Annotated in this window: 39 protein-coding genes and 1 pseudogene (1 of these 40 only partly in view); 18 read left to right on the top strand and 22 right to left on the bottom strand. The window is 46.2% G+C overall.

What is annotated here, in order from left to right:
* Window positions 1–1,224, bottom strand: partial view of a glycoside hydrolase family 3 N-terminal domain-containing protein gene (locus QUB12_RS09835; RefSeq protein WP_333306562.1) — the 5' portion only. 576 nt of this gene lie to the left of the window's left edge; only the first 1,224 of its 1,800 coding nucleotides appear in the window; its start codon is at window positions 1,222–1,224; its stop codon lies beyond the left edge, outside the window.
* A 153-nt stretch (window positions 1,225–1,377) separates the two neighbouring features.
* Window positions 1,378–1,788: a 30S ribosome-binding factor RbfA gene (gene rbfA, locus QUB12_RS09840; protein WP_333142840.1), complete on the bottom strand. Its 411-nt coding sequence runs from the start codon at window positions 1,786–1,788 to the stop codon at window positions 1,378–1,380.
* A gap of 196 nt (window positions 1,789–1,984) precedes the next feature.
* Between rbfA and QUB12_RS09845 the strand changes: the two genes are divergently transcribed.
* Both QUB12_RS09845 and sipA read left to right on the top strand, forming a co-directional pair.
* Window positions 1,985–2,188 carry a hypothetical protein gene (locus QUB12_RS09845; protein WP_333142841.1) on the top strand — a complete coding sequence of 68 codons (204 nt, stop codon included), beginning with the start codon at window positions 1,985–1,987 and terminating at the stop codon, window positions 2,186–2,188.
* A 129-nt stretch (window positions 2,189–2,317) separates the two neighbouring features.
* Window positions 2,318–2,557 (top strand): regulatory protein SipA, encoded by a 240-nt coding sequence (gene sipA, locus QUB12_RS09850; RefSeq protein WP_333101820.1) that lies wholly within the window; start codon window positions 2,318–2,320, stop codon window positions 2,555–2,557.
* 120 nt (window positions 2,558–2,677) lie between these two features.
* Here the strand turns inward: sipA and QUB12_RS09855 are convergent, their stop codons facing one another.
* Entirely contained in the window at window positions 2,678–6,043 is a 3,366-nt protein-coding gene (locus tag QUB12_RS09855) for an EAL domain-containing protein (protein WP_333306565.1), read from the bottom strand.
* A 208-nt stretch (window positions 6,044–6,251) separates the two neighbouring features.
* Between QUB12_RS09855 and QUB12_RS09860 the strand changes: the two genes are divergently transcribed.
* Together QUB12_RS09860 and QUB12_RS09865 are read left to right on the top strand one after the other, a co-directional pair.
* Window positions 6,252–6,551 carry a hypothetical protein gene (locus tag QUB12_RS09860; protein ID WP_333142843.1) on the top strand — a complete coding sequence of 100 codons (300 nt, stop codon included), beginning with the start codon at window positions 6,252–6,254 and terminating at the stop codon, window positions 6,549–6,551.
* A gap of 191 nt (window positions 6,552–6,742) precedes the next feature.
* Window positions 6,743–7,183, top strand: coding sequence for a pentapeptide repeat-containing protein (locus tag QUB12_RS09865; protein ID WP_333142844.1), 441 nt, complete (start codon window positions 6,743–6,745; stop codon window positions 7,181–7,183).
* 162 nt (window positions 7,184–7,345) lie between these two features.
* On the opposite strand, the gene crtH is transcribed toward QUB12_RS09865, so the two are convergent.
* Together crtH and QUB12_RS09875 are read right to left on the bottom strand one after the other, a co-directional pair.
* Window positions 7,346–8,890: a carotenoid isomerase gene (gene crtH, locus QUB12_RS09870; protein ID WP_333306567.1), complete on the bottom strand. Its 1,545-nt coding sequence runs from the start codon at window positions 8,888–8,890 to the stop codon at window positions 7,346–7,348.
* 488 nt (window positions 8,891–9,378) lie between these two features.
* Window positions 9,379–9,606: a hypothetical protein gene (locus QUB12_RS09875; RefSeq protein WP_333142847.1), complete on the bottom strand. Its 228-nt coding sequence runs from the start codon at window positions 9,604–9,606 to the stop codon at window positions 9,379–9,381.
* Window positions 9,607–9,613: 7 nt separating this feature from the next.
* On the opposite strand from QUB12_RS09875, the gene upp reads away from it, so the two are divergent.
* The 3 genes from upp to QUB12_RS09890 all read left to right on the top strand — a co-directional run bounded on the left by upp (window position 9,614) and on the right by QUB12_RS09890 (window position 11,476).
* Complete coding sequence (gene upp / locus QUB12_RS09880) at window positions 9,614–10,264, top strand: uracil phosphoribosyltransferase (RefSeq protein WP_333142848.1); 651 nt, start codon at window positions 9,614–9,616, stop codon at window positions 10,262–10,264.
* Between the two features lie 379 nt (window positions 10,265–10,643).
* Entirely contained in the window at window positions 10,644–11,111 is a 468-nt protein-coding gene (locus tag QUB12_RS09885) for a TMEM165/GDT1 family protein (RefSeq protein ID WP_333035444.1), read from the top strand.
* A gap of 59 nt (window positions 11,112–11,170) precedes the next feature.
* Window positions 11,171–11,476 carry a TMEM165/GDT1 family protein gene (locus QUB12_RS09890; protein ID WP_333306569.1) on the top strand — a complete coding sequence of 102 codons (306 nt, stop codon included), beginning with the start codon at window positions 11,171–11,173 and terminating at the stop codon, window positions 11,474–11,476.
* An 88-nt stretch (window positions 11,477–11,564) separates the two neighbouring features.
* On the opposite strand, the gene QUB12_RS09895 is transcribed toward QUB12_RS09890, so the two are convergent.
* Entirely contained in the window at window positions 11,565–12,071 is a 507-nt protein-coding gene (locus QUB12_RS09895) for a hypothetical protein (RefSeq protein WP_333176087.1), read from the bottom strand.
* Window positions 12,072–12,400: 329 nt separating this feature from the next.
* Here QUB12_RS09895 and QUB12_RS09900 point away from each other — a divergent pair, with 329 nt between their 5' ends.
* The 3 genes from QUB12_RS09900 to QUB12_RS09910 all read left to right on the top strand — a co-directional run bounded on the left by QUB12_RS09900 (window position 12,401) and on the right by QUB12_RS09910 (window position 14,613).
* On the top strand, window positions 12,401–12,712 hold the full coding sequence (locus tag QUB12_RS09900; protein WP_333101836.1) for a nucleotidyltransferase domain-containing protein: 312 nt from the start codon (window positions 12,401–12,403) through the stop codon (window positions 12,710–12,712).
* Between the two features lie 182 nt (window positions 12,713–12,894).
* Window positions 12,895–13,215 carry a HEPN domain-containing protein gene (locus QUB12_RS09905; RefSeq protein WP_333300280.1) on the top strand — a complete coding sequence of 107 codons (321 nt, stop codon included), beginning with the start codon at window positions 12,895–12,897 and terminating at the stop codon, window positions 13,213–13,215.
* Window positions 13,216–13,350: 135 nt separating this feature from the next.
* Entirely contained in the window at window positions 13,351–14,613 is a 1,263-nt protein-coding gene (locus QUB12_RS09910; protein ID WP_333142853.1) for an MFS transporter, read from the top strand.
* A 112-nt stretch (window positions 14,614–14,725) separates the two neighbouring features.
* Here QUB12_RS09910 and hisIE read toward each other — a convergent pair whose 3' ends face one another.
* Window positions 14,726–15,376 carry a bifunctional phosphoribosyl-AMP cyclohydrolase/phosphoribosyl-ATP diphosphatase HisIE gene (hisIE, locus tag QUB12_RS09915; RefSeq protein WP_333142854.1) on the bottom strand — a complete coding sequence of 217 codons (651 nt, stop codon included), beginning with the start codon at window positions 15,374–15,376 and terminating at the stop codon, window positions 14,726–14,728.
* A 352-nt stretch (window positions 15,377–15,728) separates the two neighbouring features.
* Here hisIE and hemL point away from each other — a divergent pair, with 352 nt between their 5' ends.
* The gene (hemL, locus tag QUB12_RS09920; RefSeq protein ID WP_333306571.1) at window positions 15,729–17,027 is read left to right on the top strand and encodes a glutamate-1-semialdehyde 2,1-aminomutase; all 1,299 of its coding nucleotides are present in this window, start codon (window positions 15,729–15,731) and stop codon (window positions 17,025–17,027) included.
* Window positions 17,028–17,552: 525 nt separating this feature from the next.
* On the opposite strand, the gene QUB12_RS09925 is transcribed toward hemL, so the two are convergent.
* The 8 genes from QUB12_RS09925 to QUB12_RS09960 all read right to left on the bottom strand — a co-directional run bounded on the left by QUB12_RS09925 (window position 17,553) and on the right by QUB12_RS09960 (window position 25,334).
* Entirely contained in the window at window positions 17,553–18,593 is a 1,041-nt protein-coding gene (locus QUB12_RS09925) for a tetratricopeptide repeat protein (protein WP_333142855.1), read from the bottom strand.
* Between the two features lie 450 nt (window positions 18,594–19,043).
* Window positions 19,044–19,817: a BMC domain-containing protein gene (locus tag QUB12_RS09930; RefSeq protein WP_333306573.1), complete on the bottom strand. Its 774-nt coding sequence runs from the start codon at window positions 19,815–19,817 to the stop codon at window positions 19,044–19,046.
* Between the two features lie 205 nt (window positions 19,818–20,022).
* On the bottom strand, window positions 20,023–20,733 hold the full coding sequence (locus QUB12_RS09935) for a carbon dioxide concentrating mechanism protein (protein WP_333306575.1): 711 nt from the start codon (window positions 20,731–20,733) through the stop codon (window positions 20,023–20,025).
* Entirely contained in the window at window positions 20,726–22,021 is a 1,296-nt protein-coding gene (locus QUB12_RS09940) for a transposase (protein ID WP_333142857.1), read from the bottom strand. Before QUB12_RS09940 ends, QUB12_RS09935 begins: the two co-directional genes overlap by 8 nt.
* A gap of 157 nt (window positions 22,022–22,178) precedes the next feature.
* Window positions 22,179–23,831 carry a ribulose bisphosphate carboxylase small subunit gene (locus QUB12_RS09945; protein ID WP_333306578.1) on the bottom strand — a complete coding sequence of 551 codons (1,653 nt, stop codon included), beginning with the start codon at window positions 23,829–23,831 and terminating at the stop codon, window positions 22,179–22,181.
* Between the two features lie 170 nt (window positions 23,832–24,001).
* Window positions 24,002–24,307 carry a EutN/CcmL family microcompartment protein gene (locus QUB12_RS09950; RefSeq protein ID WP_172186882.1) on the bottom strand — a complete coding sequence of 102 codons (306 nt, stop codon included), beginning with the start codon at window positions 24,305–24,307 and terminating at the stop codon, window positions 24,002–24,004.
* 277 nt (window positions 24,308–24,584) lie between these two features.
* On the bottom strand, window positions 24,585–24,926 hold the full coding sequence (locus tag QUB12_RS09955) for a carbon dioxide-concentrating mechanism protein CcmK (RefSeq protein ID WP_006635058.1): 342 nt from the start codon (window positions 24,924–24,926) through the stop codon (window positions 24,585–24,587).
* Window positions 24,927–25,022: 96 nt separating this feature from the next.
* Window positions 25,023–25,334: a carbon dioxide-concentrating mechanism protein CcmK gene (locus tag QUB12_RS09960; RefSeq protein WP_006635059.1), complete on the bottom strand. Its 312-nt coding sequence runs from the start codon at window positions 25,332–25,334 to the stop codon at window positions 25,023–25,025.
* Between the two features lie 688 nt (window positions 25,335–26,022).
* Here QUB12_RS09960 and QUB12_RS09965 point away from each other — a divergent pair.
* Both QUB12_RS09965 and QUB12_RS09970 read left to right on the top strand, forming a co-directional pair.
* Window positions 26,023–27,294: a transposase gene (locus QUB12_RS09965; RefSeq protein ID WP_333306580.1), complete on the top strand. Its 1,272-nt coding sequence runs from the start codon at window positions 26,023–26,025 to the stop codon at window positions 27,292–27,294.
* A 58-nt stretch (window positions 27,295–27,352) separates the two neighbouring features.
* The gene (locus tag QUB12_RS09970; protein ID WP_333306582.1) at window positions 27,353–29,227 is read left to right on the top strand and encodes an NAD(P)H-quinone oxidoreductase subunit F; all 1,875 of its coding nucleotides are present in this window, start codon (window positions 27,353–27,355) and stop codon (window positions 29,225–29,227) included.
* Between the two features lie 144 nt (window positions 29,228–29,371).
* On the opposite strand, the gene QUB12_RS09975 is transcribed toward QUB12_RS09970, so the two are convergent.
* Complete coding sequence (locus QUB12_RS09975) at window positions 29,372–29,983, bottom strand: Uma2 family endonuclease (protein ID WP_333306584.1); 612 nt, start codon at window positions 29,981–29,983, stop codon at window positions 29,372–29,374.
* Between the two features lie 128 nt (window positions 29,984–30,111).
* Here QUB12_RS09975 and QUB12_RS09980 point away from each other — a divergent pair, with 128 nt between their 5' ends.
* A complete protein-coding gene (locus QUB12_RS09980) occupies window positions 30,112–31,626 on the top strand; it encodes an NADH-quinone oxidoreductase subunit M (RefSeq protein WP_333306586.1) in 1,515 nt (504 codons plus the stop codon).
* 42 nt (window positions 31,627–31,668) lie between these two features.
* On the opposite strand, the gene QUB12_RS09985 is transcribed toward QUB12_RS09980, so the two are convergent.
* Complete coding sequence (locus tag QUB12_RS09985; protein WP_333306588.1) at window positions 31,669–31,899, bottom strand: hypothetical protein; 231 nt, start codon at window positions 31,897–31,899, stop codon at window positions 31,669–31,671.
* A 39-nt stretch (window positions 31,900–31,938) separates the two neighbouring features.
* Here QUB12_RS09985 and QUB12_RS09990 point away from each other — a divergent pair, with 39 nt between their 5' ends.
* Complete coding sequence (locus QUB12_RS09990) at window positions 31,939–33,105, top strand: CO2 hydration protein (protein ID WP_333142863.1); 1,167 nt, start codon at window positions 31,939–31,941, stop codon at window positions 33,103–33,105.
* Window positions 33,106–33,737: 632 nt separating this feature from the next.
* Here the strand turns inward: QUB12_RS09990 and QUB12_RS09995 are convergent.
* Window positions 33,738–34,457, bottom strand: coding sequence for a PHP domain-containing protein (locus QUB12_RS09995; protein WP_333144349.1), 720 nt, complete (start codon window positions 34,455–34,457; stop codon window positions 33,738–33,740).
* Window positions 34,458–34,647: 190 nt separating this feature from the next.
* On the bottom strand, window positions 34,648–37,041 hold the full coding sequence (locus QUB12_RS10000) for a bifunctional serine/threonine-protein kinase/ABC transporter substrate-binding protein (protein WP_333306590.1): 2,394 nt from the start codon (window positions 37,039–37,041) through the stop codon (window positions 34,648–34,650).
* Window positions 37,042–37,170: 129 nt separating this feature from the next.
* Between QUB12_RS10000 and QUB12_RS37545 the strand changes: the two are divergent.
* From QUB12_RS37545 to QUB12_RS10010, 3 genes and pseudogenes are all read left to right on the top strand, one after another.
* Window positions 37,171–37,417: pseudogene (locus QUB12_RS37545) on the top strand (hypothetical protein); the annotation flags it as partial.
* Window positions 37,418–37,450: 33 nt separating this feature from the next.
* Window positions 37,451–37,606, top strand: a complete 156-nt coding sequence (locus tag QUB12_RS10005) for a hypothetical protein (protein WP_333144351.1) — start codon at window positions 37,451–37,453, stop codon at window positions 37,604–37,606.
* Window positions 37,572–37,790 carry a hypothetical protein gene (locus tag QUB12_RS10010; protein ID WP_333144352.1) on the top strand — a complete coding sequence of 73 codons (219 nt, stop codon included), beginning with the start codon at window positions 37,572–37,574 and terminating at the stop codon, window positions 37,788–37,790. Before QUB12_RS10005 ends, QUB12_RS10010 begins: the two co-directional genes overlap by 35 nt.
* Here QUB12_RS10010 and QUB12_RS10015 read toward each other — a convergent pair.
* The 3 genes from QUB12_RS10015 to QUB12_RS10025 are packed head-to-tail and all read right to left on the bottom strand — an operon-like array spanning window position 37,776 to window position 40,506.
* On the bottom strand, window positions 37,776–38,528 hold the full coding sequence (locus tag QUB12_RS10015) for a hypothetical protein (RefSeq protein ID WP_333300278.1): 753 nt from the start codon (window positions 38,526–38,528) through the stop codon (window positions 37,776–37,778). The two genes, QUB12_RS10010 and QUB12_RS10015, sit on opposite strands and share 15 nt — an antisense overlap.
* Window positions 38,529–38,545: 17 nt before the next feature.
* On the bottom strand, window positions 38,546–39,871 hold the full coding sequence (locus tag QUB12_RS10020) for a DUF2254 domain-containing protein (RefSeq protein ID WP_333144354.1): 1,326 nt from the start codon (window positions 39,869–39,871) through the stop codon (window positions 38,546–38,548).
* The gene (locus QUB12_RS10025) at window positions 39,868–40,506 is read right to left on the bottom strand and encodes a mechanosensitive ion channel family protein (protein ID WP_333306592.1); all 639 of its coding nucleotides are present in this window, start codon (window positions 40,504–40,506) and stop codon (window positions 39,868–39,870) included. Before QUB12_RS10025 ends, QUB12_RS10020 begins: the two co-directional genes overlap by 4 nt.
* Between the last annotated feature and the right edge of the window lie 87 nt (window positions 40,507–40,593).

Here is a 40,593-nt window from a genome sequence, read left to right on the forward strand (position 1 = left end):
CCCCCCCTTAGCAAGGGGGGGTTGGGGCAGGGCTTTTTCATTCTCGGTAGGGGCCGTGCCCCCGTGCCGGTCCTCTTGGTCTGATCTGCCGATCGAATCCTCTAGGTCGGGGGTAGGCACGGGGGCACTACCCCTACAAAATTCATGTTTTTGGTGAGAATGAAACAGCCCTGGGGGTTGGGGGGGGTCAGAAATCGGCAAACCCACCTTTATTTTCGCTTTCCAAATTCGCTTGACAGATTCCTTGATTTGTGATAGTGGAATTCGCCCTTGAGTGACAGCTTCGCAGACAGCCAGAATCGCCCCTTCCGGGTCAAGCGGCATCAGCAAAACATCAGCACCAGCCTGGGCCGCCAAAACAGCAGCTTCATTAGCGCCGTACTTATTGGCGATCGCACCCATCACCAAAGCATCCGTCACGATCAAACCTTCAAATCCCAACTCTTCTCGCAGCTTCCCGATCAAAATTTTGCGAGAAAGAGTAGCAGGAAACTCCGCATCCCAAGCCGGAATCAGCAAGTGAGCACTCATCACAGCATCGACCCCAGCAGCCATCGCCTCAACAAAAGGAGGCAACTCAACCAGGGCTAATCTCGCTGGCGAATGCGGCAAAACCGGCAATTCCAAGTGAGAATCAACCGCCGTGTCCCCGTGACCGGGAAAATGCTTAGCTGTAGTCAAAAGCGGGTGTTGGCCTGCGCCGCGAATAAAAGCAGCGGCTAATTTCCCCACAATTTCCGGTGTCTCGCCAAAAGCGCGGACGTTAATCACAGGATTGTCGGGATTGTTGTTAACATCAACCACCGGTGCGAGAATCCAATTTAGACCGATCGCCCTAGCTTCGATCGCAGTGACAGCGCCCATTTGTTCAGCATATCGATCGGCTTTACCTGCATCGTGCCGCGCCACTTCGGCAATTGCCATCGGCGGCCCGAACCAAGTTGCCCCTGCGAACCGCTGGCCGACACCTTCCTCAATATCAGCCGCCAGCAACAGCGGAAACTTAGCCCAAGACTGCAATTGGTGCGATCGAACTGCCAACTCTGCAGCACTTCCCCCGACCAAAATCACCCCACCGACGCCCAAATTTTCCAGATAATAGCGGAGTTTGCTAGCAGTTGGTTCCCATTCCCGATAGCGAATTTGGTGGTCGAACAAGCAGCCAGAAGCGCGCACCACGAACATCTGGGCCACCAGTTCTGGTAAGGAAAGATTGTCAATCATTCGATTTTAGATTTTAGATTTTAGATTTTAGATTTGGGCATCGGGCATCGGGCATCGGGCATCGGGCAAACAGGGAATCGGGAATCGGCAAAACAGGGAATTGGGAATTTTCCCTATCTCCTTCTCTTCCCCTCTTCCTTCTTCCTTCTCGCTTCAATCGGGACTTTCATCCTCAGCGAATTCTTCATCGGGATCTAAAATATCCGGTTTGCGATCGGCAGAAAGCTGATTCAGCAGTATCAACATTTTATCGCCGCGTTCCAGGGAACGGTCTTCGAGAAATACTACTTCCGGTGTCCGGCGCAGTTGCACCCGTTGGCCTAACTGGTTGCGGACATAGCTAGTTGCCGATTTCAAACCTTCCATAGTTTCGGCCTTTGCCTCATCAGTACCGTAAATGCTGACAAAGATTTTTGTATGCTGAAGGTCTCCCGAAACAATTACATCGGTAACGCTAACCATACCGGCACCTACCCGATCGTCCTTAATGCCGTTGAGCAACATCAGGCTGACTTCCCGCTTAATCATTGAAGCTACGCGCTCAATGCGACGACTTGTAGCCATAACAACTATCCCCTACTTTTAGATCGGCCGTTTTCATCCCAATAGACAATTGTAGCGCGATCGGTCAGGGGTGTTACGGGCGATCGTCCAAGTTAGGGGTGAGATACAGCTTAGAGGAAAAAAATGTTTGATTGCCTATAGGTGAATATATAGCTAATATAGAGAGGTAGAGTGAGATACAGCTTAGAGGAAAAAAATGTTTGATTGGATTGTCAAAACAGTAGCCGATGCTTCAGGGGTAACTAACCAGCTAAAGATAGCTGAATGGGCAAGATTGAACAGGACTAACCCTTTCGATATGGGAGCCAAAAACTACCAACGATGTGTTTATGACTTAGAGTTAGGGGGAAAATATTATGAACTTGAATATAACGAAGATGGCAGCCTAAAATATCAATAATTGGGCCGATTATTCCCTTAATTACGCTTCATACTTCTCCATTTTATTATCATCCCTCATCAATCCATCAAACAGAAACATTTATTGTTAAAATTCATTGATTAGCGTGTTTTTTAGGGAATAAAATTCATGGAAAAAGAATTTACAATCGGTCAAAAAGTCCGAGTTGTGGCTATGCCACCTTACGTCAAAACTGCCGAACCGATGCCGATGCTGCGGCCTGCGAATTTAATTGCGATCGGCGCTGAAGGCGTTGTGATCGATCGGCGTCCCGGCAATTATTGGGGCATTCGCTTTGAAAAAGGTGCTTTTCTGTTAGACAGTCAGTACATTGAAGCGGCGGAAACTACTGTAGAAGGTAATGGCTAATGGAAAATGGGGAATGGGGAATTGAGATCACAACTTAACATCTCCTTTTCCTTGTTCCCTCAACATCCCTCCCTTAAATCCGTTAAATCCCATTGCTTGCTCGTTGCCGAACTTCCTTCTTCAACAAGCCAGCTTCGCCTCAAAAGCCAAAGAATTAACAGGAAACTCCCCCAAAACTTCCTCTAAAATCGGAGATGTGAAGTTACAAGGTTGAGGCTTGCCCAAATGATAACCTTGAGCGTAATCTACCCCAAGTTCATTGAGTTTATCCATAATTTTTTGATTCTCAACATACTCCGCAATAGTTTTAATTCCCATGACGTGAGCGATTTTGGTAATAGCTTCCACCATTGCAACATCAATAGGATTCTCGACAATATTCTTAATAAAATTGCCGTCTATTTTGAGATAATCAACCGGCAAGCTTTTCAGGTAAGCAAAGGAAGACATCCCGCTGCCGAAGTCGTCCAAGGCAAACTGGCAGCCTAGTTCCTTGAGTTGCCAAATCAAGCTTGCTGCCTTGCTGAGATTACCGATCGCCACGGTTTCGGTAATTTCAAAACAAATTATTTGCGGCGGTATTTGATGGATGGAAAACTGTTCCTGAATAAACTCGATAAACTTTTCTTCGTTGAGGCTGTCCCCAGAAAGGTTGATTGAATAAATGCTGGGATATTTGCCAAATAAGGATTGCGGATTAGACAAAAGAGAGCAAGCAGGGAAGGTAACTATTTTATCGCTGCCTACTCCAGGGTCTTGGACTAATAAATTGGCCGTGAAAATTTTAGATAAATTGCTAAATAAAGTACGAATTACCCAGCGGTCGATCGCGTGCATCAAGTTGTAGCGTTCTGCCGCCGGAATAAACGCCATCGGCGACACCAACTCACCAGTTTCCAACCGGAGGCGCAGGAGGATTTCGCAGTGGGTTCCGGTGGTTGGAGAATTGAGCAAAGGTACGATCGGCTGAGAGTACAAGCAAAAGCGATTCTCTTCTAATGCTTGATTAATTTGCACCACCCACTCGGTTTCGCCGTGCTGTTTGATTAATTCTCGATCGCCTGCTTGATAAACCTGTACCCGGTTGCGACCTTTATTTTTAGCAGCGTAGCAGGCCATATCGGCCGCGCTCAAAATCGCAGATGTCGATGCTGTTTTGGGATTGATTGCGACCAAACCGATACTGACGCCGATCGAAAAAGTTTTGTCCTGCCACGCAAAGCGGAATCCCTGAATGCTTCGCAGCAGCGTTTCAGCAACGTTCAATCCTCGTTCGACGGGACGATTGTACAGGAGTACAGCAAATTCATCGCCGCCGAGACGCGCCAAAATATCGGTTTTGTGGATATTGCTTTTAAATAGCTGGCTGACTTGGCGCAGCAGTTCGTCCCCTGCAGCATGACCGGAGGTGTCGTTAACTATTTTGAAGCGATCGAGATCCAGGTAAAGCATCACGTGTTCTTGCCCGTAACCTTGAGCGCCGTGTAGGGCGTGCTCTAGCTGGTACTCAAATTCCCGGCGGTTGACTAATTGCGTCAGAGGGTCATGAGTTGCCTGCCAGGTGAGTTGCCGCGCTTGAGTTCGCACTTGGGTGACATCTCGGAACACAACGACGGCCCCGACAATTTTGCCGCTGCTGGCGTGGATGGGGGCGACGCAGTGGTCGATCGCAAATTCGGTGTGGTTGCGGGCAATCAGCAAGCTGTTGTGTCCTTGGTCAACAATCCGACCTTCGCACAAAGCGATTTCGGCGATATTTTCGATCGGCAGCCGGGTAGTTTCGTCAACTATTCTCAGCACGCTGGCGAGGGGCAAACCTTTAGCTTCCAATGTAGACCAACCAGTAAGTGTTTCGGCAACTGGATTAAGGGTGGAAATGCAGCCGTCGGCGTCTGTCGCGATTACGGCATCGCCGATCGATTGTAGAGTAACATGAGCGAGTTCTTTTTCTTCAAAAAATGCTTGTTCCATGCGCTTGCGATCGCTAATATCCCGCTGCACCGACACCCAGTGGGTAACGTTCCCGGAGGTGTCGGCAATAGGTACGCTGTTGAGTTCCACCCAATAAGTTGAACCGTCTTTGCGGTAGTTAATCAATTCTAGGCGTAGGGGTTCTCGGCGAGAGAAAGCACGGCGAATTTTATCGACTTGGGTGGGGTCGCTTTCTGGGCCGCGCAAGCAACTGGGGGTTTGTCCGATGATTTCTTCGGGTAGGTAGCCCGTCATTTGGGTAAAAGCTTCGTTGGCATAGATGATGGTGGGGTCGGAGATATCGCTGTCTCCGGCATCCATAATCACGATTGCGTCGTTAGCGTTCACTACAGCAGATTCTAAAAGGTGGAGTCTGGCCTCGGCCCTAACGCGGGTAGCAATTTCGCTTTCTAATCTGGCGTTAGTCAAGCTGAGGGATGCGATCGCTTTTTGCAATTCCCTAGTCCTTTCTGCCACTGAATCGTGCAGAATATCTATCGCCCCGGACATTTCCATCGGGTCAAGTACGCGCAGTATGTTGGTTTGAGTAACTATTCCCAGGAGTTCTCCCTGTTCCCCCGTTACTACCAACCTGCGGACTAAACGCTGGTGCATTTCCTGATGAGCTACCCACAGCGAGTCTTCTTGCTTGAGGCTAAATAAGGGGGTACTCATCACAGTTTGGGCGATCGTTTGCGACAAATCTATATCTAAAGCTTGAAATTCCACAATATCCCGTTCTGTGACGATACCTACTGGAATCGGGAACGGTAAATCCCTCGATAATTCTGTTGATTCGGTAATTACCACGCAGCTAACGCGGTGCTCGGCCATCAACTCGGCTAAACTCATAACTGACGCGGAGCGAGGTGCTTGAATGACTTGTGCGGTCATTACTTCTTTCACGCGGCGCATTTTTAAGATATTTGCCGGTTTCAGCATGGCTTGGCGAATGCTTTCCGGGGTAATTACTCCTAAGAGTTGACCTTCACTATCCACTATTGGCAAGTGCTTAATTCTTCGTTGCCCCAGGAGAATTAGGGCACTGAAAATGTCTTGAGTCTCGGATTTTGTCAGAGTTGCTGCCGGCTGCCTCATTACTTCTGCGATGGTGACACCTTTTAAGTTTTTGCCCGAGGCAATCAAATCGACAAGATCCCTTTCTGTAAAGATTCCTTGCAAGTGAGAATGTGGAGCCGAGTGCGAGGATAATTTTAAGAGTGATTTTTCCACGACAAAGACGCAGATACCTGTCGCGTCTCTGCACGCGCTTGAGGTGGGGGGATTTGCGATTTCTGTTAGTGGCTGATAGATATCGGTTGGTGGAATGTCTGCGTTTAGAGAGCAAATTCCGCGCCGTTGGCCCATCAGGGTAATTACTTCTGCTAGTGGGGTATCGGGCGCAACTGTCAAGGGGTAGCGGTCTATTACTTGAGCTAAGGTTGGCAGATACTTGGAGGAATCGTTTTTGAGCATATTTAATTGAGTTTTGCGATCGCGTAGACTCTGCGACATTCCAAAAAAGTGCTGATTTCCAAGCACTAGGTGGATTTTTACGGCGCTGCTGAGACCTAATTAAAATTTATTGTTAAAAATGCAGCCGAGCTTGGGCCGGGGATCGGGGCTGTGACTGCTTTTCCTCTACCTATAAAGTTATAAGCTTATCTTTATTTTAAATTAAATTTTCTGTCTCGTGACACTTTTATTAAAAACCAGGTATTTTTTGTCAACTTTTTGGGGAGCATCTCACCTTTGCAGCCAAGCTAGAAATTGGAGTTTTGAGGCAGGAGGCAGAAGGCAGGAGGCAGAAGGAAAGAGGAAGAAGGAAAGAGGAAGAAGGAAGGAGCCAGAAGAAGGAAGGAGCCAGAAGAAGTATTTTTACAAATATGAGATGCTCCCACTTTTTGCGATAAGATCGCAGCTAAAATCATCCATAGCATTGCGAATCATCTCCATCTTCAGAAAGACGCATCGGTTGGCTATCCGGGTTAACCTAGAAAATGTTACTACAAAAAGGCACTGAATTAAGTTAGGCAGTGTTAAGTTTTGCGAAATTATGTTTTGCAAGCTGGTCGAGACCATGTATGCGTTGTTGAGTGCAATTGATATCACAGCCAATGTGTGAATTAGATCGCAACTTCCGAAAACAACCGTGGTAAGATTGTAGATATCAAGACAAGAACTTGAATACAGAGTCTGTGAGGAAAAGGGATTATGAAACGCAATCTATTAGCCGCTACTTTTTTAATTACTCCCCTACTGTTGGCTGGCCCGGCTCGCGCTGAAAATCCCGCTCACGTCCAACAGTTATTGTCAACCGGGCAATGTTTTAAGTGCGACTTGTCAGGAGCAGATTTAATGGGAGCCCATTTAATTGGTGCTGATTTGAGAGAAGCAAATTTACGAGGCGCAAACCTATCTAGTGCCAACCTCGAAGGCGCGGACTTGACGGGTGCTAACTTGACGGGTGCTAACTTAACCCAAGTTTTTCTGACTAATGCCAGTTTAAATGACGCAGACCTCGATCGGGCAAATCTGACCGCGGCCATCATTAACACCACTGACGTATCCGGCGCATCAATGGAAGATATGACCATCACTAATGCCAAAATCTACAATACCCAAATCGGCGTCGGCGGCAGCTACGACCAGTAAACTTCTTAAAAGAATGGAAAACGCCAATTTTCAGTTTAAAAACCCGGTTTCTATCCAGAAACCGGGTTTTTAGTCTTTTTGTAGGAACCCTCGAAGCCTTGTCTTACATTTTCTCTCGTATTTCAAGCGAACAATCTGACGTACCCTACCCTACCACGACCACTAAAAACCCAAATCAACCGCAATTCGGTGCGCGCAAGCAAACCCAGAAAACGCCACCGCATTTAAACCCTGTCCGGGAAACGTACTGTCACCCACACAATACAAACCAGGCATAGAAGTTCGATTAAACGGCATTCCCAGCAAACCCATTAACTTCTGTCGCGGAATCGGCCCGTAAGTTCCATCTTCGCGCCCCAAAAAGCGGCGGTGAGAACGCGCTGTCCCCACTTCCATATAATCCAAACCGGCATCTAAACCGGGAAAAATCTTTTCTAATCTTTCAATAATTCTCCCTCCAGCCTCTTCCTTTTTATCCTCATATTCCTGCTGCGAAAGTCCTTCCCACTGTTCCATCCAACTCGAAGTAAAAGCGTGAACGATGTGATATCCTGCGGGAGCTAAATCCGGGTCGAGCACGGTCGGAATGGACACCAAAACAGTTCCCTCTGGCGCTTCCATTTTGTCCCAATCTTCTAACAAAATGTGGTGGCAGGCACTACCGGCAGGGATTACGCTTGCTTCCACTCCCAAATGCAAACTCAAGAAACTGGGGGCTTTTTGATAGCGCTGCTGCCATTTCTTTTCGCTAGCGGGCATCTCTTCTGCGGGCAGCAATTTCTCAAAAGTATCCCACCGCGTGGCGTTAGAAACTATGCGCTTGGCGCGGTAAACTTCGCCGGTTGCTAGCTCGACTCCGACAGCGCGGCCGTTTTCTGTTATAATTTTTTTCGCCTTAGCTTTGTATTGAATTTTTCCGCCGCATTTTTCTAATCCTTCTACTAATTTTTGGGCGATTTGACCGACTCCGCCTTTGGGATAATTGATGCCACCGTAATGTCTGTCGGAAAATACCATTCCGGCATTAATCATCGGCGTCAAGTCTGCGGGTACTACAGACCAGTAGTAGCATTCCATGTCGATAAATTTCAGCAAAGTAGGGTCTTTTATGTAGCGCCGCGCAATGTCGCCAGTATTTTGAGGCAGATATTTTACTAATCCCAAACAGGCTAAAGGATTCTGAAAAAAGACTCGGACGAGATAGCCGGGTTCTTCTAGGGATAGCAATTCCATGCCGTTGAGGCAGTTGAAGACGTTCCAGCATTCGCCGTAAAATTTGTGGATTCCTTCGCGTTCGTGAGGGAACCTGTCTGTTAATTCTTGCAAGTATTTGTCATAAGCCTGGGGAACTTCAAGTTCCAAGCCGCTGGGTAAGTGATAGTGAAGCTGTACGGGGTCGGGAATGGTTTCTAAGGTGACGTTGACTGCTTTCAGGGCGCGGGTGAGGAGGTTGGTGGTGCCACGCTGTCCGAAACCAAATATCATGGAGGCGCCGACATCGAATCTGTAGCCTTCTCGATCGAAATATCCAGCGCTACCCCCCGGAATTGTATAGCTTTCGAGCACTAAAACTTTGGCTTTCTTAGCCGCTAGCTGGGTGGCTGTCACGAGTCCACCAATGCCGGAACCGATGACAATTACATCAAACTCTTGCTCTGTAGGGCGGGAGTTGGGAGAAAATAACTGGGATTGGGTAGGAGCTGACATTGGGTTAAAAATCTTAATATTTCTATGATTTTACAGTCGATCGCTCCAGAAGCAAGAAGTTCGGCAACGGATTATGTAGCGGATGTAACGGATGTCAACAAGACCGAAGTTCGGCAATGCCCGATGCCCTGTTTGCCCGATGCCCTGTTTGCCCGATGCCCTGTTTGCCCGATGCCCAACGCCCAATGCCCCTGCTTCCCAAAAAAATGCGGGAACAGTCTACCATTGCCGACTGCCCCCGTCTGCCGATCCTTTGAGAGGAGAACACTAAAAATTACTATAGCCTTGTTGCTAATTAATGTCAATACTATTGGAAAAATATTTCAATAAGCTGATGGAGGTCGATCGGCGAATGGGTTCTAACTCATATGTTGCACAATTCTCAAGAACAGGCAAGATGCCTGTTCCACAAAGAGTGAGTTTTCTTGTGGGGTGGGCATAGAGCCCGCCCGTGAAAGGCTTATTAATAATGGTGCAAGATGTCAGTTCTAACCGACTGCTGGTGGTTGTCGCAATAGTCCGGCACTCCGGCGGAGGTTTGAGCCTGTGAGGGCAATCTTAAAAATAGTGCTCTTCGGTCGATTCTCAATCTCTGGCTTGTATGCGCCCTCAAGGATGTGATAAGTTGCACAGAGCGATCGATCGCCCGTTGGCGAAGCCCTCAAAGAAGATCGATCGCACCGCATAAAATCCCTCAAACCTAGCAATCTCCCCAATTTCCTAATGTCCCTGCAACTGCGCGTTTACGTTCCTCCGCATCCATTAATTAAACACTGGCTGGCTGTTGCCCGCGACGGCGCCACCCCCTCGGTACTTTTTCGTTCTGCGATGACAGAATTGGGAAGGTGGCTGGCTTACGAGGCGATTCGAGAATGGCTGCCGACAGTGGAAACCACAGTGCAGACGCCTTTGGCAGAATGTCCGGCGGCTTTTATCAACCCGGAAGCTCCGTTAGTTGTGGTACCGATTTTGCGGGCGGGTTTGGCACTGCTCGAAGGAATTCAGACGGTTGTGCCGCTGGCGTCGGTTTACCACCTCGGCATGGCAAGAAATGAGGAGACGCTACAACCGACTTGTTATTTGAACAAATTGCCGGCGCAGTTTATCCCGCAAACGCGGGTGATAATTAGCGAGCCGATGCTGGCGACTGGCGGGACGATTATAGCGACTATGCAGGAATTGACTGCACGGGGAATTGATCCGAGCTTGATTCGGATTATCTCTGTGGTGGCTGCTCCTCCGGCTTTGAAGAGGCTGAGTGCAGAGTACCCGAGTTTGATGATTTACACGGCAACGATCGACGAAATAGTCAACGAACAGGGCTTTATTGTACCTGGTTTGGGAGATGCGGGCGATCGAACTTACGGCACATGAACCAGTCAGTCAGTCAATTTTAGATTTTAGATTTTAGATTTTAGATTGACTCGACAGATAAATCTGGGCGCTAGTATGCCTTTGTGGGTGCGGTGAGTGGTTCCAGAAATCAGTGGCTGAAATCTCCGGGGAAAAAGATGACAATCAAGCATCTAGGATACCCGCCACGTGATTCATCCCTGGAGAAATAAAAAACCTGTATCCGATAAAACTTGCCGAACGTATTTATCTCGCGCAAGTCAATGCTTCAATTCTTTAATCTAAAATCTCAAATCTAAAATCTAAAATCGATTGACCCTGGTTTGGTAAAAGCAGGCACCGAGAGAGTTAGAATCAAAAGTACAAGTCAAAAATAAATAGCGTTTAGCACTCATTGCCCGTGAAACTTGATTCTGTTCCGCCAAGCTTGTCTGCTTCTGACTCAGTAAACCTCAATTATGATTTGCCACAACAGGTACAACTACAAATAAAAGAGGTTACTGAGATTTGTGCTGCTTTAACCCCGGAGCCCGCAGAACTCTCAGTGACTGTAAATCCCGATATTTGTCAGGAACAAAAGAAACTGAAGCCCAAGCACTGGGCAATTTTTGCTTCGACTTTTGCAACTATTTTTTTAGCTGAAATTGGAGACAAAACTCAGCTCGCGATTTTGCTGATGACGGCTGAATCTCGAAATCCTTGGATTGTGTTTGCGGGTGCGGGTTCGGCTTTGATAGCAACCAGTTTGCTGGGGGTGTTGCTAGGAAGGTGGCTGGCTAGTCGGATTGCTCCGAGAACTTTGGAGAGAGCAGCCGGAGTGATTTTACTGGCGATTTCGGCGGTTCTGCTGTGGGAAGTGCTGGGTTAATTGTCTGTCTGTCGGTAAGTCCTAGATTTCTACAATAGCTAACTAAGAACTAAAAAAACATGGACTGGCAACTTTTGGGCATCAGTTTTATTACAGTGTTTTTGTCAGAATTGGGAGACAAAAGTCAATTAGCTGCGATCGCCCTGGGCAGCAGTTGTAACTCGCCGCGGGCTGTATTTTTCGGCACGGCGTCGGCGCTGCTGCTGGCGAGTTTAATCGGCGTGGGCATTGGCTTTAGCACGGCAGAGGTGTTGCCGGAACGACTGGTAAAGGGGCTCGCGGCGATCGGATTTGCGGTGATGGGCTTGCGCCTGTTGTGGCCAAAAGCCGATTTACCGGAACAATCTGAGAGACTAGGCGGTTGAAACCGCTCCTACACAAACAAAGTCCCCGCAGAGGGGGACTCAGAAATAAGGACTAAATTCCTTACTACAAATCAATTTTTATCGTTGATTAAACTTGGTTTTGGTAGCACCAGCCCAGCAGTGTACCGGCGACAGCCAACTTCAGCGCTTCCAAGGCAAAATAGCCTTGGTGCAGTAGATTCATCCCGGCGGGTACTTCTGCTGCAGAATCGAACAGATTTAGCTGCATTCCCAAGGCGCTCATTTGGGGTGTCAGGGCGTAGGTGTCAATCAGGGCGATCGCCAGAAGTACCAATGATAATAAGATTGCTGTGCGGCTGCGCTTGCCGAAGTCACCGACTAAATTGCTCAAAACCATCAAACCCGTTGCCACCAGGCCCGAACAGATTAACTCAACGCGGTTGAATCCCCAGAACATTAAATTCCCGGCTGTTGCAAACTCCGGTGATGTCGTCATGCCCGATACGTAGAGACTCGGCATAATTACTAGATCCAAAATCAGGCTAACGCTGAGCCAGAAAATTAGAGCCACCATGACAATTGCTTGCCAGCGCGGTTTGATTGATTCTACTCTTGATGTTGTAATAGCTGTCATATAATTAGACCCTCTAAAATTTTCTTCTGCCTTTTCTAGAGTTTAACTAACTTTTTTCTAAAATCGTGTTAAGTATTTTTAAATTAATGGTAACTTTTGTGTAACTAACTGAGAAGAATTGTTAAGCTTGCGGGTGTTCGTCTTCGATGGCTTTTTTTCGGATCGCTTCGCTAACGCCAACGGGCGAGCCAACAGCAACAGTTTAAAATTTATGGCGATCGTCAAAAATCTCTTGATAATTACTCATTGGAGGGAGAGACTCCAGAAATTTCATGTGTTATTATTACAGTGGATTTGAAAAATATTAAAAATGTTAGCAAATGATTGAAATGAACACAATCATGGAATTGAGTCGGGCAATAGCCAATAAATTCAAACCGCAAAAAATAATTTTGTTCGGCTCTTACGCCTATGGAAATCCCACAGAAGATTCGGACGTTGATATGTTGGTAGTTTTATCTTCGGATGGTAATAATCTTCGTAAAACTTGGGAAATATTAAATCAAACTCAGCCAAACTTTGCTGTAGATTTGTTAGTGCGAACTCCTTCGGAAATTGAACAACGTCTAGCTTGGAATGATTTATTTTTGCGGGAAATCATCGAGAAAGGAAAGGTGATTTATGAATCCGCTCACACTTGAATGGGTTGATAAAGCTGAGGGCGATTTTACTACAGCAATCCTAAATGATTCGTGTAATTCTTGTAGGGGCAAACCCCCCGTGGTTGCCCCGCCTTGGCTGGGGTAGGCACGGGGAGTAGGGGTAGCACTACCCCTACATATTTTTACAAATGATTTAGGATTGCTATACAGCTTTGCGGGAATTGCGAGCGCGAAAATCTCCAAATTATGATGCGGCGTGTTTTCACGCTCAACAGTGTGCCGAGAAATATCTAAAAGCGCGTTTGCAGGAAGCAGTAATTTCTTTCAGCAGAACGCATAATTTGACTGTTTTGTTAGATTTGCTGTTGCCCGTTGAGCCTGGGTGGGATAAGCTTCGCACAAAACTTTTAGCGTTAACTGCTTTCTCCGTTGCCTATCGCTATCCGGGGGCTTCGGCTGATAAAGATACAGCGCGCGAAGCATTAAATTTTTGTCGCGAAGTTCGCGAACAAGTAAGGTTAAGTTTGGGTTTGACTCCATAATACCAAATCCTGCTTTAATACCTGCTTAATTCTTGAGTCCGCGAAGGCGGACTTCGTTTGTGTAGAGGCGGTTTCAACCGCCGACTGTTCATTAGTTTAGACGCGGTTTCAACCGCCGACTATTATAAATAATATATGCCTAAATTTCAATTATCCTCTTGGTTGCCCCGTCTCCCCTCTCAAGTCTGGATTCTTGCCGCCGGCAGATTCCTCTCCCAAAGCGGCACCGGTTTTACTTTATTTTACGCGCCGATATTTTTTGTCGATCGCGTCGGTTTATCTGCTACTGCTGTTGGGATTGGTTTGGGTAGCGGTTCAGTTTCGGGAATATTCGGCAGAATTTTGGGCGGTTCTTTTTGCGATTCCAAATTTTGGGGAAGGCGGCGAACTTTATTGCTGGCGACAATTATTTCGGCTGCCGCTTCTTTTGTACTGGCGGGGACTAATGATTTCCCCGGCTTAATTGCGGGCAATTTACTTATGGGTTTTGGCGTGGGTTTGTATTGGCCTCCAACGGAGACGATGGTGGCCGATTTAACCGAGGGCGAACAGCGACAGGAGGCTTTTGCTTTGACGCGGCTGGCTGATAATTTGGGTTTGCAAGTTGGGATTATTTTGGGCGGTTTGTTGATTTCTATAACGGGGAATTATCGATCGCTCTTTATTATTGATGGTATCTCGTTTTTAGTGCTGTTTGCGGTGGTGGCGATCGCGATCGCCGAAACCTACAAACCAGTTAATTCAACGGATATAGGCAAAAAAAGTCTAAAAAATGGTTGGATGGTGGCGCTGAGCGATCGCAGTCTTCTAGTTTATGCTTTAGTAAATACTCTGTTCACATTATATATTTCCCAAATCCAAACCACCATGCCGCTGTACTTTAGCAAGTTTGTCGCGGTGGGGACATCGGGAAAAGGCTTTTCAACAGGTACAATTACCGTTTTGTTTGCTTTTAGCACGTTTTTAACTGTGGCTTTGCAACTGCCGGTTGTTAAAGCTTTGAAGCGGTTTTCCCATCCGAAAGCTTTGATGATTTCTGCGCTGCTATGGGGAATGGGATTTATCGCGATCGGCTTGACGGGAATGGCTGCAACTGGCAATCTATTGTTGGCTGTTTTAGGCTTGAGCTTTTTGTCGATGGCGACTGTTGCTTATACGCCTTTTGCTTCGGCTTTGGTGGTGGATTTAGCGCCGGAATCTTTGCGGGGCGTGTATTTAGCGGTTAGTTCTCAGTGTTGGGCGATCGGCTATTTAATCGGGCCACCGCTGGGCGGTTTGGCTTTGGATGGAGGTAAATGGGCGGCAGATAATTTTTGGTTGGGTTTGGCTTTGAGTGTGGGCGCGGCTATTTTTATTTTGCAAAAGCTCGATCGAATGTTGAAAAATAGCAGTCATTAGTTATTAGTCATTAGTCATTAGTCATTAGTCATTAGTTATGAGTCATTAGTTATTTGTTGCTGCTACCAATGCCCAATGCCCAATGCCCAATGCCCAATAACCAATAACTAATTTATTTTCGTCGATCGCCCAATTTGCGGTAAACTGCTCTTAAATCAACTTGATGGTGAGCCAAAGCAACCAAAGCGTGATAAAATAAATCCGCAACTTCCCCAGCAATCCCCTCTTTGTCGTCATCTTTGCAAGCCATCACAACTTCCGCCGACTCTTCGCCAATCTTTTTGAGAATCTTGTTGTCGCCGCCCTCGAACAACTTGCAAGTATAAGAACTTTCGTTAGGATTGTCGCGCCGATCGCAAATTACCGCAAATAATTGAGATAACATATCCCCTGGCGGCGGTGAAATTTCCCCATCAACTTGGTGAAAACAACTTCTTTCTCCGGTGTGACAAGCAATATCTCCGACTTGTTCGACTGTCACCAGCAAAGCATCGCTATCGCAGTCGTAACGCAGCCCTTTGACATTTTGAACGTGTCCCGAAGTCGCGCCTTTGGGCCACAATTCAGCGCGAGAACGACTCCAGAACCAAGTTTGCCCGGTAGAGAGCGTTTTTTGCAGCGACTCCCGATTCATCCAGGCCATCATTAACACCGTACCGTCCAAATAATCTTGGACGATCGCAGGCACTAAACCGCGATCGTCGTAACGGATCTTTTCAATTGGGATCGATCGGCTCAAACTCGATAAATCAGTAGTAGACATACTTTTATTTCAACTTGGTAAGATAGATTAACGCTTTCCTGTCGGAGATTGTTTTTTTTATTAACCGCAGAGAACGCAGAGGACGCAGAGGAAGAGAGAAGATTGAGCAAGTGATGGGTAAATTGTCAAGAACTATTTTACAAAAAATTACATTTTAGGGCGATTCCCTACGGGATAGCTTCGCTTCACGGTGCTAGTGCGACAAAGCCTAAAAAACCTAAGCTAGTATTGCTACTCATTGGTTTGTACCCTAAAATCTACTAGAATAGTTTCCTTGAATCGACCTAACCTTTATGTTGAACTGGCTATAAAATTATTCTACCAACAACAGACGTTCACTAAGGAGAAAACATTGGTTTCCACAACCTTGAAAACGACCAAATCAGAAGAAATTTTCGCCGCAGCCCAGAAGTTGATGCCAGGTGGCGTCAGTTCCCCCGTCCGCGCCTTCAAATCCGTAGGCGGACAGCCCATCGTCTTTGACAGGGTAAAAGGAGCCTACATTTGGGATGTTGACGAAAACCAATACATTGACTATGTAGGCACTTGGGGCCCAGCCATCTGTGGCCACGCCCACCCGGAAGTCATCAAAGCCTTGCACGAATCTTTAGAAAAAGGTACGAGTTTCGGCGCACCATCGCTGTTGGAAAACGTACTCGCCGAAATGGTCATCGATGCGGTTCCCAGCATTGAAATGGTGCGATTTGTCAACTCCGGCACCGAAGCCTGTATGGCCGTTTTGCGGCTGATGCGAGCTTTCACCGGACGCGATAAACTGATTAAATTTGAAGGCTGCTATCACGGGCACGCCGATATGTTCTTGGTAAAAGCCGGTTCCGGCGTCGCAACTCTGGGCCTTCCCGACTCTCCGGGCGTGCCGAAATCCACTACTGCCAATACCCTCAACGCTCCCTACAATGACTTAGAAGCAGTCAAAGCTTTATTTGCCGAAAATCCCGGCGAGATAGCAGGCGTAATTCTCGAACCAGTGGTGGGGAATGCCGGTTTTATTACCCCGGATGCAGGTTTTCTCGAAGGTTTGCGGGAAATTACTAAAGATAACGGTGCTTTGTTAGTTTTTGATGAAGTAATGACCGGTTTCCGCATCGCCTACGGCGGAGCTCAGGAAAGATTCGGTGTCACCCCGGATTTGACTACTTTGGGTAAAGTTATCGGTGGCGGTTTGCCGGTGGGAGCTTACGGGGGAAGGCGGGATATTATGGGGATGGTGGCTCCTGCTGGGCCGATGTATCAAGCGGGTACGCTTTCGGGAAATCCTTTGGCGATGACTGCTGGGATTAAGACTTTGGAATTGCTGCAAAAACCCGGCACTTACGAACAGTTGGATAAGATTACCAAAAAACTGTCTGACGGATTGCTAAAAATTGCTAAGGAAGCCGGACACGCGGTTTGGGGCGGGCAAATTAGCGGGATGTTTGGCTTGTTTTTTGCGGCTGGCCCGGTTCACAATTATGAGGATGCGAAGAAGTCGGATTTGACGAAGTTCAGCCGCTTTCACCGGGGAATGTTGGAACACGGAATTTATCTTGCTCCTTCGCAGTTTGAGGCTGGATTTACTTCTTTGGCTCATACTGACGAAGATATCGAGAGAACTTTGGCAGCAGCGCGTGAAGTGATGGCTAGTATTTAACGTGTGTAGTAAGGATGTTAATCCTTAACACTCAGGAATAAATCATTAAAGTCCTTGCTGTTTGTTGGCAGTAAGGACTTTAATTTTTAACGGCTACCCAATCCGCTTTAAAAATCTCTTGATTAGGGCTTACGCAGGGGGCGAGAAACCCGGTTTCTAGGGAGCATCTCATATTTGCAAAAACACTTCTTTCTTCTTCCTTCTGACTCTTTTCTCCTGGCTCCTGACTCCTGACTCCTAATTCCAATTTCGAGCTTTGCTGCTTTCATTGAGATGCTCCCGGTTTCTAGAAGATTTTGCGACGACTCACGATAAATATACGCAGAAACCGGGTTTCTGAGGTATTGTTTTTTTGGGATGACCTACTTAATGACGAATGAGTAATGACTGCTGACTCATTAGACTGGAATTGCATACATTCACAAAGTATCTTTAAATGCCTCTGCGTTGCATCAGCAGTTTTCCTGTCACTCAATGATTTATGCAATAAGTCTAATGACTAAGGACTAATGACTACTGACTAAATCAATCATTAATAAATTCACTTTCACAGATAATCGAGTCTCTGTTCTCTAAATCTTCTTGATTCCAAACCGCGTTTAATGCTGCGGAACTTAAGGAAGTTGACATCGTATTTAAGGTCGTGTTGTAGTATTCTACAGCATTATTAAGTTCCACCTGCGGCGCTTCTTTGAAGTACGAATTAATATCAGGCGTACACCGCTGGGCTTGGTAGTATACATAAGCTTCAGCATTAATGCACATTACGTGGTAAAAATCCTTATTTGCTGCCGCAACATCTCCAAGTTTATACAGCGCTAAACCCCGGTTGAGATAAGCTTTAACATAGTTCGGATCGAGTTCCACTGCTTTGTCAAAGTCTTCAATTGCAAGCTGCATTTGTTTTAATTTATAGCGAACGCAACCTCTGTTATAATAGGCATAAATATTTTGTGGATCGATGCCGAGTGCAATGTTGTAATCGGCCATCGCCTGCGTATTGTCTCCTAATTGGTGGTAACAGAGACCTCGATTTATGTAAGCTTTGATATATTTAGGATTCAACCGCAGCGTTTCGTTAAAGTTTTCCGTTGCGGCCTCTTTTTCTCCCAAAAGGTAGTAAGCGCGCCCCCGGTTGTAATAGGTTTTATAATTGTTGGCATTGATAGATAGAGATCGATTGTAGTCTTCTATTGCTTCTTCGTAATTTCCTAAATTAGCAAGTACAAGTCCCCGGTTGTTGTAGATAGCGTGGCTGTTAGGCTTATTTGCTAAAGCACAGTTTAAATCTTCAATGGCTTTGTCGTGTTCTCCGAGATGACGCCAAGCATTGCCTCGATTCAAGTAAGCCTCGAAGAAGTTAGGATTGATATCTAAGGCTTGGCTGAGGTCTGCGATCGCTTTTTGGTAGTCTTTCATGTAATAGTAAACCAAGCCGCGATTGTTATAGGCTTTGGCATCGGCGGGATTGACTTGCAGTATCTGATCGAAGTCCTCAAGTGCCGCTTCATAGTTTCCTTTCTTGGCGCTGTGCAAACCGCGCTTGTAAAATTGTTTGAGGTTCATAGGTCAACTTTCAGGATTGCTTGATTCTGGGGGTTGATTCCTGTGCAGTCAGTTTTGAGTTCGACAGCCGTTAATCTGTTGAAAGAGCATCCACCTGCGGTCAGAGTAACTCTTGAATGATTCCCGGCAATCTACCTTAAACAGGATTTTGGGTTTATTTTAACAGTAGTTAAATCCAGTTGAAAGGCTCTGCGCCTCGGCTGGAGTTACTTATTAGTCAGTTCGATTGTTTACCCGATCGACTTAATCTCAAAAGTCTAGTTTTACTTGGTGCTCTGTGTTTCTTGATGCGGCGGCGATCGGCTAGATCGCCCAATTAAGTTTGAGACCGCTACTCAGTATAAATTGTTGCCAGCAGTCCTACCGAGTAAACTCTATATTTTTTTGACAAACTTCGTCTCAGTATTTGCGGCAGTACGTCTCTACAAACTTTTGTTGCCTAATTACCAATTACCGATTGATTTCCTCTTCCACATAAACTCTCAATTTCTCCAAATCTGGAAGTTCGATCAATTCTTGTTCCTTTTCCTTAACCGACACGGGCATCATCACAGGTTTACGCTGCTCGATCCAGCAACTCGCCAGCGGTAAAGTTTGTTCCAAATCTTCCAAAGGCCTCGGAATTACCATCACCGCGTTCAACTCGCCAATTCTCTCAGCTTCGTACATCCCTGCCTCTACGGCTACTGCTACATCTGCAACGGCACCGCGAATAATTGCCGTGCACAAACCGGCGCCAATTTTCTCGTAAGCTGCCAAGTGTACGTCTGCGGATTTGAGCATAGCGTCGCAAGCGCCCACCATTGCCGGAAATCCCCGCGTTTCGAGCAAACCGATCGCCTGATTGCTAAGCCGAGAATAACTGCCTTTTTCCGAAAGTTCAGTCAGCCGAAAGCCGATCGGCAAAACCACTTCCAAATTAGCCAAAGGTCTAGCAATCACCAACTTAGAAACAAACTGCCCGAACTGTTCGGCAGTTTGGGATCCAGCTTCCACAGCCAAACGCACATCCGAAATTCTGCCCCGGACGATCGCGGTACAGTGACCGGAACCAATTTTTTCGTATCCTACTAAAATCACTCCTGCCGACTTCAGCATCATGTCAGCAGTCCCCACAATTGCCGGAAAACTCTTGGTGGATACCAAACCCAAAGCAGTGTCTTTGAAGTATTCCTGGCGCTGCGATCGCTCTTCGTGACTGTTACGATCTGTTTGTCCGTCCATCTTCTATTACCCTTAGAAACTTCCCAAAATAAAAATTTGTTGATAGTTTATAGTTTCTCAGATGAGAAGACAGACTGCACGAGCTACAAAACACTGATTGCTGCGGCAAGGCCTGACAAATTGCTGAGCTACCAATAATATGAGATTACCTATTGATATTTGATCTTTCTGCCTTTAGCATAGCTGGCTTTTGCCGAAATGACGGCTACCCGGTACCGCCCGATAGAGTTTGGCCGTTTTCCTCCGATCGATTAAAAGCTTGCCGGTGCGGAAACAGCGTCCCCAACAGCCGATTGATGTGAGCTTGACCGTACAGAATAGTTGGCGTTTCCCCTGGTTGGGGCGGCTCTGCGGCGGTGGATTCCGGCGGCTCTGGGGCCGTCTCCGGCGCAGTTTGAGGCGGTGTTTGGGGGGGTTGTGGCGGCTCGATCGGCTCGATCGGTCGATCGACTGGTGGCGTAGTGGCTTCGGGGGTTTCTGGTGATGTTGGCGCTGCTGTTGGCGCTGCTGTTGGCGCTGCTGCTGTTGGTTCTGCGGCGACTTGGCGGCTGGTATCTCCCATTAGAGAACCTGCTGGCATAATTTGCATTTTGTCGATACAAGGATTGATTAGCGTCGTCGCGGCGCCAATACAGGCATTTTCCCCGATCGTTCCCGCACCTACCACCAGCACTCCTGCACCCAGAATAACGCCCGCCGCGATTTCCAGAGTACCTTCACGGGCGTGAAGGATAACTCCCATACCGATACAGGCACCGGCGGCGATCGAGATCCGGCTTCCGGGCTCTGCTTGCAGGATTACTCCAGGGGCGATCGCCGCACCCTCATTCACAACTACATCGCCACTCATCAAAATCTGAGAGTTGCTACTTAATTGCAGTGGCGATAAATAGTTACTACATTGATGGTCAAACATGGGCAGACCCGCTCATGTCTTTCAACTTAGTCATTTTGAACGAGATATTAACTCGTCTGGGATGTGCTACCACACAACCACTATTCCGCTTTACAATCAATTCCAGAGAACCGAAGGAGTTAGGAATTACTTTTCGACCGATATTGAACGCACCATTCACATCGGCATGAATTACCGTTCCATCTTGAGAGCGGTACTTTTTCGTTGCTACACGTTTACCAGAGAAACTCAATGTGTTGGTTTTACCAGGCTGCCAAGTTGGGATCTCATCCCAATCTAAAAATGAAGCCTTACTGGTGTAAGATTCTTCACCTTCCTTTACGGTAATGCCAAATTTTTCTAGTTTACGAGTCAACATTGAAATAAACTTTGCATGAGGAATTAGAACAAACTGCTGGTTGTTTTTAGTTCCCATATTTACCTCCTTTTTCCACCGAGGATTTTTGCCAATCGCTACATGAGTGACGCCAATATCATTAAGTTCTGCTGTAATCTTGGCAGTTGCTTGGTGCAAGTAAGAATGCACGAAGTTATTACGATTCCTGATGATGTTTTGAATTTTTCGAGAACTCCCAAAACCCATAGCTGAGCGCAATCTCGCAACTTCTTTGTTAAACCATTGATTCTGGGCCTTCACAGGTTTGCCATTGACAGCTATAGGTTGAATCGTCGGGTCGGAAAAAACAATTGTAGCTAGATTGTCAATTCCAATATCAATTGCTGCGGATAACCCTATATTAACCAGCTTCCAATCATCCACCCCATTGTCATAAACGACTTCTACTACATAGCACCCTACTTTGGGAACTAACCTCACCTCGATTATATCAGCCAGTCTTAAACCTGGTTTGACTGGAATGAAAATGGGCGACATGGATGGAGCAATGAAACCTTTTTTGAACGCAGTTTTACCGAGCGCTTGGTTATTGAATTTAATCAAATTTCGACCGTCAGAATCAATGTAACCAGGCATTTTAGGCTGGCCTGTAAACCTAGACGAATCAAGTTTCCAAGCAGACAAAGCCTTGAAATAGGATTGCCAACTATCAGCAACCTGCTTCAGGACAAGCTGACTGACTTTTGCAGGAAGCGATTTGTAATTGATATCTGATTTGAAGAGCTTATCCATAGCCGCTTGGGTGAGCGTTCCGTGACCATATATGAAACTTTGACGATTTGAGTATTGAGCGGTGTTGAACAAGTTCTTGGACGCGAAACAGGCTACCTCGCAGTAACCAAACCACTCGCTACTGCTTTTTATTTGATGTTGCTCCACTTGGTACGACATTACGGCATTAATTGATAGATAAAATGCCTAATTCTGAGCAATAGTTATCGATCAAACTATTTAACTATCTCAAATCCAACTTCAATCCGAAGAGCATATCTCCCGTTGGCCCCAGCGCGAGGGCTTAACGGGAGAAACAAGCTAATTACCTAGCAAATTAAGGACGCTGGATAATCTCTTCGAGCACCCGGCGCTTGGCCTTGGAGTCGATGCCCAGCAAGCGGACGTACTCGCCGCTGTGTTCTTTGAGACAGCTTTCGAGGGCGGAAATCACTTCGGATTCGCGGTTGGATGCGATCGGCGCGCAACTGCTCCAAGAACCGGTGCGGAAACGGCGCGCGTCGGCGTGTTCCGTGCCAATTTTGTAGCCTTGGGAAAGCAGGTTGCGGATTTGGTCGATCGTCTTGCCGGTCAAACTTCCGCTGCTGGCCGAACCAGTCGAAGCTGCTTTGTATCCCGATGTTGCGGCCGAGTTAGATGTTGCTGCCGGCTTAGCCGATTGAGCAACCGGGCCGTCGGGACGCTGAATAATTTCTTCAACTATGCGTCGCTTAGCTTTCGGGTCAATCCCGATCAAGCGCACGTACTCACCCGGGTACTCGTTCATCACAGCTTCCAAAGCGGCGATCGCCTCAGATTCGTTTCTGACTTGCAGCGAAGCCCCGCTTTGCCAAGAACTGGTGCGGAAGCGGCGCGCGTCGGCGTGTTCCGTACCCACTTTGTAGCCTTGAGCTAGCAAGCTGCGAACCTGAGCCACTGTTTCGGCACTCAATTTGCCGCTTGACACGGAACCGCTATTGTGGTGGGAAGCTTGTGCAACTTTACCGTTAGATTGGTGAGTTTTCGCACCGTTAGAACCGTTAGAGCCGTTGTCTCCCGGTCTTTGGACGATTTCTTCGAGTACGCGGCGCTTGGCTTTGGTGTCAATCCCGATCAAGCGGACGTATTCTCCTTGGTGCTCGGCCATGCAAGCTGACAAAGCCGCGATTACTTCTGAGTCGCGCTTTGAGGAAATCGGGCCGCAAGTACGCCAAGAACCGGTACGGAAGCGGCGTGCGTCGGCGTGTTCGGCTCCCACGCTGTATCCTTGAGCTAGTAAATTGCGGATGCTATCGGCAAGAGTTGAACTCAATTGGGTGCCGGCATTGGTAGAATATTTGGTTTGAGTCATATTTGGGTTTTTAGTTTGCTCGTTGCGAATTGGTGCTAGACAGGCGATGTTCTCAGCGCAGCGATAACCCGTTCTCAGAGCGTCATTGATGCCGATGACATGGGTCGCAAATTGAATGTCAGAATCTTGAACGTCAGGCAAGCGATCGGCTTGCTTCTGATTAGTGATGATGGCTCCCGAAGGTACGTACTTACCGGGGGGAATCTCCACATCTTTAATTAGTACGTGCATCATGACAATGCAGCCGTTGCCCACTCTGGCATTGAACACCGTAGAGCGAAAGCCGATAAAGCAGTTCTCGCCCACGTAGGCAGGGCCGTGAATTAAACTCATGTGGGTGAGGGAAGTATTTTTCCCCACCCACACAGAATAGGATTTGTCGTCGTCTCCTGTGACTCGGCCTTGTTCTAGGCCGTGAATCACTACTCCGTCTTGAATGTTGCTTCCTTCTCCGATATAAAAAGGAGTGCCTTCATCGGCGCGGATAGATGTCCCGGGGGCAATCATCACATTAGAACCGATATGCACATCCCCAATAATGTTAGAAAAGGAATGTACGAATGCGGTGTCGTGAATTTTGGGCTCAGCCAAGTTTTTCGACCAAGGCGTCGGGGGAGCCGCAACGTTGCGGACTGCCATAAATTAAGTTCTCCTAAGCTGAAAAATTTTTTGTTAGTTGTTAGTTGTCAACTGTTCACTGTTAGCTGTTCACTCTTCACTGTCAACTGTTCACTGTTAGCTGTTCACTGTTCACTGCCAACTGCCAACTGCCAACTGCCAACTGTCAACTGCCAACTGCCAACTGTCAACTAGCGGTACGGGTCGTCTTTTTTACTGTAAATGAGGCGGTTTTCTACATTGACAGTATCTATAATGCCTACTACTAGAGCATCGATCGGACGGTTTTCACTTCCGGGCGCGATCCGGGCTGCGCTGCCTCGGGTTACTAAAACCCATTCATCTATACCTGCGCCCACACAGTCAGCGGCTACCTCATAGCCGGGAACTGGCGAACCTTCCTCATCGATGAATTGCAGCAGTAGAAATTTCGATCCTCTCAGCGTCGGCTCTTTTTGGGTACTGACAACTGTGCCGAGAACTTTGGCCATTTGCATTTTAGGTAATAGGTAATAGGTAATTGGTAACTGTCATTTTTACAGGGTCACTTGTCTTTTTTTTATTAGCTTTGCTCAGTCCGCTGTCCGCCGTTTAGAGTTATTCGTCTAGTAACTAATGACTCATGACTAATGACTAATGACTCATGACTAATGACTCATGACTAATAACCAATATCCCATACCCACCTCAATTAAAAATTAAAAATGCTAAATCAAAAACAGCGCGATTTTTAATTTTTAATTACCAAACGCCCCTAACAGCCGTGAGCCTATCTTATGATCTGTTGAGGGGGCGAATGCCGCTCACGCCTTCACGGAACTGTTCTACAGCTTCGGTGTAGCGAATCGGCAGTACGTACTCCAAGTTTTCGTGAGGGCGGGCGATAATGTGGGTGGACATCACTTGTCCGCCGTTAACGCGCTTCACTGACTCTACTCCGGCGGCGACAGAAGCTTGCACTTCCGAGACATCTCCTCTTACAATGACCGTAACCCGAGCGCTACCGATTTTTTCGTAGCCTACCAAGGTGACGCGGGCTGCTTTGACCATCGCGTCAGCGGCTTCTACCACTGCGGGGAAGCCTAGGGTTTCGATCATGCCAACTGCAATTGCCATTGGTTTTACTCCTGATTGAATATTTGGGGAACTAAACAGTTAATTTTTGACGATCGCACAAATTTTCCTTTAACGAAATTTTTGTGCGCTAAGAACTTAGTAGCCTCGGAACTGTTCTACTGCTTCTGTATATCGAATCGGCAGAACGTATTCTAGGTTTTCGTGGGGGCGAGCGATGATGTGGGTAGAGACGACTTCTCCGCCGTTGACACGCTTGACGGATTCCACTCCTGCTGCGACTGAGGCTTGGACTTCCGACACGTTGCCGCGCACAATTACGGTGACGCGGGCGCTGCCGATTTTTTCATAGCCCACGAGGGTAACGCGGGCAGCTTTGACCATAGCATCGGCAGCTTCCACCACAGCGGGAAAACCTTTTGTCTCAATCATTCCCACGGCAATTGACATTTTTGAATCTCCTTTGAGGATGAGCGAAATTACCGTTACAAATCTTTGAGAAATCTAAAAATTTGGACGGGGAGGCCCACATTTTTTAGTAAGGCAGTGTAAAGCTTCCTATCCTATAAGAATAGGGGAAGCTGTCCACCTTGACAATATAAACTAACATCATAATGTTTAATAACAAAAATTAAAATTTTTTATGTTACTTAAACTAATTTAATATTTATTTAATAATCTTAATATAGAGAGGGGTAGATGCCGACGGCGTGGGGGATTAAAGTAAGTAATAATACTCATAAAGTAGAGTTCGGTATGTGAAGCCGGAGCCGATCGCACCCGGGAAACTTGGGGATTTCAAAAGGGGGATCGCGGGTAAATCGGCAAAAAAGGCAGTCTTGGCCCATCGGCCGGCATTTTTTTCTTTGAGTGCCTCCTCTGCTCAGCCTGTAATTTTGTCTTGAAATAATTATCAGTTTTGATGCTTTAATGTATAGTTAATCTGGAGTGCAAATTATTTTGCCACAACTATACGATCGGGTTTAGTGAAAGTTTTAGGGTATCGCGCGATCGCCCGCGACAGTTTTTGTATTGTAAAACTTCATGGAGTTTATAAGCAATTATAAACAATAATGGTATTATATTGTTGTGAGTGTTGAACAAGGAATACGCATAGCCCAAAAAACGCAAGTCTCAAATGCAACTAACACAGAGGCACATCATTAAATCAACGGAACACCGTTTCGCCCAAATAGACGAACTAGCTTTCCAGTCGAAAAACCTCTACAATGCCGCCAATTACGTCATTCGTCAGAGCTTTATTTATGGATGGGGTTATGTCAGTTATAACGAAATGAACCGATTGATGAAGTCTCATGAAGTTTACAAGGCTTTGCCTGCCAAAGTAAGCCAGCAAATCTTAATGGTGTTAGACAAGAATTGGAAATCGTTTTTTGAAGCCGTTAAAGCTTACAAAGCTGACTCTTCAAAATTCACGGGTCGCCCAAAATTGCCAAAGTACAAAGACAAAACCAAAGGGCGAAACCTTCTCGTCTACACGATTCAAGCGATTAGTAGTAAACAGTTGAAGAAAGGAATCATTAAACTTTCGGGGACTGAACTTTTAATTAAAACCCTACTCAATCCCAACCAGATTTGTCAAGTTAGACTGGTTCCGAAATGTGATTCCTATGTAATTGAGATAATTTATGATGAACCGGAGTCCACCATCAGCAATGCCAACTCTGTAGCTAGTATTGATTTAGGACTAGATAATTTAGTGGCGTTAACTTCAAATCAACCGGGATTTATCCCTTTGTTGATTAACGGGCGACCATTAAAATCGATTAACCAGTTCTATAACAAACGCAAATCCCGATTACAATCCCAGTTAAAAGGGAACCGCAAAACTTCACCCCGGATTCAGCGCTTAACTCGTTGTCGCCATCAAAAAGTTGATAATTACTTGCATCATGTTAGTCGTGTGATTGTTGCGATTTTAAATACCAAACAAATTGGGACGCTAGTAATTGGCAAGAATGCACAGTGGAAAACTGAAATTGATCTAGGGAAGCAAACCAACCAAAACTTTGTTAGTATTCCTCACTCTCGATTAATTGAAATGTTGGAGTACAAAGCTCGGTTGGCGGGAATCAATGTAATTGTGCAGGAAGAATCCTACACATCGCGGGCCAACTTCGTGGGTCTAGACCCAATCCCTGTCTACGGGAAAACAGAAAAAGAGCCAATGTTTACTGGTAAGCGTATTAAGCGAGGTTTGTACAAAACATCGACTGGTCAGTTAATTAATTCTGATATCAACGCTTCGTCGTACAACATCCTCAGAAAAGCAATCCCAAATGCGTTCAGCGATGGGATAGGGAGCTGCGTAGTTGGGCCAATGCGGGTTAATCCGCTCAAAGTAAAAGTGAAGGGGGAGGGGCTTGAAGCCTCCCATGCCTATAAATGACTATACTTTTACCAGCTATAAAGGCAGCCAGTAATTTGAAGTTTAAGGCATAAATTAAATGACTCAATTTCTCCTCCAAGCCTGTTGGTGGGTACCTTTATATGGCTTAATAGGCGCAATTTTAACTTTGCCGTGGTCTACGGGCACCGTTCGCAGAACAGGCCCGAGACCTGCAGCATACTTCAATTTGCTGATGACGGTGTTAGCTTTCATACACGGATCAGTTATTTTTACAGCGACTTGGGATCAACCGCCCCAACAGTTGCTCGTGCACTGGGTGCAAGCAGCCGATTTAGATTTGTCTTTTGCAATAGAAATCTCCACCGTCAGCGTGGGAGCAATGGAGTTAGTTAGTGTTCTGAGTTTGCTAGCACAAATTTACGCTCTAGGCTACATGGAAAAAGACTGGGCGCTAGCTCGATTTTTTGGGCTGATGGGTTTTTTTGAAGCGGCAATTAGCGGCATTGCCATTAGCGACTCGCTGCTTCTAACTTACGCTTTGTTGGAAATGCTGACGCTTTCAACTTACTTGCTAGTCGGGTTTTGGTACGCTCAACCGCTCGTAGTAACAGCCGCTAGAGATGCGTTTTTAACCAAGCGTGTAGGAGACGTGCCGCTGCTGATGGGAGTAGTGACGCTTTCAACTTTAGCAGGAAGTTTGAATTTTTCCGATTTGGAAATATGGGCTGAAACTGCAACTTTGTCTCCCCTAGTGGCGACTCTTTTAGGTTTGGCTTTAATCTCCGCACCTACGGCCAAGTGCGCTCAATTTCCCTTCCATCTATGGCTCGACGAGGCGATGGAAGGGCCCAACCCGGCTTCGATTATGCGGAATACGGTAGTTGTGGGCGCTGGGGCTTATGTTTTAATTAAACTTCAGCCTGTTTTAGCGCTTTCGCCGATCGCAGATGCGGTGCTGGTGGTTTTGGGTGCGGTGACGGCTGTTGGCGCTTCCTTGGTGGCGATCGCCCAAATCGACATCAAAAGAGCACTATCGCATTCTACCAGCGCCTCTTTGGGTTTGGTGTTTATCGCCGTGGGGCTAAATCAAGTTGACATTGCTTTGCTGTTGCTGTTCGCGCACTCGATCGCCAAAGGCCTATTATTCATGAGCGTAGGGTCAATTATTACCACAACTAACACTCAAGATTTAACAGAAATGGGTGGGTTGTGGTCGAAGATGCCTGCTACCACTACGGCTTATTTAGTAGGCGCTGCGGGGATGGTAGCGCTGTTACCTCTGGGCAACTTTTGGGCGATGCGGCGCTGGCTCAACGGTTTTTGGACTTTGCCTTTGTGGCTGGTAATAGTGCTGCTTTTAGTTAACGGTTTGACAGCGCTAAATTTAACTCGCATATTCGGTTTAGTGTTCGCTGGAAAACCGCAGCCGAAAACTCGCAGAGCTCCAGAAGTTGGTTGGCAGATGGCTTTGCCGATGGTAATTTTGACCGTAATGGGGCTGTTGGTGCCTTGGATGTTGCAGGAGTGGCAACTTTTAATTAGTTGGACTGGGCCTTGGGCGGAAACGGGGGATTTTGATACTTTAAATTTGCTGTTGAAGACTCTGCATATTCCGCTGTTAATGTTATCTGGGTTGATTGGCGTTGCGGTTGGGGTGGCGATTTATTGGTACGGGGTGTTACCTCGACCGGTACGGCTGCCGGTACCGGCGTTGCAGGATTTGTTTGCTTACGATTTTTATATCGATCGAGTTTACCGCCTGACTGTGGTTTGGGCTGTGGCTTTTATTTCTAAAATCAGCGCTTGGACTGATAGGTATGTGGTGGATGGGGCGGTGAATTTGTTCGGTTTTGCCACAATTTTCAGCGGCGAAGGGTTGAAGTACAGCGGCACCGGTCAGTCGCAGTTTTATGTGTTGACTATTGCGGGGGGGGTTGCTGTGTTGCTGGCGTTGATTATTTGGCTGTTTTAAACTGCAGAGATTGGCAGATGAATTTTTCGGGGTTTGTCTGCTTTTTGTCTGATGTTATTTAATTTTCAACCGCAGATGAGGGCGGATGAACGCAGATGAACGCAGATGATTTTATTCTGGGTTTGTCTGCTTTTTTATTTAGTTTTACTCAAAATCGATCGGCCACAATTCTGTCACCGCAACTTCCCAACCGGGCAAAAGTTCGGGAATTGAAATCATGTCGCCGTCTCTCAATACCACTGGCTCTGCTTGGGGAGTGTAAATTGTTACTGTGCGCTTGTCTGGGTCGATTAATATTCCTACTTTTGCTCCGAGTTCGATGAATGATAGAATTTTTTCTCGCAGGGGTTTGAGGCGATCGGACTGAGATTTGATTTCTACAACTAAGTCGGGAACGAGTTCGGCAAAATACCTTTTACTTTGTTTTAGGCGATCGGCTGTCACAAACGAAACATCGGGTGCAGTAAGATTTGAATTGGGGAGGATAAACCCGCCGCTGGACTCAAACACTCGTCCGAGTTTGCGGGGTTTGACCCAGTTTAGTAAAACTCTGCCAAACTCAAGTCCAATTTCGCTCGATACAATGTCTGATGGGCCCATAATGATAATCTTCCCGTCTACGAGTTCTAATTGGTAGTCTAGATGCGCTTCGCAGAGTATACCTTGCAGTTGTTCTAAGTCGGCAACTGTTAGGCGGGTGGAAGGAGAACCGGATTTAATTTGCAAATCTTCTCGATCTGTAAGACTTGAGGTCATAGGAGGATTCCAGAGACATTTGAATTTATGTTAACAAGAAAATCAGCCGATCGCTTTTTTATGCAGTTGGTTTGCGTTAATGTTAAATAGAGTTCTAAAAACTGCGTAATAAAGGAAAGTTTTAATTGATGCTCAGTGCTTTAATCTGGATACCAATGTTGGCGGCCGCCCTGATTGGGCTCTGGCCCGGTGAGATCAGTTCTAAAATAGTTCGGAATGTCGCGATCGCCATTGCGGGTATAACTTTTATTCTTTCGGTGATTTTGGCAGTTCAGTTTGATGCCAGTCTCAGTCAGTTGCAGTTTGCGGAATTCATTCCTTGGATAGATGCTTTAGGATTGAATTACAATCTCGGCGTTGATGGTTTGTCTCTGCCTTTGGTAATTTTAAATACTCTGCTGACAGGGCTAGCTATTTACGCTACGGATGAGTCGATCCGCAGACCTCGACTTTATTATTCTTTGATTCTGTTAATTACAGGCGGCGTAACAGGGGCTTTTTTATCTCAAAATTTGCTGCTGTTTTTCCTGTTTTTTGAGGTAGAATTGATTCCGCTTTACCTGTTAATTGCGATTTGGGGAGGCGAGCGCCGGGGTTATGCTGCTACTAAGTTTTTAATCTATACTGCATTTTCGGGAATTGTGCTGCTGGCTGCTTTCTTGGGGACTGGTTGGCTTAGTGGTGCTTCGAGTTTCGATATGGTTGGTGCAGCGGGCGCATCGCATTTGCAAGGAGGATTGCCATTGCCTTTGGTAAGGCAAATTGTTTTGCTGGCAGGGGTGTTGCTGGCTTTTGGAATTAAGATGCCTTTGGTGCCTTTTCATACTTGGCTGCCGGATGCTCACGTAGAAGCTTCGACGCCGGTATCTGTGCTGCTGGCGGGGGTGCTTTTGAAGCTGGGAACTTATGGGATGCTGCGCTTTGGTTTAGGTTTGTTTCCAGATGCGTGGGCGGTGGCGGCGCCGACTTTGGCGAGTTGGGCGGTGGTAAGCGTGCTTTACGGGGCGAGTTGCGCGATCGCCCAAAAAGATATGAAAAAAATTGTAGCTTACAGTTCGATCGCTCACATGGGCTACATTTTGTTAGCTAGCGCCGCAGCTACTCCGATTAGTATGCTGGGAACAGTTTTGCAAATGGTTAGCCACGGTTTAATTTCGGGGCTGCTATTTTTGAGTGTCGGGATTGTTTACAAAAAATCCGGCACCCGCAACATCGATGTGCTCAAAGGTTTGTTCAATCCCGATCGCGGTTTGCCGATGATTGGCAGTTTAATGATCCTCGGCGTGATGGCTAGTGCCGGCATTCCCGGTTTGGCTGGATTTATTGCTGAATTTTTGATATTTCGGGGCAGTTTGCCAGTGTTTCCGGTGCAAACTTTGCTCTGCATGATCGGCACTGGTTTGACTTCAGTTTACTTTTTAATTATGGTCAACCGCGCCTTTTTCGGCCGCCTTTCGGATGTGGTGGTAAATTTGCCGCAAGTGCGCTGGCGCGATCGCATCCCTTCGCTGGTTTTAGCCATAATTATCGCAATTATGGGAGTGCAACCGGGAGTTTTAGTTGCTTTGAGCGAGAAAACAGCGATCGGAATGGTAGCTAATGTGCCACCGCAAGTTAAAGCGATCGCTCAAAACTTGAAATAAAATATGACCTAGGTTCGTAGCATCGGACATCTTGCAGCAATCTCAATAAGAGGATTTTTCGTGGGGTCGGGCGGGTTTATAGAACCTATTTGCAAGCTTTAAGGCTGTTGGCGAACCCGCCCCTACGGCTAATTGAGAATGGTGCAATATCTCAGTAGCATCGGACTTTAGTCCTATGGCAGTTTTCAATCCCATGAAATACAGCAGACGGCTGTAGGGAGACGGCACTGCCGTGTCCCTACCTATTCCATTCATCAGTGTATCCGTGTTCAAATCCTTGTCGTTCCTTCCTTCAATTAAGGTTAAATAAGAATGAAAAGTACCGTATTAAAACCCTCTTCCCATCCCCTATCCGCATACATTGACCTCTTGGAATCAGGCAAAGCTTTGCTTCCCGAATCGGCGGAAAATGTAGTAGAAGTTGTCGGCATTCTCAAAAGTTACGGTGTGGTTCTCGATGCCTATTCTCGCAATCTCAATTATATTGCAGAAGAACAGTTTTTAGTGCTTTTCCCGTTTTTTAAATATTTCAACGGAGAGGTAACGCTGCCCAAATTAATGCGCTATTTGTGGCACGATCGCATAAATTTTGAGTATGCTGAGTATGTTATGAAAACTATGCTGTGGCACGGCGGCGGGGGTTTTGACACTTATTTGGATACCCCGGAATTTAGCAGTTTGGTCGAAAAGGCGATCGCTGCTAAACTGAAAGGCAATTTTTTCATGCAGGGACTCAACAAAGCATTTCCTAATTTTTTGCCGGAACAAGTGCGGATGCTGGCTTACTACACCGGTCTCGGTCAGTTTTGGCGGGTAATGAGCGATTTGTTCATAGACTTATCTGATGCCTACGAAGCCGGTAAAATTAAGTCGATCGCAGAAGTAGTTGATTTTGTCTTAGCAGGTTTGGTTAGCGCCGCCAGTTTACCAATTACCTACAGCGTCAAGATTGGCCCTCAAGTCTACGATATCATTCCGGCGAGCGCTAACTTAACATTTTTACCAGATGTAGCAGTGCCTTATGTAGAGTCAATTTTCTTTCGGGGCACTGCGTTTTTTGGTACAGTTTCCTACAACGCTCAAGCTCATCAAATCCCGGAAGAACAAAGAGAATTTGCCTACGGGGCTTTGTTTGCTGACCCTTTACCGATTGGAGGTGCAGGGATTCCGCCAACTCAATTAATGCAAGATATGCGTCATTATTTGCCGGAGTATTTGCACGAAGTTTATCGCACTAGCTGTCGCGGTGAAGACGATGTGCGGGTGCAAATTTGCCAGAGTTTTCAAAAGTCGATGTTTTGCGTGACGACGGCGACTATTTTCGGTCTAGCACCTCATCCAATGAATACATCAGATCCAGAGGAAAGAAAGGCTAATCGGGCTTATTTGGAAGGTTGGATGGATCGATTTGGGAATTCTCGCTTGGATTGGGCAAATCAGCCAACTAATAGGGCCTGTCAGTTGTTCCCCGAACGGTAGAAGGGCGACTGGTTTTTAGGGAGAAATGTCTCTAGGAGTTGCCAAAATATTACCTGAAGAAAGCAATTGCTTTCTTTGGGAAGGCGAAAGCTCATCCTGGCGATCGCAATGATATCATGTCCATTAAAATAGCCCTTATAAGGCAAGTAGTGAAAACTTCAGTCCACAGACTTTTATGAGGACTGAAGTCCTCACTACCAAACAATTTTATATAGCAATCCTAAATCATTCTCATAATTATTGTAGGGGCAATCCGACCCCTACTCCCCGTGGTTGCCCTATAGATAGGGGGTAGGCACGGGGAGTAGGGGTAGCACTACCCCTACAAATTTATCTGAATCATTTAGGATTGCTATAGTAGTCATTTTAGCGGACATAATAGACCTCTTGCAAAAATAATTAGGACGGGCTCTTCGGCCCATCCCACAAGAGTTATTTTTTCTTGTGGGATGGGCCGAAGAGCCCGTCCCATCAATTGAGGAAAAGGATTTTTGCAAGAGGTCTAATATGACCTGAGAAACTGTTTTTTTACTGTTTATTTTCGGCTCATTATGATTGCTTTCATAAGAGATATATCCGCTAACGCTTAGACTGGTAATGACAGGATAAAGCACTTGTTATTTCCGAACTATTTAGATTCGGACGAGAAGACTCAGCCCGTGAGAGTCCGTGCCACAAGTTCCCAGCAAACCATAAGTTTCTGCTAAATCCTTGACTAAAGCAGTTTGTTTGGGACTCGGTTTCCAAGGATTTGGATTACCGTAAGCATAGTAAATTTCTAGACCGTCAATGCCAAAACGGGCTGCTTCTGGGATTAGTTTATCTGCAGTCGATCGATACCTGCAAGGATGTGCGAGAACTGCTAAACCTCCTGCTTCATGAATAGCTTCAATTACCCTGGCTGCTGAATAACAATAAGTGCCTTCAGTGCTTTTACCTCGTAGGTATGGTTGGAGACTGGGATGTTGCGGATCAAAGGCGTAACAGAGAATGTGTACCTCATTGTTGAGCAATTCGGCATTAATTTCAGCGCCTGTCCAGAGACTAGGTGCTTCGCTATTTTTGTCAGGATGGTTTAATTTCCAATTATCCAGCCAAATTTGAGCTTTAACGTAGCCTTCGGTGCTGTGGTGGTCGGTGATAGCTAAGCCTTTGAGACCGCGGGCTATGGCTTGTTCCATCAATTTCTCTGGCTGCAATCGCCCGTCGGAGTAGACTGTGTGCATATGAAAATTATAGGAACCCGGACAGCTATCGGCATCAATTGTCTGAAAGACTTGTTTGAGTGCTGAGATATTCTGGGCTTCTGGTTTGAGGCTAGAACCGGGGAAGGGAGCGAGATTGACAGTCATAAGCGTTATTATAAAAAAAACTAGCTTTGTTTAATATATCGAATAAATTGATATGTTGCACCGATCGCGATAGTTACAATAGCGATTTACCGTGGTGCGGGGGCGGGTTTATGAGATTATTGATTTTAGGCAATTACGATCGGTAAAACCCGCCCCTACAGGTTTGTGGAAAATGCCACAAGATATCAATTCAATCGCACTTTAAACCTGCGGCTGCGGCTGTGGGAAATTCGATCGGCACAAATGTCAGACCAAATTGTTCTCTAGCACACGGAACAATATGCGCCACTCCTTTAGGAGGGTTTTTGCGATTGCCGGTCTTTGAGTCAAACTCAATTATACCCGTGGCTCCCTCGGCTTTAAAATTTGGATCGGCTAAGGTTTGTTGCATTCCTTGGCGGGTTGGTTCTGGCTGCATTTCTAGGGCTTTAATCAGCGTGCGGGCTGCATCGTAGGTTAAAGCCGATCGAGTATTTACCGGGCCTCCCCACAACTTTTCAGTATTTTGAGGAAATTTTTTGTCAAAACTGGTTAAAGGATGCCAGAACACAGATATAGCTAGTTTTTCGACAGACTTTAGCTGTTTGGCAGCTTCTAAAGTTCTCCAATCGTAGAGTCCCCAAGAGGCGACAATCCAATGGCGATCGTTGTTAGCTTTAATCATATCGATCGCATTTGGCTGGGCATTAGTGACTTGACCGTCGGGAATTAAAAGTAACGCTATTTTGCCGGCTTTCTCAAGTTTTTTTATTGCGGCTTCGGCGTTAAAATTATTTTTAGATAAGTCGTAAAACTCTCTAAGCCTGATAGTCGTTCCTCCTTGCGCTTCAAATTGCTTTTTGAATTCTTCCCACAAAGAAGCGCTGAACGGACTGTTGGGATTGTAAAATACTGCAACTTTTTTCTCACCGAGCGAGAGCAGTTGATTTACTAAAGCTTCAGCTTCGATGCTAGTTGTCGGAGCAGTCCGAAAGAAAAATTTTCGAGGTTTTCGCGTCAGTTCTTCGGTGGTACTTCCCGGAGAAAGAGCGACTAATTTATTGCGATCGTAAATATCTACTGTTGCCAAAGTCATCTCGCTGGCATAGTGTCCGATAACTGCTAAAATATCTGGTTGAGCGAGTAAAGAATTTGCCCTTTTAATTGCCTCTAACTTGAGATTTGCATCATCGGCAATGATGACTCTGAGACCTTTACCGTTAATAGATTTCGGTTCGATAAATTCTTGACCGGGAAAGTCTTGATTGCGCTCTTTTGCAGCAATCGCGCCTAAATTAACTTCGGTTTGAGCTTGAGCAATGCCGCGCAGCAGTTCTTCTGCTAAATTTGCGTTAGCGATGCTACCGTCGGGATTTCTGAGGATGGGAACAACGATCGCGATCGTGTAATATTCTGCATTTATTGCCTTCAGCAGGGCATTGTTGATATAAATTAAAGTTTCTGGATCTCTGCGGTCTTCTCGCCAGGACTGTTTGAGCAATTTCAAAGCATCAGGATAATTTGAGTCGGCCAACTCACTAATTCCCCTTTGTTTTGACCAAAGGGGCGAGGTTTGCACTAGGAGTTTTTCGCCAGAACTTACACCATCTGGGGAGGGTACAGCCACCGTTTGTGGCGGGGAAATTCTGGGGATTAAAAATGCGATCGCCAATGCAGCGCCCAGTCCCGCAACTCCGAACAGCAGCCAGCGAAAGCCCGATCGCAACTTCCGCGAAGTTTTGGGTACTTGGGGCCCTGCGACGATCGACAAATCCAAGTCTTGCAAAACTTCATCAACCGATTGGTAGCGGTCTTGAAAGTGGAAACGCACCATCTTGGTTAAAATATTTTTAAGCTTGTCGCTAACAGGTTCAGATGTTAAATAATCCCAGACAATTTCACCAGTTTCGGGGTCTTGTGGCAGATTGGTGGGACGCCGCCCGGTGAGGGCTTGAATCGCGATGATTCCTACTGCATAAATATCATTGTAGGGTTGCGGGAGAGACCGCGTATCGTGTTGTTCGGCAGGCATATAACCCCTGGTGCCGATCGCCTGCGAGCTGAATATTTCACCTGTAGAGTTAGAGGTAAAAGTGCCGATTTCTTTGACTGCCCCAAAATCAATTAAAACAATTTGTTGATCTGTTTTACGCCGAATTAAGTTAGAAGGTGTAATATCGCGGTGAATAATATTTTCTTGGTGGACTGATTTTAATATTTCCAGAACTTCTCGCAACAAAGCAACGGTATTTTTCTCATTCCACCGATCGCCCGCAGTGAGTTCTTTACTGAGCTGATGTCCTTTAACGTATTCTTGCACTAAGTAAAAATAATCGTTTTCTTCAAAGCTATCGAATAATTCGGGAATGCGCGAGTTTCTCCCCAGACGGCGCAAAGCGCTAGCCTCCCCTTCAAATCGGTTCCTTGCCCTCTCCAAGACGCGCGGATCGTTCGATGGGGGAAAAGGAATTTCCTTAACAACGCACAGAGGATTATTAGGTGTGTTTATTTGTACAGCCGTGTAGGTTCTAGCAAACCCTCCCTCTCCCAACAAAGCGATAATTTTGTAGCTTTCGTGCAGGATATCCCCTAAGTTGACACACATAAATTTTCCAACACCTCTTTACAGGCTGCGGCTTTTAATGTTGATTATAAGGACTTAAACCAAAAATTAGTCCCTTTTATGGTAAAATCCATTGTAGTGTAGTTGGCGCTTCCACGTCGAAAAACTCTCATAAAGGAAACAACTCCCACCACCATGTTCCCATGCTTCGATAAATGGTGTCGTCGCGAGAGACGATGTTTTTACCCACAAATCCCAAAAAACGGGGCTCACCCTCATCATAGATGACTCAGGTAATGGCGGAAAAGTGGCTCTTTAACTGCAAGAGTTGGCCGACAATATATGGCGTGAAATCGCCCAAAATGATAACTGGGTAGTCTTAGTAACTACACATTTATATGATGTAGTAAAAATTCTCTCATATAAATGTAAGCTTTTAAGCACTTAAACTATGAGCAGAGCTTTACCTTTTAAAGTTAAGACTGTTAATACCGCCGCAGTTGGTAGCAGTGCTAGGAAAAATCATCCCGGTAATTTTAAACGCCGTCTCAAAGAACACTGGATTCCTGATAATGGTTTTAAGCTCGAACGTTTTGGCTTTATTTGATATCAATTCCGGCTGCGCCGGAATGATGATATCAAATCCGCGCTTCATCGTCGGGCGAAAAGTCGAATCAAACTGCCAACAAATAATTCGCGTAATATTCATTCTTTTGACTCACCGTCAACAGTCAACAGTCAACAGTCAACAGTCAACAGTCAACAATATGATTCCTCTACAAAGCCAATAAAAGAGCCGTGTAAATTCCAGCACCAAGGGCAAATGCCCAAAACCGACTTTCTCGTTCTTCTGGCAATTCTTCTTTGAGGACGTTGAGAACAATTCCTCCGGCTAAAAAAGCAAATAAAACTGCGATCGCAGTTTTTCCAATTTCAGTAGCGCTACCCAACACCCACCCCACAATAATAGCTGCTGCTAGTATCCAGCGTCCGATGCGATCGTAAATATGTTTGTGGTGTTCCCGCAAACCAGAGTCGTTCACTGCAAAGTGCAGTGCCATTGCACAAGAAAACAACAGCAGATTGGTAATGCCCGGTTCTTCCCGATGCACCAGCAGATAGCCAATCAGAGCGTTGTAGATTGCAAAAGAGCCTATGTGCAACCAAAAAACACCAGGACTGGTCACATCCTCTTCGCCACGCTGACGAGATAAATTTGCAATTTGCTCCAAGCCGTAAAATACAGTCAATCCTAACAAAGCTATTAAATAAACGTGGTGTTCTAGATAAGAAATAACTCCTGCTTCTACTTGCTCTAATACCGCTTGGTGCAGATTTAATTCCGGTAAAATATGCACAAAAACATAAGCTACCGAAACCCCACCAGCCGCTGAAAGCCAGCCACTGCGAGGAATAGGAGCAAACCGCAACTTGCCGCAAAATAAATGTGTCAGCGCTAAACCAATGGCAATCAGCGCGGTTAAAGCTAAATTATTAGGAGCCGATCGCAAAGCTGCTGTTATTACCATAACTCTGCTCAACAAAATTAATCCTCTCCTAAAACTTTAATGACTTGGTGATACTGCTCTTGGACATCTTTCTGGTCTTGCTCCTGAGAGATTTGTTCGCGGCTACTATTTAAAATCATCTCCGCCTGACGGCGTAAAGCTTCTCGTTGTTTGGAATTGCGGGTATAAGTGGCGATGCAAGCTATAGCTTCCAATAAGCGAATTGTTACCGCCACATCTGATTTACTGTACTGGCGAATTTGGTTAAATGCAGCATCGACTAACCCTTCAAAGGTCACTCCTTCAACAATGACGCGCAAATTATCTTCATCGTCGTAGCGATAGGGCGAGGGAAAATCCCTTTGAGCGAGGCGGGATAATCCGGCGCTGAGTCGATCGATACACCGAATCGCAGTAAATGGATCGTTGATAGCAGGAGAAATCGCACGCAAGGCAATTTCAACTAACTGATCGATTGGAAATTCTACATCTTGATATTCAGTCCGTTCTTTGCCCAGAATAAAAGCATCGTTAATCTGTTGTTTCAAGCTTTGATTCACCCCTTTTTCCGGGAAAACCATCGCTAAATCGCTGCCCCTGACGATAAACTTTCCCGGTCTAGTTTTAAGACGTAGAAGCAGATTGTACTTACGGGCAATTTTCATTAATTCGTTGTCATCGATTGCTTGCAAATAACCCTCGCCAGTGGCTTTGATTGGACTTGCTTCCGAGTCAAAATTGGCAGGAATTTCTCCCAATTGTCCCGAGTTGTTCGCTTTACCTCCTCCGATTTTTCCGGGAAACAGACGATCTAGAGCTTTGTCTAAATCGCCACTAACCTGAGTAATTACATGGGACGCTTGAATAATGGTTGATGCGTGATGGATAAAGTAAATCAGTACCCCGATACTGGCAATTGCCAATCCAGTACCAACTGTAACCGAGAGTTGGGGTACAAAGAGAGTGTATCCTTCTCCTTCTGAATGAATGGTTCGCAGTACGAGTAAACAGTAAATAAACGTGCCAATGAAAGTGCCAAGCACGATTTGATTGCCCGTATCCTGCATAAAATTACGCAGCAATCGGGGGCCAAAATTTGAACTCGCCAACTGAAGCGCCACAATAGTAATGGAAAAAGCTGTAGCAACAACGCTGACCATTGAACTGGCAACCGATGAAAGAACCGCTCGCGCACCATCGGCTCCACCCGTGTAAATCCACCTCCAGTTTGGTATATTACCCGTGCGGTCAAGTGTCAGCATTGCGATCGCTAAAATCATCGACCCCACCGCCATCAACGTTGGGATAAACCAGTAGCTAGAGTGCAGCGAGTCCCAAATTTTGCTTAACTTGACATTTTTCATGAGTTGGGGTGGCGTGAAGATTGTCCGTTGCCATCTTGTTGCGATCGCTGTTCAATTAGTTGTCGCAGAGAACCGCTGATGCTGCGGGGTTTGGGAACTTCGCCATTACCAGCGGGCCATCCTTCCCGTTGACGTTTGCGATCGCCATCCGTCTCTTCGGTTTGGTCGTGAAACAAAATTTGCTGCGTAGGAAAGGGCAAGTCGATGCCATTGGCAGTCAGCTTTTCCTTAATCGCAGAAAGTACCTTGTCCCGCGATCGCAGATCGTCCATTCGTCGCGGCGGAGCAATCCACCATCGAGCGCGGATATTGACGCTACTTCCTGCAAGTTCCATCAGCAGCACGTCAGGAGCAGGGTCATCCAAAACCTCATCCACACTCTGCATGGCTTCCATCATTAACTGCTTGGCTCGGTCAATATCATCGCCGTAGCCGATACCAACGTCGTATTGCATCCGGCGTTTATCAAAGGCGGTATTCACAGTAACAGAATTAATGAACAATTCCGCATTGGGAACTACAATCCGGCGACCATCATAGGTTCGGATTGTTGTAGCGCGAGTTTCAATATTTTCTACGGTTCCCTCAAAGTTTTTAAACACAATCTGGTCATCGATTTGGAACGGTTCCGTCAAAAGAATTAGGATAAGCTGTTGTACCTTTAAATAGGGTATAATAAAAAAGGAGTTTAGTCAATCTCTACAAAAATGCCAGCTAAAAAC

The organism is Microcoleus sp. B7-D4, assembly GCF_036705125.1.
Taxonomy (GTDB): Bacteria; Cyanobacteriota; Cyanobacteriia; order Cyanobacteriales; family Microcoleaceae; genus Microcoleus.

Coding starts and splice junctions, on each gene's coding strand:
- QUB12_RS09940 (WP_333142857.1), bottom strand. CDS start 22,021: ATGTCGTACCAAGTGGAGCAACATCAAATAAAAAGCAGTAGCGAGTGG.
- rbfA (WP_333142840.1), bottom strand. CDS start 1,788: ATGGCTACAAGTCGTCGCATTGAGCGCGTAGCTTCAATGATTAAGCGG.
- QUB12_RS09935 (WP_333306575.1), bottom strand. CDS start 20,733: ATGTTTGACCATCAATGTAGTAACTATTTATCGCCACTGCAATTAAGT.
- QUB12_RS09900 (WP_333101836.1), top strand. CDS start 12,401: ATGAACACAATCATGGAATTGAGTCGGGCAATAGCCAATAAATTCAAA.
- QUB12_RS10010 (WP_333144352.1), top strand. CDS start 37,572: ATGGTTTTAAGCTCGAACGTTTTGGCTTTATTTGATATCAATTCCGGC.
- QUB12_RS10000 (WP_333306590.1), bottom strand. CDS start 37,041: ATGTGTGTCAACTTAGGGGATATCCTGCACGAAAGCTACAAAATTATC.
- QUB12_RS09975 (WP_333306584.1), bottom strand. CDS start 29,983: ATGACCTCAAGTCTTACAGATCGAGAAGATTTGCAAATTAAATCCGGT.
- QUB12_RS09980 (WP_333306586.1), top strand. CDS start 30,112: ATGCTCAGTGCTTTAATCTGGATACCAATGTTGGCGGCCGCCCTGATT.
- QUB12_RS09990 (WP_333142863.1), top strand. CDS start 31,939: ATGAAAAGTACCGTATTAAAACCCTCTTCCCATCCCCTATCCGCATAC.
- QUB12_RS09970 (WP_333306582.1), top strand. CDS start 27,353: ATGACTCAATTTCTCCTCCAAGCCTGTTGGTGGGTACCTTTATATGGC.
- QUB12_RS10015 (WP_333300278.1), bottom strand. CDS start 38,528: ATGGTAATAACAGCAGCTTTGCGATCGGCTCCTAATAATTTAGCTTTA.
- QUB12_RS10005 (WP_333144351.1), top strand. CDS start 37,451: ATGAGCAGAGCTTTACCTTTTAAAGTTAAGACTGTTAATACCGCCGCA.
- QUB12_RS09890 (WP_333306569.1), top strand. CDS start 11,171: ATGGACTGGCAACTTTTGGGCATCAGTTTTATTACAGTGTTTTTGTCA.
- QUB12_RS09950 (WP_172186882.1), bottom strand. CDS start 24,307: ATGCAAATGGCCAAAGTTCTCGGCACAGTTGTCAGTACCCAAAAAGAG.
- crtH (WP_333306567.1), bottom strand. CDS start 8,890: ATGTCAGCTCCTACCCAATCCCAGTTATTTTCTCCCAACTCCCGCCCT.
- QUB12_RS10020 (WP_333144354.1), bottom strand. CDS start 39,871: ATGAAAAATGTCAAGTTAAGCAAAATTTGGGACTCGCTGCACTCTAGC.
- QUB12_RS09865 (WP_333142844.1), top strand. CDS start 6,743: ATGAAACGCAATCTATTAGCCGCTACTTTTTTAATTACTCCCCTACTG.
- QUB12_RS09945 (WP_333306578.1), bottom strand. CDS start 23,831: ATGGCAGTCCGCAACGTTGCGGCTCCCCCGACGCCTTGGTCGAAAAAC.
- hisIE (WP_333142854.1), bottom strand. CDS start 15,376: ATGTCTACTACTGATTTATCGAGTTTGAGCCGATCGATCCCAATTGAA.
- QUB12_RS09955 (WP_006635058.1), bottom strand. CDS start 24,926: ATGGCAATTGCAGTTGGCATGATCGAAACCCTAGGCTTCCCCGCAGTG.
- QUB12_RS09930 (WP_333306573.1), bottom strand. CDS start 19,817: ATGGACGGACAAACAGATCGTAACAGTCACGAAGAGCGATCGCAGCGC.
- upp (WP_333142848.1), top strand. CDS start 9,614: ATGTCCCTGCAACTGCGCGTTTACGTTCCTCCGCATCCATTAATTAAA.
- sipA (WP_333101820.1), top strand. CDS start 2,318: ATGGAAAAAGAATTTACAATCGGTCAAAAAGTCCGAGTTGTGGCTATG.
- QUB12_RS09965 (WP_333306580.1), top strand. CDS start 26,023: ATGCAACTAACACAGAGGCACATCATTAAATCAACGGAACACCGTTTC.
- QUB12_RS09995 (WP_333144349.1), bottom strand. CDS start 34,457: ATGACTGTCAATCTCGCTCCCTTCCCCGGTTCTAGCCTCAAACCAGAA.
- QUB12_RS09895 (WP_333176087.1), bottom strand. CDS start 12,071: ATGACAGCTATTACAACATCAAGAGTAGAATCAATCAAACCGCGCTGG.
- QUB12_RS09845 (WP_333142841.1), top strand. CDS start 1,985: ATGTTTGATTGGATTGTCAAAACAGTAGCCGATGCTTCAGGGGTAACT.
- QUB12_RS09910 (WP_333142853.1), top strand. CDS start 13,351: ATGCCTAAATTTCAATTATCCTCTTGGTTGCCCCGTCTCCCCTCTCAA.
- QUB12_RS09960 (WP_006635059.1), bottom strand. CDS start 25,334: ATGTCAATTGCCGTGGGAATGATTGAGACAAAAGGTTTTCCCGCTGTG.
- QUB12_RS09855 (WP_333306565.1), bottom strand. CDS start 6,043: ATGTCGCAGAGTCTACGCGATCGCAAAACTCAATTAAATATGCTCAAA.
- QUB12_RS09925 (WP_333142855.1), bottom strand. CDS start 18,593: ATGAACCTCAAACAATTTTACAAGCGCGGTTTGCACAGCGCCAAGAAA.